Origin of the sequence: Dactylosporangium sp. NBC_01737, assembly GCF_035963215.1 — a bacterium.
Taxonomy (GTDB): Bacteria; Actinomycetota; Actinomycetes; order Mycobacteriales; family Micromonosporaceae; genus Dactylosporangium.
Window position 1 is genome coordinate 7,632,278 of record NZ_CP109153.1, and the last position, 56,286, is coordinate 7,688,563.

Below are 56,286 nucleotides of genomic sequence, written 5' to 3' on the forward strand. Positions count from 1 at the left end.
ACCAGCCCGGCGGCCGCGGCCAGACCGGCCGCGAGCCAGCCGGCGATGAGGGCGCTCAGCGTGGTCAGGGCGGCGGCGACGATGCTCAGCGCGCCGGGCACCGGCAGTCGTTGCCCGCCGAGCCGGTGGGTGCGCCCGACGATCTGCACCATCGCGCGGTCGTCGATCTCGGCGTACGCCGGGCGCAGCACAAGGCTCGCGAGCGCGTCCGTCCCGAAGATCACGGCGGTGCAGACCGCGGCGACGATGGCGAAGGCGACAGTAAGGACGATCATGGGAGACTCCTTCAGCAGAATCTAGCATTGCTAGAAATCTAGCACTGCTAGCATGTGCTTGTGAAGCCACCAACCAAGGCCCAGCTCGCGCGGGCCGCGCGCCGGGACCGCATCGTCGCCGCCGCCCGCGAGATCGCCGAGGTCGACGGCTGGGACGCGGTGACCGTCCGGCGCCTGGCCGACGCGATCGCGTTCAGCCAGCCCGTGCTGTACGGGCACTTCCCCGACGGCAGGGACGGCATCGTGCGCGCGGTCGCCCTGGACGGCTTCACCCGGTTCGCCACCGCGCTCGCCGGCGCCGCCCCGGACGCCCCCGCGAAAGCCCGCCTGCGGCCGGTGGCCGAGCGGTACCTCGCGTTCGCCCGGGAGCAGCCGGCGGTCTACGAGGCCATGTTCTCCGGCCCGACCGACCTGGCGTTCGCCACGGCCGACGTGCCGCAGCAGCTGCGGGAGGCGTTCGACGCCCTCGCGGCGGTCGTCGGCGGCGACGAGACCAGGGCCGAGACGCTGTGGAGCGCGCTGCACGGCCTCGCGGACCTCGCCCGCCACGGTCGCCTGCGCCCCGGCCGCGAGTCCGACCGCCTCGCCGTCCTGGTGCAGTCGTTCGGCTAGGACAGCTTGAGGTCGCCGATGCGCTGGCCGGGGTCGGCGAGCAGGGCGTTGAGCACGGCGGTGTAGCCCTCGAGGGTCTCCAGCATGGCGGCGCGGGGGTAGATGGTCGGGTTGTAGTTCATGGACGCGCCGCGGCGGTCGTGGCGCACCACCAGGCCCGGCTCGCCGCGCTTGGCCCACAGCCGGGTGGCGTGCTCGTCCAGGACGAGCCCGGCAGGCTTGCGGGCGCGGGAGCGGTGCTCGCGCCGGTCCGGCGGCGGGTCGTTGGTGGGTGCGGCGGACTGGAACCACGAGTGGTACAGCAGCAGGAACGGCCACGGGCGCGCGGCGTCGAAGCCCGGGTGCACGGCGCGGGCGATCTCGGTGAACGACGCGGTGTGCCGGACCGCCTCGTACATCGCCGAGCGCACCCGGCCGATGCCGTCCAGCAGCGTGGTGTCCGGGCCCATGGTCGTGGCGACGTACACGTTGTGGGTGAACTGCCCGACGAGATCCTCCGCACCCGGCTCGTCGCGGCCCGCGGTCGCGGTGCCGAGGACCAGGCGCGGCCGGCCCGTGCGGGCGCCCAGCAGGATCCGGTACGCGGCGAGGTACAGCAGGAACGGCGTGATCCGCTGCGCCCGGGCGAACGCGTGCAGCCGGCCGATGAGACCCGGCTCGATGGGCAGGCCGAGCGTCGCCTCGGCGGTGACGTCGGGCCGCTGCGCCGAGCGTTCGAACGGCCACTCGTCGGGCAGCGGCGTGAGGGTGCGCCGCCAGAACTCGTCGCGGCGGCGCCGGTCCGCCGGATCGAGGAGCGGGTCCGCGGTCGCCGCCGCGTACGACAGCTTCAGCGGCGGCAGGGCCGGGCCGGCGCCGGTGCGCGCGAGGTAGGCGGCCCGCAGGTCGCGCAGCAGGACCCCGGTGGACCAGCCGTCGGCAATGAGGTGGAACAGCGTGACGGCGACGACGTGCCGGTCCGGAGCCGTGCGCAGCAGCACGACGCTCCACAGTGGACCATCGCACAGGTCGAAGGCGCGGCCCCGCTCGTAGCCGAGGATGCTGCTGCGCAGCAGGTCCCGCCGGGACGCGGGCTCGGCGGTCAGATCGGTGAACTGCACCGGCGGATCGATGCCGTCAAGAATGCGAATCCTCGGCTCGATGTCGAGGGTTTCGAATACGATTCTCAGCGCGTCGTGGCGGGCCGTGACATCGCCCGCCGCGCGCCGGAACGCATTGACGTCGACCGTCTCATCCCACGAAGTAGTTTCGAAAACGTTGTAGCCCAGCATGCCCGGATTCGACGGCGCGAAGCAGGACACGAACTCCCACAGCGTCTCCTGGCTACGCGCCAGCCGAGACGCTTCCCGACTCATGGTCACTGAGCTTTGCCGCGTTCAGCGTGCATTGTCAAGGCGGAAACGGGAATCGACGTTTCGAAAAAGTCGGCCGCAACAAACTCTCGACGACCACCGATGGGTGAATTACCGTCGTCGGCGTGTCGATCGGGGGATGGCGCCTGCTCAGCAGCGCAACCAGTGCGCGGACCGTGGTGGCGGTCGACTTCACCCTGGCGAAAGTCCGGGCGCAGGCGAATTTCGCTGACCTGGCCCCCCACCTGCCCGCCGACTGCGCCGTCTGGGGCAGCGACGAGACCGGCTGGCCCGCGGCGCCCGGCGACGCCCGCACGCACCTCGCCGAGTGGCGGGAGCGCACCGCGGCGCTGGGAGACGTTCACGCCGTCCTCGGGTTCTGCGCCGGCGCGGCACTCGCCGGAGCCCTCGCGGGGGACGCGCGGCTGGTCCTGTTCGACCCGGTGGCCGTCAGCTCCCGAACGATCGCCGGGCACTACGCCGCCGCCGTGCGCCGCATGGGCGCCGAGCCCGACGCCCCGCCGGAGGCCGACGCGGACGACCTCGCCGAACGCTACGCCGTCGTCGCCCGCAAGACCCTCGGCGAGCAGGGCGTGCCCGACTCGATCGCCACCGACCTGTGCGGCCGGGTCGCCGCCAACCTGCGGTACCTGGCCATGTGCCGGGCCGCGGGGCTCGACGGGCTGCGACCCGACCTCGTGGTGCTCTCCCGGGACCACGAGCTGCCCGCGGCCCTCGGCGGAAGCGCCCAGGTGCGCCTGGACGTGCCGCAGGAGCGGCTGCTCGCCGAGCCCGCCGCGGCGCACGCGGCGGTGCCACGGTCATGAGCGGGCTGAGCCGTAAGGAGGAGGCGTTATGGCTGTTCCAGCGCCTCGCGCCGGGCGTCGCCGTCGACAACCAGCCGCTCGCGGTCCGCACCACCGCCCCGATCGACCGGGCCGCGCTGGAGTCCGCCGCCGCTGAGATCCTGCGCCGGTACCCGTCGCTGCGCACCCGCTTCCCGCAGCGCGACGGCGTGCCGCACCGGGAGGTCGTCGACCCCGACCGGGAGTCGGTGCCGGTCGGGGTGCTCACCACGTCGGAGGTGAAGCTCGGCACGGTCCTCACCGAGCTGGCGATGCGCCCGTTCGACCTCACCGAGGAGCTGCCGCTGCGCGTGTACGGCATCGCCCTCGACGAGGGCGGCAGCGTCCTGTGCCTGGTGTCGCACCACATCGTCTTCGACGGCGCCTCCGGCGGCGTGGTCATGCCCGACCTCGCCACCACCTACCACCGGCTCGCCAACGGCCTGCCGCTCGACCCGCCCGCGGCCGCCCCCGCCGTGCAGGAGCCGCCGCCGGACGCGGCCGGCCTCCGGTACTGGGTGGACCGCCTCGCCGGCGCCGACCCCACGCGCCAGCCGCTGCCGTCGGCGCGCCCCGAACCCGCCCGCCCCATGTTCACGGGCGCCCGGTTCGAGCGTGACCTCGCCCCGGAACCCCTGCAGCGCCTGCGGACCCGGCTGCGCCTCACCGACAACATGGCGCTGCTGGCCGTCTACGCCACCCTGCTCGCCCGCCACGGCGCCGGCCCCGACCTGGTCGTCGGCGTCCCGGTGAACCTGCGCCGCCACGGCACCCGCGACGCGGTCGGCTACCACGTCAACACCTTGCCCGTGCGGCTCACCGTCGACCTGCGCCGCGGCTTCACCGACCTCGCCGCGCAGGTCCGCGACCGGATGGCCGAGGCCCTCGACCACGCCGGCGTGTCGTTCGAGCATCTGCTCGGCGATCTGCCGGCCGCCTCCGGCAGCTGGCGGTCGCCGCTGTTCCGGCACATGTTCAACTTCCTGCCCCCGGCGCAGGTCGCCGCCCCCGGCGAGCTGCCCGGCGCGCAGTGGGTGACCGTCGACACCGGCACCAGCCGCCACGACCTGCAGTTCGTCGTGCTGCGCACGCCGGGCCGGGTGACGCTGCAGGCCGTGTACAGCACCGAGGTCCACGACGAGGCCACGGTCTGCTCCCTCGCCGACCGCTTCGAGCTGCTCCTCGCCGCCGCCGCGGCCGACCCGCGGCGCCCGCTCGCCGAGCTTCCATTGTGGACCGACGACGAACTGCGCACCGTCGCACGGGTCAACGCGGGCGCCGCCGCACCGGTACCAGGGCCGACCGTCGCCGCCCGGATCGCCCGGCGGCACGCGGCAGACCCGGACGGTGCCGCGCTCATCGACGCCGACGGCACCGTGCACACCCGGCGGTGCCTCGCCGGCCGGGCCGGCGCCGTCCGGGCCCGGCTCGCCGCGCAGGGGGTCGGCCGCGGGGACGTCGTCGCCGTCACCCTGCCCCGCGGCGCCGACCTTGCCGCCGCGGTGCTGGCGGTGTGGTCCCTCGGCGCCGCCTACCTGCCCGCCGACCCGAACCAGCCACCGGCCAGGCTCGCCGACCAGGTCGCCCGGGCCGGCGCGAAGACCACCGTGGACACCGCCGAACCGGCCACGACGGACACCGCCGAGGTGGACGCCGGGCTCGAGGCCGCCGCACCGGACGACCTGGCATATGTCATCTTCACCTCCGGCTCGACCGGGCGGCCCAAGGGCGTGCAGATCCCGCACCGGGCCCTGGCCAACCTGGTGCGCCACTTCGCCGCCGAACTCGCCGTCGCCGGGCACGACCGGGTGCTGTGGTCGACGACGTTCGGCTTCGACATCTCCGCGCTGGAGCTGTTCCTGCCCCTGGCACACGGCGGCGGCGCGGTCGTCGCCCCCGACGCGGCCCAGACCAGCCCGGCGCTCATGCTCGACCTGGTCGCCCGCCACGACGTCGCCGTCGTGCAGGCCACCCCGACGATCTGGCGGCTGGCCGCCGGGTCGGTCCGCGACGAACTGCGCGGCCGGCAGGTGCTGTGCGGCGGGGAGCCGCTCAACGCGGCACTCGCCGAGCGGCTGCTGCGGACCGGGTGCCGGCTGCACAACGTGTACGGGCCGACCGAGACCACCATCTGGTCGTCCAGCGCCCCGGTCGCGGCCGGGGTCGCCGATCCGGTCGGCATCGGCGCGCCGATCGCCGAGACCTCCTTCCACGTCATCGATGAGCACGGCCAGGACGCCCCGCCGGGCCTGGTCGGCGAGCTGTGCATCGGCGGCACCGGCCTCGCCGCCGGCTACACCGGCGCGCCCGACCTGACCGCGCAGCGCTTCGTCGACGACCCGGTCCGCGGCCGCCTGTACCGCACCGGCGACCTCGCCACCTGGCGCGGCGACGGCACCGTGACCCTGCTCGGCCGCTCCGACCGGCAGGTGAAGCTCCGCGGCCGCCGGATCGAACCCGGCGAGGTCGAGGCCGCCCTCGAACGCCACCCGGCCGTGACCGCCGCCGCCGTCGTCCTCGCCGGCGACCCGCAGGGCGACGGCCGCCTCGTCGGCTACGTCCAGCCCGCGGGCGTCGACCTCGAGTCGGTGCGCCGGCACGCGCGGGAGCACCTCCCGTACTACCTCGTCCCCACCGACCTGGTGCCCGTGCAGGCCCTGCCGCGCAACGCCAACGGCAAGGTCGACCACCGCGCACTGCCCGCCCCGCCCGCCGGTGCCGGGCCCGCCGACGCGGCGGCCGACGCGGCGGCCGGCGCCGCGCCGTTCGTGGCGCTGTTCGAGCAGGTGCTGGGCCGCGACGGCCTCGGGCCGGCCAGCAACTTCTTCACCAGCGGCGGGCACTCGCTGCTCGCCGCGATCCTGGCCGCCCGCATCGGCGACACGCTCGGCCGCGACGTGTCGCTGCTCGACGTCTTCGACGCGCCGACCCCGGCCGAGCTCGCGGCCCGCCTGAGCGGAAGGGACGACGCATGAGGACCGTGCCGGAGCTGCTGGAACGCACCGCGCGGCTGGTGCCCGACCGGCCCGCGATCGTGCTGGACGGCGGCGAGACCCTCACGTTCGCCGAGCTCGACGCCCGCTCCAACGCCTTCGCCCGCGGGCTGCTCGACCACGGCGTCGGCTACGGCGACCGGGTCGCGCTCGCCGTCGGCGGCCCGGCCTGGCCGCAGTACGCCGTCGCCTACTTCGGCACCCTCAAGGCCGGCGCCGTCGCCCTGCTCACCGGCGCCCGCTTCGGACCCGACGAACTCGCCCGGATCGTTGACGGCTACCGGGTCGCCCGGGTCGTGCGGGCCGGCGACGACCTCGGCGCGGGCCGGCCCACCGACCCCTGGCGGTGCGTGGAGCACCCGGCGACGCGGCCGAGGTCGTGTTCACCTCCGGCACCACCGACCGGCCCCGCGGCGTCGTGGCCACCCACGCCAACCTGCTGCGCGCCCAGGTCGCCTGGCCCACCGCGGTCCGCGGCAACCAGCCGTGCGCGCACGCCCTGCCCGTCGGCTCCGTCGCCGCCCAGGCCGTGCTGCTCAACTGCGTCGGCGGCCAGCACACGCTGCTCGTCACGGCCGCGTTCACCGTGGCCGGGTTCACCGCCATGACCGCCCGGCAGGAGGCCGTCACCGTGTGCCTGGTGCCCGCCATGGGCCACTGGCTGGTGCGGGCCGCGCCGGGCGAGGCGACCCCGATGCCGACGGTGAAGGGCGTCAGCTTCTCCGGGGCGCCGCTGCCCGTGCCCATCATGGCCGACCTGACGGCCGTGTTCCCGAACGCGGCGTTCCACAACTTCTACACCTCCACCGAGACGTACCCGGCCAGAGTCGCCACCCGCTTCGACCCCGCCCGTCCCGAGGCCGTCGGCCGCCCCGTCGGCTCCAGCGCCGTGCGCGTCACCGGCCCCGCGGGCGCGGCAGTGCCGCCCGGCGAGACCGGCGAGGTGTGGCTGCGGGCCGGGGGAGCCCCGCCCCGCGAGCTGCTCGACGCCGGCCCCGTCGACGTCGCCGACGGCTGGACCCGCACCGGCGACCTCGGCCACCTCGACGCCGACGGCACCCTGTTCCTCACCGGCCGCGCCGCCGACGTGGTCATCGTCGGCGGGTTCAACGTCTCCACCGGCCGCGTCGAGCAGGTCCTCACCCGGCACCCGGCCGTCGCCGAGGCCGCCGTCTGCGGCGCCGAACACCCGGTCCTCGGCGAGATCGTCGCCGCGTTCGTGATGCTCAGACCCGGCCGGCCGGACGCGACCGTCGCGGAGCTGCGCCACCACGCGGTCGAGCAGCTGACCCGCGCCGAGCTGCCGGCCGTCATCCAGATCGTCGAGGACCTGCCCCGCAACGAGGCCGGGAAGGTCGTCAAACGGGAGCTGCCCGCGCTGCTGCGCGCCGCCGAGTTCGTCGCGCCGCGCACCGGGCTGGAACGCGACCTCGCCGCCGTATGGGCCGACGTGCTGCAGAGCGGCCCGGTCGGCGCGGCCGACAACTTCTTCGAAATCGGCGGCGACTCCCTGGCAGCCACCCGGATCGCCGCCACTGCCCGCGAGCGGCTCGGTGTCGACGTGGACACCATCGCCGTCCTGGAGGCACCGACCGTGGCGGAGCTCGCGCAGTACATCGCCGAAAGGGACCAACCATGAGCGCACCACTGTCCGAACTGGACACCGCGGCGAAGCTGCTGCGCGAGCACGCCGGCGTGACCGGCGCCGTGGCGCTGCGCGGCCCGGACGGACGGCGTGTCCTGGCCGTCGTGCCCGGCCTGGCCACCGTTCCGGTCGACCTGCGCGACCACCTGTGGGAGACCCTCGACCCGGCCGACCTGCCCGACGTGCTGGTCGCCGTCGACGTCCTGCCCGCCGACGCCGCGGGCCTGGACACCGAGGGGCCGGGCAGCCACACGTTCCGAGCGCCGTCGACACCGACCGAGGAGCAGCTCGCCGAGATCTGGACCGAGACCCTCGGCCGGGCCCGGGTCGGTGCCGACGACAACTTCCTCGACCTCGGCGGCGACTCGATGACCGCGGCGCTGCTGCTCGACCTCACCAACGAGCGCCTCGAGACCGGGCTGACCCTCGGGGACCTGCTCTCCTCCCCGTCCCTGGCCGCGGTCGCCGAGACCGTCGACCGTTCACGCCCAGCGTCATGACGACGTCGCAGGCGGTGTACGCCATCGTCGACGAGGTGCTGCAGCGCCCGGTGCGGCCCGAGGACGACCTCTACGACCTCGGCTTCGACTCGCTGCTCATTGCCCGCACCGCCGCCCGGGTCCGGGAGCGGCTCGGCGTCGACCTGCCCCTCGCCGAGTACTTCAACGCCGGCACCGTCGCCGACCTCGCCGCGGCCGTGGAAACCTACGCATGAGGGCCCCCGTCACCCCGGCGCAGCAGCGGCTGTGGTTCCTCGCCCAGGTCGACCCGGAGGCGCTGGACTACCACATCCCGCTCGCGTACCGGCTGCGCGGACCGCTGGACACGACCGCACTGGCGGGCGCGGTCGGCGACGTCGTGGCCCGCCACGGCGCGCTGCGCACGCGCTTCCCGCTCGACGGCGACGGGCCCGTCCAGGAGGTCCTCGACGGCTGGCGACCCGACGTCGCCGTCCGCGACAGCACCGCCGCCGCGGCCGGGGCGCAGGTCGCCGTGCTGGCGAACACACCCTTCGACCTGACCGCCGCCCCGCCGATGCGCGCCGCGATCCTCCGCCTGGACACCGACGAGCACATCCTGGTCCTCGTCCTGCACCACATCCTCGCCGACGCCTGGTCCGTCGGCCTGCTCCGCGAAGAACTGGCCAAGGCCTACACCGCCCACGTCGCCGGGACGCCGTGCGACCTGCCGGCGCTGCCGACCCAGTACGCCGAGCACGCCCGCGCCGCCCGCCCCGACGGGAGCGGGACCCTCGCCTACTGGGCCGACCGGCTCGCCGGCGCCCCGGTCCTGGAACTGCCCACGGACCGGCCCCGCCCGGCCCGCCGCGGCACCGCGGGCACCTTCGACGGCTTCGAGCTCGGCCCCGATCGGGCCGCCGATCTGCGCACCCTCGGCCGGGCCGGCCGCACGACGCCGTTCATGACGCTGCTCGCCGCGTACCTCGCCCTGCTGGGCCTGGCCACCGGCCAGGACGACATCAGCGTCGGCACCCCCGTCAGCGGCCGCGACCGCACCGACGTCGAGCCGCTCATCGGCTACTTCCTCGACACCGTCGTGCTGCGCGGCGACCTGACCGGCGACCCCACGTTCCGGGACCTGCTCGCGCGGGTGAAGGCGACCGCGCTGGAGGCGTACCAGCACCGGGACGTGCCGTTCGAGGACCTCATCGCCCGCCTCGACGTGCGCCGCGACCCGGCCCGCACCCCGCTGTTCGACACCATGCTCATCGTCCACAGCGGCGCCGAGGACCACGGGCTCGCGCTGCCCGGGATCACCGCCGAGTACTACGACCCCGGGCACCGCTCGGTGAAGTTCGACCTGACCTTCGAGTGCTTCGCCGGCGGCGGCGAGCTGAAGGTGGTCGCGCACGCCCGCCGCGACCTGTTCGACCCGGCGAGCACCGCCGCGCTCGTGCACCGTTTCGGGGAGCTGCTCCGGCTGGCCGCCGAGGATCCCGGCGCGCGACTGTCCACCCTGTACATCCGCCTGACCGAGGCCGAACACGGCCCGTGGCGGTGCGCGGGGCCCGCCGCCACCGGGTCGGTGCTGGACCTCGTCGACTTCGGCTCGGCCGCCCCGGCGGTCGTGCACGGCGACACGACGGTGTCCTACGTGGACCTCGACGCCCGCGCCCGGCGGCTCGCCGCCGACCTCGACGGGCACGGCGGCCTCGTCGGTGTGCAGCTGCCGCCGGGCGTCGACCTCGTCGTGGCGCTCCTCGCCGCCTGGCGGGCCGGCGCCGGCTACCTGCCGCTCGACCCGGACGCCCCGCCCCGGCGGACCACGGACCAGATCGACGACAGCGGCGCCGGGATCGTCGTCACAGCCGGCGGCATCCGGCGCACCGGTGCGAGCACCGCCGCCGGACCGCTCGCCTACGCGATGTACACCTCGGGCTCCACCGGCCGGCCGAAGGCCGTCGCCGTGCCGCACACCGCCCTCGCCGTCCGCGTGCGCTGGATGCGCGACCGCTACGACCTCACCGCCGCGGACAGGGTCCTGCAGTTCGCCTCGCCGTCGTTCGACACGTTCGGCGAGGAGGTGTACCCGTGCCTCGCCGCTGGCGCCACCCTCGTCATCCCGACCGGCGCCCGCGCCGAGCTGCCGGACTTCCTCGCCACCGAGCAGGGACGGTCGGTCACGGTCCTGGACCTGCCGACCTCCTACTGGCACGAGCTGTGCGCCGACCCCGCCGCCGTGCCCTGGCCGCCCGGCCTGCGCCTGCTCATCCTCGGCGGCGAGCAGGTCCGCCCCGACGCCCTGGAACGCTGGTTCGCCCACGTCGGCGACCGCGTCGAGGTCCTCAACACGTACGGCCCGACCGAGGCGACCATCATCGCCACCGCGGCCCGGCTCACGCCCGCCGACACGACCGGCCGCCCGCCGATCGGACACCCCATCGGCGACACCTGCGCCCACGTCACCGGCCTCGGCGGCGCGCCCGTCCCCGACGGCGTCGCCGGCGAACTGGTGCTCGGCGGGCCCGGCATCGCCGACGGGTACCTCGGGCGAAGCACGCAACGGTTCGCCGACGTCGGCGGGGTCCGGCACTACCGCACCGGCGACCGCGCCCGCCGCCGCCCCGACGGCGCCCTGGAGTTCCTCGGCCGGGTCGACGAGCAGCTCAAGGTCCGCGGGTACCGCGTCGAACCCGGCGAGGTCGAGGCGGCGCTGCTGACCCATCCGTCGGTCGGGCACGCGGTCGTCACCGCCGACGGCGACGGGCGGCTCGTCGCTCACCTGGTGCCCGCGCCCGGCGCCACCGTCCCCGGCCCGGCGGCGCTGCGGGCGCACCTGGCCGAGCTGCTCCCGCAGTACCTGCACCCCAGGGCCTACGCGACCCTCGACCGGCTGCCGATGACCCGCAACGGCAAGGTCGACCGTGCGGCGCTCCCGCCGGTCGCTGCCGCCGCGGGGGAGGGCCGCCCACCCGCCGGCGACGCCGAACTGCTCGTCGCCGAGGTGTGGCAGGACGTGCTCGGCGTCGAGGGCATCCGCGCCGACGACGACTTCTTCGACCTCGGCGGGCACTCGCTGCTGGCCACCCGCGTCACCGCGCGGCTGCGGGCGAGCGCCGGCATCGAGGTGCCGCTGCGGACGGTCTTCCACCACACCACCGTCGCCGCGCTCGCCGTCGCCGTCGAGGAGCTGCTCCTCGCGGAGATCGACGCGCTCGACGACGACGAGGTCCGCCGCCTCCTGACCGAGGAAGCCGGGCGATGAGCGGCCTCATCGGGCCCGGCGCCCGGCTCGTCGACGCCGTCACCGGCGAGCAGTACGCCGGCGACCGGCTCACCGCCGCCGTCGCGGCCACCGCGGCGCAGCTGCCGGCGACCGGCGTGGTCGTGTGCCCGATCGGCGCGAACACCCCGTCGGTGCTGCGCTACCTCGCCGCCGTGGCCGCCGGGCGGCCCGCCCTGGTCTGCGACCCGAACGCCGCCGCCGGGCTGACCGCCAGGTTCGGGTCCGCCGCGGACGTCCACCCGGACCTCGCGCTGATGCTGGCGACGTCCGGCTCGACCGGCGCGCCGCGGCTGGTCCGGCAGTCCGGCGCCGCCGTGACCGCGGCCGCCACCGCGATCGTCAAGGCCCTGCACATCGGCGCCGACGACGTCGCCGTCACCAGCCTGCCGCTGTTCCACACCCTCGGCCTCAGCGTCCTGCACAGCCACCTGCTCGCCGGCGCCACCGTCGTGCTGGAGCCCCGCGGCGTGCTCGACACCGCCTTCTGGGCGAGCGTCGAACGGCACCGGGTCACCACGATCACCGGTGTACCGCACACGTTCGAGCTCCTCGCCCGGCTGCCGTGGGAACCGGCGAACACCCCGAGCGTGCGCAGTCTCGCCGTGTCCGGCGGGCGCCTGCGCGACACGCTCGTGACCCGGTTCGCCGCGGCGGCGGCGGCGCACGGCGGGGCGTTCTTCGCGATGTACGGCCAGACGGAGGCCGGCTCCCGCATCTGCGTCCTGCCGCCGGAGCACCTGCCCGCCAAGGCCGGCTGCGTCGGGCCGCCCGTGGACGGGATGCGCCTGACGGTCACCGCCGGCGGCGAGGTGGTGTGCGAGTCGGCGGCGGTGATGCTCGGCTACGCCGACACCGCCGAGGATCTGGCCCGCGGCGACGACCTGCGCGGCGTGCTGCACACCGGGGACCGGGGCCGCCTCGACGCCGACGGGCACCTGTGGCTGTCCGGGCGGCTGAACCGCATCGGCAAGGCGTACGGCGTCCGCGTCGACCTCGACGCCGTCGAGCACGCCGCCGCCGCGCTCGCACCGGCCGCGGCCCTCGCCGGCGACGACCGGATCCTGCTGTGGTGCGAAGGGCTCACCGCCGCCGGCGCGAAGGACGTCGCCGCGCTCGTCGGCCGGGAGCTCGGCATCCACCGCACCGCGGTCCGGGTCACGGTCGTCGACCGGCTGCCGCGCCGGGCCAACGGGAAGGTGGACTACGATGCGCTCCCCGTATGAGGAGCTGCGGCTCGCGTTCGGCGACGCCACCGTGCCGTACCTGTACGGCACCGGCTGCACGCCCGCGCTCGCCGGCACGATCGTCGAGCGGCTCGCCGACGTCGACGCGGTCCTGTTCGTCGCCGACGACGGGGTCCGCGGGCACGCCGACGCCGTCGCCGCCGAACTGGGCAGGCGGGTGCGGGTCGAGCGGGTCCAGGTCGAGGCGGCCGAACGGCACAAGACCCTGCCGACCGTGCAGCACCTGCTGGAGACCGCGGTCGCCCGCCGGCTGACCCGCCGCTCGGCGGTGGTGGCGATGGGCGGCGGCACCGTCGGCAACATCGCCGGCCTCGCCGCCGCGCTGCTGTTCCGCGGCACCCGCCTGGTGCACCTGCCGACCACGCCGGTCGCCGCGTTCGACGCCACGGTGTCGCTCAAGCAGGGCGTGAACCTCAGCACCGGCAAGAACCTGGCCGGCACCTACTTCGTGCCCGCGCTCATCGCCTGCGACCTGGCGTGGCTGGCCACGGTGCCGCGGCACGACCTGCTCACCGGCCTCGCCGAGATGGTCAAGAACGTGCTCGTCGCCGCGCCCGGCCTGGACGACAAGCTGACCCGGGCCCTGGACGACCTCACGAGCGAACCGCAGGCGGCGCTGCGGGCGCTGCTGGAGATCGGGGTGGAGGCGAAGGCGCCGTACGTCGCCGCCGACCCCCGCGAGCAGGGCGGGGCGCTCATCTTCGAATACGGGCACACCGCCGGGCACGCCATCGAGTTCGTCAGCGGCGGGCAGATCCGCCACGGCGAGGCCGTCGCCTGGGGCATGCTCATCGCCGCCGAGGTCGCCCGGCGCCGCCACGGCCTGGCCGCCGACGACGTCGCCGCGCACCACCGGCTCGTGTCCCTGCTCGACCTGCCGGACGCGGCCGCCCGCCTCGACGGCCTCGACCGCGACGCGATCCGGGGCGTGCTCGCCGTCGACAACAAGCGTGGCTACGGCCCGTGCGCGGCCGGCGAGGTGCTCATGGTCCTGCTCGACACGATCGGCCGCGCCGTGCCCGGCCTGACCGGCGGGCCACCCCTCGTCCCCGTCGCGGTCGCGGCGGTCATGGACGCATTCGAGACCGTAGCGATGAACGCCCTGGAGGCGGTGTGAGCGACCAAGGACTGTCCGTCGTCGTCCCGGTGAAGGGGCGGGTGCCGCAGACCCGCCGGCTCCTGGAGAGCCTGCGCGAGTCGGCGACGGCGTGCGAGGAGCCCGTCGAGATCCTGCTCGTCGACGACTCCGAACCCGCCGACGCCCGGGCCCACCAGGACACCTGCGCCACGTTCCAGGCCCGGTACCTGCGCGGACCGCGGCACGTGGGCGCCAAACGCAACGCCGGCGTGCGGGCCGCGGCCCACGACCTGATCCTGTTCATCGACTCCGATTGCCTGGCCACCCCGCAGCTGCTGCAGCGGCACACCAAGACGCTGCGCGACGGTGTCGCCGCCGTCGCCGGCCCCACCTTCGTGCAGGGCGTCGAGAACATGGTGTTCCGCGTCATGGCCCGCTCGAAGCTGCTCAACTCGGCATTCGAGTGGCCCGCGCAGGCGAGCCGGGTCGGCTGGGCGACCACCTCGAACCTGGCCGTGCGCCGCGATGCGTTCGAGGCCGTCGGTGGCTTCGCCGAGCGGCCGCTGACCGTCGTCGGCGGCGAGGACGTCGACCTCGGCCTGCGGCTCACCGCCGCCGGGCACGGCATCGTCTGCGACCCCGAGGCCGTCGTCGTGCACGACAAGAGCAGCATCGAGAGCCTCGCCACCGTCTGCCGGCGGCTCGTCACCTACGGCCGCTCCGGCCAGTGGCTCCTAGACGTCCACCCGCACCGCGGCCGCCCGAAACTCAACCGGGTCAGCACCCTCGCCGCGACCGCCGCCGCCGGGGCCGCGACCGCGCCCCTCACCGGCGGCGCCGGGCTGCTGCTCCTGCCCGCCGTCGCCGCCGTCCTGCTCGCCGTCGACACGAGGGAACGCCTCGGCGACGACGCCCCGACGCTGCCGGCCGTGGCCGAGTCGATCGCCTGCGCCGGGCTCGACTGGTGCTTCGACCTCGGCGAGTTCATCGCCGCCTGGCAGCTCGGCCGGCCCGACCGGCTGTTCACCGGCTTCGGCTGGACCGACGACCCCGCGTTCGTCTGGGACCGCGAACCCGCCAAACGGTACGGGGGCTGAGCCGGTGTCCACTGACGTCGACCTGTCCGCCGCGCGGGCCGAGCTGCTGCGCCGCCGCCTGCAGCCCCGCCGCGCCGAGGTGGCCGCAACCGCGGTGCCGCGCCGCGGCGACGACGCGCACCCGCCGCTGTCCTACGCCCAGGAGCGGCTGTGGTTCATGGACCAGCTCGTTCCCGGTACCGCCGCCTACACCGTCCCCATCGCGGTGCGGCTGCGCGGGCCCCTCGACGAGGACCGGCTCCGGGCCGCGCTGGACGCGGTCGCCGCCCGCCACGAGACGCTGCGCACCCGGTTTCTGACCGACGCGGACGGGCGGCCGGAGGCGGTCGTCGACGAGCGGGTCAGCGTGCCGCTGGAGACGTTCACGGAGACGGAGGAGGCCGCCGTCCGCGCCCGCGTCGCCGAGACCGGCGCCCGCCCCTTCGACCTCACCACCGGCCTGCTCATCCGCGCCGCTCTGATCCGCGTCGCCGAACGCGAGCACGTGCTCGCGGTGGTGCTGCACCACATCGCCTCCGACGGCTGGTCCATCGACGTGTTCCTCAAGGACCTGCTGCACGCCTACGCCGGCCGCCCTCTGGCGCCGCTGCAGGTGCGGTACGGCGACTACGCCGCCTGGCAGCGCGCGGACTACGCCGGTCAGCGCCTCGAGGGTGACCTCGACTACTGGCACGGCCAGCTCGCCGGGGTCCCGGCGCTGGACCTGCCCACCGACCGGCCCCGCCCTGCCGAGCAGCGTTTCCACGGCGCCGGGCACGTGCTGCAGTACGGCGAGGACCTCGCGGACGCCGTCGCCGGCCTCGGCCGCCGCTTCGGTGCCACCCCGTACATGATCCTGCTGGCGGCGTACGAGACGCTGCTGTACCGCTACTGCGGCCAGGACGACTTCGCGGTCGGCTCCACCGTCGCCGGGCGCACCCTGCCGGAGCTGGAGGGCGTCGTCGGGCTGTTCGCCAACGTGCTCGCCGTGCGCGCCGACCTGTCCGGCGACCCGACGTTCGCCGACCTCGTCGGCCGGGTCCGCGAACGGGTCCTGGACGCCTTCGACCACCAGGAGACGCCGTTCGACCGGCTCGTCACCCGCCTGCGCATGCCCCGGGACGTGTCCCGGTCGCCGGTGTTCCAGGCGACGTTCACCATGCTCAACTACGGCCGCGGCGGCCTGCCCGACGCCGGGCTGTCGGTGGAGCCGTTCCCGATCGAGGCCCGGCAGACCCGGTTCGACCTGGAGCTGTACCTGTTCGACCCGGCAGCCGCGGGCGGGCTGTCGGGCTTCATCACCTACAACACCGACCTGTTCGAGCCCGGCACCGTGCAACGGTTGGCCGGGCACCTCGAACGCATCCTCCACGCGGTGACCGCCGACCCGGACCAGCCGATCGGCCGCATCCCCATGCTCGCCGCGCACGAGCGCGCCCACGTCCTGCACGACGTCAACGCGTCCACGGTGGACATCGGCCCGGCCGGGACGCTGCACGGCCTCATCGAGGAGCAAGCGCGGCGGACCCCCGACGCGCCTGCCGTCGTCTTCGAGGGGCGCAGCATGTCCTACGGCGAGCTGGACGCCCGCGCCACCGGGCTCGCCGCGCGCCTGCGCGCCGACGGCGCCGGCCCCGGCCGTATCGTCGCCGTCCACGCCGAACGCGGCCCCGAGCTGGTCGTGGCGCTGCTCGCCGCGCTGAAGTCCGGCGCCGCCTACCTGCCGCTCGACCCGGACAACCCACCGGACCGCACCGCCTTCATGATCGAGGACGCCGCTCCCATCGCCGTGCTGTCCACCGTGGACCTCACCGGTCCGGTCCCGGCGGCGCCGCGCCTGGAGCCGCTGGGCACGCCGGACGACGTCGCCTACGTCATCTACACCTCCGGCTCCACCGGCCGTCCCAAGGGCGTGCCCAACACCCACCGGGCCATCCACAACCGCCTGGACTGGATGCAGCGCACCTACAGCCTCGACGCCGGCGACGCCGTGCTGCAGAAGACCCCGATCGGCTTCGACGTGTCCGTCTGGGAGCTGTTCTGGCCGCTGATGACCGGCGCGCGGCTCGTCCTCGCCCGGCCGGGCGGGCACCGCGACGCCGCCTACCTGCGCGACCTGATCATCGCCGAACGCGTCACCACCGTCCACTTCGTCCCGTCGATGCTCGCCGTGTTCCTCGCTGAGGACGGGATCGAGGCGTGCACGAGCCTGCGCCGGGTCGTGGCCAGCGGCGAGGCACTGCCGGTCGACCTGGCCCGCACGGCCCTGGACCGGCTCGGCTGCGGTATGTACAACCTGTACGGGCCGACCGAGGCCGCCGTCGACGTCAGCTGGTGGGAGTGCACCCCGGCGGCCCTCGCCGGACGGGCCCGGGTGCCGATCGGCCGGCCGATCCAGAACATCCGCCTGTACGTCCTGGACCCAGCCGGCGAACCCGTGCCCGTCGGTGTCCCCGGCGAACTGCACATCGCCGGGGTCGGGGTCGCCGCCGGCTACCTCAACCGTCCCGAGCTCACCGCCGAACGCTTCCGCGACGACCCGTTCGGGCCGCCGGGGGATCGGATGTACGCCACCGGCGACCTCGCCCGCCGCAACCCCGACGGCACCCTGGACTACCTCGGCCGCCTCGACGACCAGGTGAAGCTGCGCGGCATGCGGATCGAGCCGGGTGAGATCGCGGCCGTCCTGCGCGCCCGGCCCGGGGTCCGCGACGCGGCCGTGGTGGTGCGCGAGGACCGGCCCGGCGACCAGCGCCTCGTCGCCTACGTCGTCGGCGACGGCTTCGGCGACCTGCGGGCGGCGCTCAAACAGGTGCTCCCCGACGCGATGGTCCCGGCCGCGTACGTGACGCTGCCCGCGCTGCCGGTGACCGCCAACGGCAAGCTCGACCGCCGCGCCCTGCCCGCGCCCGCGATCCAGGCCGCGACGACCGAGTTCGCAGCACCGGCCACCGCGACCGAGACCGCCATCGCCGCGGTCTGGGCGGCCGTCCTGGACCTGCCGCGCGTCGGCGCCGACGACGACTTCTTCGACCTGGGCGGGCACTCGCTGCTCGCCACCCAGGTCGTGGCGAAACTCCGCGCCGTCCTGCCGTCGCCGGTCAGCGTCATGGACGTGTTCAAACACCCGACCGTGCGCCGTCTCGGCGCGCTCGTCGACACACCGGTGGGCGAGCGTGGCCCCCGCCGGCTCCTGCACGAGCTGACGAAACCGATCCCGGACGGGCAGCGGGTCATGACGCTCGTGTGCCTGCCGTACGGCGGCGGCAGCGCCATCGTGTACCAGCCCCTCGCCGACGCGCTCCCGGCCGGGCACGCCCTGTTCGCGCTCGCCATCCCCGGCAACGACGTCGGCCTCGAGGAGCAGGGCGCCACCTTCGACGCGCTCGTCGCCGACACCACCGCCGAGATCCTCGAACGCATCGACGGCCCGGTCACCGTCTACGGCCACTGCGGCGTCGGCGGCGCGCTCGCCGTCGCCGTCGCGTGCGCCGTCGAGGCCGCCGGGCGCGAGGTGCAGACGCTGTTCATCGGCGCCATCTTCCCGTTCGCCCGGCCCCGCGGCCGGTTCGCGAAGCTGCTCAGCCGGTTCGAACGGCTGCGCAGCGACCGCGCCTACACCAACTGGCTCACCTCCGTCGGCCTGGACCTCAGCGACGTCGCCGAGGACCAGCTGCGCGCCATGGTGCGGGGCATGCGCCGCGACAGCGAGGCCGCCGAGGAGTTCTTCACGTCGCTGTACCGCAGCGGCACCACCCGGCTGCGCGCGCCCATCGTGTCCATTGTGGGCGAACGCGACGACGAGACCATGTACTACCAGGAACGCTTCCGCGAGTGGCACTTCCTCACCGGGACCACGGCGCTGTACGTCCTCGACGAGGCCGGCCACTACTTCCTCAAGTGGCGCGCCGAGGAGCTCGCCGCGATCCTCACCGCCCAGCGCTCGTTCGCAGGCGAACGGACGGAGCACGCCACCGACAGCTGGCGGCTGGCGGGCGTCTCCGACAGCGGCCGGCAGCAGGCGGAGGGCCCGGCGCCGAGCATGCCGCGCTTCCTCGGCGTGGCCGCCAGCCAGCTGGTGTCGATGACCGGCAGCGCCATGACCGAGTTCGCCGTCCCCGTCTGGATCTTCCTGCACACGCACTCGCTGTTCAAACTGGCGCTGTTCTCCACGATCGCGCTGGTGCCGGGCATGCTGGTGCTGCCCTTCGCCGGCGCCCTGGTCGACCGGCACAGCCGCCGGGCGGTCATGCTCGCCAGCGACGGCGCCGCGCTGCTGATCCAGGGCGTGTTCCTGGCCCTGCTGCTGACCGACACCCTGCAGATCTGGCACATCTACGTGCTGCTCGCCGGGCTGTCGATCGCCCTGACCTTCCAGCGCCTCGCGTACTTCTCGGCCGTGCCGCAGCTGGTGCCGAAGCGGTACCTCGGCCACGCCAACGGCATGGTGCAGACCGGCGCCGGCATCGCGCAGTTCCTCGTGCCCGTCGCCGCCGTCGGTGTCATGGCCGCCATCGGCCTCGACGGCATCCTCGCCCTGGACGTGGCCAGTTACGCGATCGCCGTGATCGTCCTCGCGCTGGTGAAGTTCCCGGCGCTGATGGGGTACCGCCGCCGTGAGCCGATGGGCGACGAGATCCGCAGCGGCTTCCGTTATGCCATGGGCACCCCGGGCTTCCGCGCCATGCTGCTGTTCTTCGCCGTCAGCAACCTGTTCCTCGGCCCGGTCATCATCCTCGTCCAGCCCCTCGTCCTGAGCTTCGCCGACCTGCGCGCCGTCACCCACGTCGCGGTCGCCGGCGGCGCCGGTGTCGTGGCCGGCGGCCTGCTCATGGCCGTGTGGGGCGGCCCGGCCCGCCGCAAGATGCGCGGCGTGCTGTGCTCGGCCCTGACCTTCGCCGCCTTCGCCGCGCTCGCGGGCCTCTACCACTCCGTCGCGCTCACCGCCGTCGGCGTCTTCGGCATGTACGCGGCCCTCACGACGATGAACGCCATCTACACCACCATCATCCAGGTGAAGGTCCCGCCGCGGGCGCACGGGCGGGTGTTCGCCGTCAACACCGTCTTCGCCTTCGGCACCCTGCCGATCGCGTTCATCGTGATCGGCCCGGCCGTGTCGGCGGCGATCGGCCTGGGCCCGACGTACCTGCTGTTCGGCGCGGCGATCGCGGTCATCGCCCTGGCCGCGATGCGCTACCGCCCGCTGGCCCGCTTCGACGTCGACGTGCCCGACACCGAGCCGGAGGACCTCATCGGCCTCACCGAGATCCGCCGCCGCGCCTCACGACAGGAACCCTGATGCAGCCATTCGCGCCGGTCGAGGTCTACACGACCGCCCCCGCCTCGGTCCAGGTCGACGGCCCGGCCTTCCGGCGGCGGCTCACCGACGTCACCCGGTGGACGGACGCGGCGGGCTGCACCGGGCTGCTGGTGTACTCCGACAACACCCTCGTCGACCCGTGGCTCGTCGCGCAGCTGATCCTCGACGCGGCACCGCGCGCCACGCCGCTGGTGGCGGTGCAGCCGGTCTACCTCTCGCCGTACACCGCCGCGCGGATGGCGGCCACGCTCACGTTCCTGCACGGCCGGCAGGTGCACCTCAACCTGGTGACCGGCGGCTCCCGGCAGCACCTGGAGGCGCTCGGCGACGCCGGTGTGGGGCACGACGAGCGCTATGAGCGGCTGACGGAGTACGCGACGATCGTCCGCCTGCTGCTGGACTCGCCCCGCCCGGTCACCTTCACCGGCCGCTACTACCAGGTGCTGGCCGCGACGCTGCCGCACCGTCCACCTGCGACACTGGCACCGCGGCTGGTCCTGTCCGGCTCCAGCGACAGCAGCGTGCGCTGCGCCGACGAACTGGGCATCCTGCGGTTCGCCTACCCCCGACCGGCCGACGACTACCCGGCGGACGGGCCGCTGCTGCGGGGCAACGGGATCCGGATCGGCATCATCGCCCGCCCCGACGGCGACGCCGCGTGGCGGGTGGCGCACGACCGGTTCCCGGGCGACCCGCTGGGGGAGCGCCGCCACCGCATCGTCAGCCGCCTGTCGGACTCGCACTGGCACGCGGAGCTGTCCGGGCGGCCCGCGTCCGACGGCATCTACTGGCTGCACCCGTTCCTGACGTACCGCACCTTCTGCCCGTACCTGGTCGGCGACTACGACGAGGTCGGCGCGTACCTGGCGCGGTACCTCACGCGCGGCGTCGGGTCCGTCATCCTGGACGTCCCCGAGGAGGAGGACGACCTGCACCACGCGCGGATCGCCTTCGCCCGCGCCGTCGCGCCGGTCAGCGCTGCGCCGCGGGAATGAAGTGCCGCCGGTAGCCGCCGTCGATCCGCTGCGAGATCCGCAGTACGGTGGCGAGCCTGCCGGACGCCGGCGAAGAACGCCCCGACCACCCCTCGACGGGCGCCGACGCGGTCCTGCATGATCACCTGTGTGACCGTGGCAGACGCTGGGCGCGGCTGGTCGCGGCCGGTGGCGTTGACCGTCGCGGCCGCATTCTTCCTCGAACAGGTCGACGCGACCATCCTGGCCACGGCGCTGCCCGCGGTCGGGCGGGACCTCGGGGTGCGGCCCAGCGACGCCGGCGTGGCGTTGACCGCGTACCTCGTCACGGTGGCCGCGCTCATCCCGGTCAGCGGGTGGCTCAGCGACCGGTACGGCGGCCGCCGGGTCTTCCTCGTCGCCGTCGCCGGGTTCGTGGGGGCCTCGGTCCTGTGCGGGCTGAGCCAGTCGCTGGCGATGCTCGTGGCAGGGCGGGTCGTCCAGGGCGTGGCCGGCGCGATGATGGTGCCCGTCGGCCGCTTCATCGTGCTGGCGGGCACGGCCAAGTCCGACCTGGTCCGCGCCGTGGCGTACCTGACCTGGCCGGCGCTCGCCGCGCCGGTGATCGCCCCGTTCCTCGGCGGCGTCATCACCCAGTACGCGGGCTGGCAGTGGATCTTCTTCGTCAACGTGCCGCTGGGCGTGGCCCTGGTCGCCGTCGCGTGGCGGATCATCCCGGACGTCGCGCCCGGCGGCCGGGGCGGGCTGGACGTCGCGACCTTCCTGCTGCTCATGGCCGGCGTCGTCGGCCTGGTGATCGGGCTGGAGCTGGTCGCGGACCCCGGGCGGCTGCCGATCGCCGCCGCCCTGCTCGCGGTCGCGGCGCTCGGGCTCGGGTCGGCGGTGCGCCGCGCCCGGCGGGACCCGACGCCGCTGCTGGACCTGCGGTCCTTCGCCCGGCCCACGTTCCGGGCGTCCAACACCGGTGGCGTGGCGTACCGGGTCGCCGTGAGCTCGGTGCCGTTCCTGCTGCCGCTGCTGCTGCAGGACGGCTTCGGCTGGAGCCCGGTCGAGGCCGGGCTGATGGTCATGTGGGTGTTCGTCGGCAACTTCGCGATCAAGCCGGTGACGACGCCGCTGCTGCGCGCGCTGGGCTTCCGTGGCCTGATCGCGGCGTCGTCGGCCGGGCTGGCCGCCACGATGGTGGCCTGCGCGCTGCTCACGCCGCAGACCCCGGCCGCGGTGATGGCCACCGTCTTCCTGCTCAGCGGGGTGTTCCGGTCGGTGGGGTACACCGGGTACAACACCCTGCAGTTCGCCGACGTGCCGGCGGAGCAGATGAACGGCGCGAGCACGCTGTCCTCGACGGTCGTGCAGCTCGCCAACGGACTCGGCGTGGCCCTGGCCGCGGTCTGCGTCCGGGCGGTCGACGCGGTGACCCACCCCGCCGCGACGGACGGTCCGCTCGGCTACCGGGTGGCGCTGGTGGCCCTGGCCGTCGTGGCCGTGCTCAGCACACTGGCGCTGCTGCGCCTGCCCGCGGCCGCCGCCGATCACGTCCGCCGCCCGGGCCGCACACTCGTCCCGGACCGCTGACCTCGGACAGCCTCCGCGGACGCCCGGCGAGGCCCGCCACCCCGGCCTGAACACCGTCGCCGAGGGCTTTACCGATCCGGCATGCATAGGCATGCTTGATTGGTGGAGCAATGTGTCACATTGTCGCCTGTCATGCCCGAAAGGGCCGTGTGCGCCGCCGGACCGGGCGTTCGGTGACGCGGTGGGCGACGGGACCGGCGCTGATGTCGAGCGGCTGCGGGCGCTGCGGACGCGGCTGGCCGAGCAGCTGATGGCGGCCCATCGGGAGGCCGGCGAGCCTTCGTACCGTGTCATCGCCGGACAGGTGGGCGTCTCGAAGGCCACGGTGTTCCGGTTGCTGAACGGGATCGGGGAGCGGTCGCCGAAATGGCATCACATCGACGACATGCTCGAGGTGTTCGGGCGCAGCGACCGGGAGGTCGAGCGGTTGCGGGCGCTGTGGATGCAGATCCGGGAGCTGGAGAAGCCGCAGTGACGGCCGAGCCGCCGCGGCCCGGGACCTGGGCTGCGGCGGCTCGACGTCGTCACGCTGTTACGCGAGACCGTTCTTGATGGCGGTGATGAGCTCGCCGTTGCTGGTGTCGCCGGAGAATTCCCAGAAGAACGCTCCGCCGAGGCCCTGCTGCTTGGCGTAGGTCATCTTGCCCGCGATGGTGCTGGGCGTGTCGTAGCTCCACCAGTTGCTGCCGCACTTCGAGTACGACGTGCCGCCGACGGTGCCGGTGGGCGGGCAGCTGTTCTTGAGGACCTTGTAGTCCTCGATGCCCGCCTCGTAGGTGCCGGGGGCGGCGCCGGTCGCGCTGCCGCCGGGTGCGGTCTGGGTGACGCCGGTCCAGCCCCGGCCGTAGAAGCCGATGCCGAGCAGCATCTTGTTGGCCGGTACACCCTTGCTCTTGAGTTTCTGGATCGCCGCGTCGGACCAGAAGCCCTGCGTCGGGATGCCGGTGTAGGAGTTCAGCGGCGAGTGCGGTGCCGTCGGTCCCTGCGGGGCGAAGGCGCCGAAGTAGTCGTAGGTCATGGGGAAGACCAGGTTGAGCTTGGAGATGCCGGAGGCGTAGTCGGCCGCGTCGAGCTTGCCGCCGTTGGAGCCGTCCGCCGAGATCGCCGAGGTGATCAGGAAGCTCTGCCCGAACTTGTTGCGCAGCGCGGAGATGACGTTGTTGTAGCTGGCCGGGCCGCTGGAGTCGCAGCTGAGGCCACAGGCGTTCGGGTACTCCCAGTCGATGTCGATGCCGTCGAAGACGTCGGCCCAGCGGGAGTCCTTGACCAGGTTGTAGCAGGAGTTCGCGAAGCCGGTCGGGTTCGCCGCGGCCTGCGTGAAGCCCGAGGACCAGGTCCAGCCGCCGAACGACCAGATCACCTTGATGTTCGGGTACAGCCGCTTGAGCTTGCGCAACTGGTTGAAGTTGCCGCGCAGCGCGCCGGCGTCCCAGGTGTCGGCGACGCCGTCGACCGAGTCGGCCGCCGTGTACGCCTTGTCGTAGTCGGCGTAGGAGTCACCGATGGAGCAGTTGCCGCCGCTGGTGTTGCCGAACGCGTACAGGATGTGGGTCAGCTTCGCCGCGGAGCCGCTCGTGACGATGTTCTTCACGTGGTAGTTGCGGGCGTAGACGCCCCACTCGGCGAAGTAGCCGACGACGGCCTTGCCGCCGGGCTGCGTCGGCGGGTTGGAGGTGGGCGGGTTGCTCGTCACCGGCGGTGTGGTGGGTGTCGTGCCGCCCCCGCAGACGCCGTTGTCGGCCCAGACGCCCCACTGGCCGCTGGCGGTCGGCACCTCGTTGGTGGTCCACCACTTCGCGGTGTAGTTGTGGGTCTGGTACGACACGACGTTGTCTTTGACATAGATGGCCGAAGCGCTCCACGCCGGCGCACACGCGGCGGCGGCGTTCGCCTGCACCAGGGGCACGGCTGCAACGGTCCCGGCCACGACGGTTACGACGGCCCCGACCAGGAGGGCCTGGCGAAGGGATCGTTTCACGTTCACCTCACCAACAGTTAGGAAACTTTGTTAATAGCGTGCTGTGACGGTAGACACATCAATGACCACCAGTCAAGACGGGGGTCGATATTGGCGGACCCGGCCGCATGTGGTGGCCGGCCGGGTGCCCGGCCGGTTGCGGTCCGGGTGCGGTGCGACGGGCGGCGGCTGACATCGCGTCGGGTGGTCGGGCGGATCCGCCGGCCGCAGGGCCGGAACCGGCTCACGGCCAGTGATTTCACGGCCGCGGCGAGTCATTGTGGATCTCGCGCCGCGAACGGTTCAGCGGCCGGAATGGAGTTTCCATGCCCAGATCTGCTTTGCGGCGGCGGGCAGCGGCAGGACGCCGGATCCTGGCCGCTGTCGCGGCCACGGCCACGGCCGCAGCGGTCGCCGGACTCGGCGCCGCCACGGCACCCACGCACCACAGCGTCACCGACGCCGGCTGGGCGTCCGGCGCCTGGCTCGGCAGCAGCACCGGCAGCGGCGGTACGACGCTCGCCGCGGTCCGCGCGTCCATCAACGCGTCCACGGGCGCGGCGGCCGGGCTGACCGGTGCGGGCGTCGGGGTCGCGCTCATCGACACCGGCGTCGCCCCCGTCCCCGGGCTGCCGGCCGCGCAGATCGTCAACGGGCCGGACCTGTCGTTCGAGTCGCAGGACCCCGACCTGCGCTACCTCGACACGTACGGGCACGGCACGCACATGGCCGGCATCATCGTCGGCAACGACCCCAGCACCGGCACCGTCGGCCTGGCGCCGAAGGCGAAGCTGACGTCGGTCAAGGTCGGCACCGCCAACGGCGCGGTCGACGTGACGCAGATGGTCGCCGCGATCGACTGGGTCGTGGCGCACCGCAACGACGACCCGGCCAACCCGATCCGGGTCATCAACATCTCCTACGGCACCGGCGGTACGCCGAACTCCTGGACCGACCCGGTCCAGTTCGCGGTCGAGCAGGCCTGGATGAAGGGCATCGTGGTCGTCGCCGCGGCCGGCAACGAGGGCAACAGCGACATCGTCGTCAGCGACCCGGCCAGCGACCCGGCGGTCATCGCGGTCGCCGCCAGCACGACGAAGGGCACGGCGAGCGTCACGGACGACGACTTCGCCTCGTTCACCACGATCGGCGGCAGCAACCGCAGCGTCGACTTCGTCGCGCCCGGCGAGTCGATCGTCTCCCTCGCCGACCCCGGCTCCAACGTCGACCTGACGTACCCGTCGGCGAAGGTCGGCACGACCCTGCTGCGCGGCAGCGGCAGCTCCCAGGCGGCGGCGGTCACCTCCGCGGCGGTCGCGCTGCTGCTGCAGGCCCGCCCGACCCTGACCCCGGACCAGGTCAAGACCGTGCTGAGCACCTCCGCCAGCTTCGTGTCCGGCCTGGCCATGACCCGCAACATCCGCGCGCTCAACGTCGGCGCGGCACTCACCTCGCAGAACCTGTACGCGACCGGCTGGAACAAGTCCAGCGGCACCGGCAGGCTCGACGACGCCCGCGGCTCCAGCCGCCTGGTGCGCGACAACGTGGCGCTCAGTGGCGACAACTCCGTCTGGGGGCCGCTGAACACCACCGCGTGGGCTCAGCGCAGCGCCGCCGTGACGGCCTGGTCGGGCGGCACCTGGATGGGCTACCGCGTCGCCGGCGACAACTGGACCGGCTCGTCCTGGGCGTCGAAGACGTGGGCGGCCGCGACCTGGACGGGCAAGCCCTGGAACGGCGCCTCGACGTGGACCGACCCCGACTGGGCCGGGCACTACTGGTCGGGTCACTACTGGTCCGGGCACTACTGGTCGGGCCACTACTGGTCCAGCGACGACTGGTCGACGGCGTCCTGGAAGTAGGACCGCACGGCGCGCCGGGCCGACCAGGGCCCGGCGCGCAATGCGTTTGGCGGCGCCGGTCAGGGTGGTGGAGGATCTACGGGTGAAGGACACCTTGAAGCAGTACCTGCAGGAGGGGCGCGACGCGCTGCTCTGGAAGCTCGACGGGCTCGGCGAGTACGACATCCGCCGCCCGCTCACGCCGACCGCGACGAACCTGCTCGGCCTGGTCAAGCACACCGCCGCCGTCGAGTCGGAGTATCTCGGTCTGGTGTTCGGCCGGCCGTTCCCCGGGCCGATCCCGTACCTGGCCGAGGGTGCCGAGACCAACGCCGACATGTGGGCCACCGCCGAGGAGACCCGCGAGCACCACGTCGAGCTGTACAAACGGATCTGGGCGCACTCCGACGCCACCATCGACGCGCTCGAGCTCGACGCGCCCGGCGTGGTGCCGTGGTGGCGGCCGCAGACCCGCAACGTGACGCTGCACCGGATCCTGGTCCACGTGATCGCCGAGACGCACCGGCACGCCGGGCAGGCCGACATCGTGCGGGAGACGATCGACGGCGCCGCCGGCCTGAGCGCCGGCAACTCCAACCTGCCCGAGGACGATGCGGCGTGGTGGGCGGCCTACCGGGACCGGGTCGAGCAGGCCGCGCTCGCGCACAGGGGCGCCGCGAACGCCTGACGGTATGTCCAGGGTGGTAACCGGATTCAACCAGTCGTCGCAACACCATTGTCCTGAATGGACATTAACAGCTCGTTGAGGACCTCGGTAGGTGTCCTCCATTCGAGTGTCTTACGTGGACGGTTGTTGAGAGTGGCGGCTACCGCGTCGAGGTCGTCGCGGTTCCAGCGGGCCAGGTCGGTGCCTTTGGGAAAGTACTGACGCAGCAGGCCGTTCGTGTTCTCGTTCGTTCCGCGTTGCCACGGACTATGCGGGTCGGCGAAGTAGACCTGGACGCCGGTGTCGATGCGTAGTTGGGCGTGCTGGGCGAGTTCTTTGCCGCGGTCCCAGGTCAGTGTCCGGCGCAGTTGCTCGGGCAAGGTGGTGATGGTGGCGGCGATCGCGTCGCGGACGGCTGCGGCGCCGTGGCCGGCCAGTGCGGGGCCGTTCTTCACGCGTGACTCGACTCCATAGCCTTCCATGCGGGGCAAGTGCAGCAGCATCGTGAAGCGGGTCGTGCGTTCCACCAGAGTGCCGATCGCGGACCGGTCCAGCCCGATGATCAGGTCGCCTTCCCAGTGCCCGGGCACGGCGCGGTCGGCCGCCTCGGCCGGCCGTTCGCTGATCATCACCTCTGGAGTGACCATGCCGTCGCGGCGTTGCTTCGCCCGTGCGCGTGGCACGCGCAGCGCGCGGCCGGTTCGCAGACAGGCGACCAGTTCACGCTTCAACGCCCCGCGCCCTTGAACGAACAAGGCTTGATAGATCGCCTCGTGCGAGATGCGCATGGACTCATCATCCGGGAAGTCCACCTTCAGCCGGTTGCTGATCTGCTCCGGGCTCCATCCGGTGACCCAGCGGCGATCCCCGCGCCGGGGCTTGTTGCGGCCCTTCCAATGCGCCCCTTGTGGCCCGGCAACCGGGCGGCCGTCCACCGCGCAGACCGCGCCGGAAAGTCGTTGCTGGACGTATTCGCGCAGCCGCTCGTCACCGGCCAGCTTCGCGGTCTTCGGACGGCGGGCCCGGCGCTCGGCATGCCACTGCGCGGCCGACGCCTTGTACTCGACGTTGTAGGTCCGGGTCGAGGCGTTGCGCCGCAACTCCCGCGAAATCGTCGATGGATCACGGCCGAGCCGGCGCGCGATCTCGCGGACCCCCTTGCCCTGCGCCCGCAACAGCGCGATGTCCTCACGTTCGCTGAACGACAAGAACCGACCCGACACCGTCGCAGGCAACCCAGGATTCACGCCGCCAGCATGCCGGAACCACCGAAACCCGACCGGAGACGACACACCCGCCGCCGCAGCCGCGTCCTCGGTCACCGCACCACGACCGATCGCGGCCCAGAACGTGACCCGATCCTCACGCCACGCCACCGACGGCCGCCCCGGCGACGGCATCTGCCCCCGATACTCCCGAACCTGCTTCTGCCGCGGCCCCAAACCCATCGCTCCACCCTCCGGAAGGGGTGTTGCGACCACCAGTTGAATCCGCCGTATGCCCTTGATCACTTGTGACGGACATTGAAGTGTGCGAATCTCGCGCCACTGTCCTTCCTCCGATCGAGGAGCTCATCCATGAGAACCCGCTCAGCGGCGCTGACACTGACCGCGTCCGCCGCGCTCCTGCTCGTCGGCGCCGGCCTGGCGATCCCGGCCCTCGCCTCGCCACCGGCCAACGTCTCGCCCGCGCTCGCGGCGGCGCCTGACATCGCCGTCGCGAACGTGCAGGCCCACCTGTCGCAGTTCGGCGCGATCGCGACCAGCAACGGCGGCACCCGCCGCAGCGGTACGGCCGGCTACACCGCCTCCGTCGCCTACATCAAGGGCAAGCTGCAGGCGGCGGGGTACACCGTGGCCGAGCAGACCTGCACCAGCTGCACGTACCGGGCGAACAACCTCATCGCCGACTGGCCGGGCGGGCCGTCCGACCAGATCACCATGTTCGGCGCTCACCTGGACAGCGTGTCGGCCGGGCCGGGGATCAACGACAACGGCTCGGGCTCCGCGACGCTGCTGGAGAACGCGCTGGTCCTGGCGCAGCAGAACCCCACGATGAGCCGCCACGTCCGGATCGCCTGGTGGGCCGGTGAGGAGCAGGGCCTGCAGGGCTCGGCCTTCTACGCCAACGCGCTGACCAGCACCCAGCGCACCCAGATCAAGGCGTACTACAACTTCGACATGGTCGGCTCGACCAACGGCGGGTACTTCATCAACCACATCACCTCCACGGCGGCCGCGCCGTTGAAGGCGTACTGGGACTCCCTCGGCCTGCAGCCGGAGGAGAACACCGAGGGGGCGGGCCGCTCCGACGACTACTCCTTCGAGCGGGTGGGCATCGCGACCTCCGGCTACGCCGCCGGCGCCAGCGCCAGGAAGACCTCGTCCCAGGCGGCCAAGTGGGGCGGCACCGCCAACAGCGCCTACGACCCCTGCTACCACCAGTCCTGCGACACGACCGGCAACATCAGCGCCACCGTGCTCAACCGCAGCGCCGACGGTGTCGCCGCGACGATCTGGCAGACGTCGGTGTCCGGCTCCACCACGCCGCCGACCACCCCGCCGACGACCCCGCCCACCACGCCGCCGGGCGGCTGCAGCGGCCAGAAGCTGCTCAACCCCGGCTTCGAGTCCGGCGCGACCTCATGGACCGGCACGACCGGCGCCATCGGCCAGTGGTCCAGCCAGGGCCAGCCCGCCCGCACCGGCACCTACTCCGCGTGGCTGCTCGGCTACGGCTCCACCCACACCGAGTCGCTCTCCCAGTCGGTCACCATCCCGGCCGGCTGCTCGGCGACCCTGACCTTCTACGTGCACATCGACTCCGCCGAGACGACGACCTCGACGGCATACGACAAGCTCACGGTCACCGCCGGTTCGAGCACCCTCGGCACGCTGTCGAACCTCAACAAGGCCTCCGGTTACCAGGCCAAGACCTACAGCCTGAACGCCTTCGCGGGTCAGACCGTCGCCCTGAAGTTCAACGGTACGGAGGACTCGTCCCTGCAGACGTCCTTCGTCCTGGACGACCTGGCCGTCACGGTCAGCTGAGCGTTACCCCCTCGCCCCGGCCGCCGCGTGTCCCCGGAAGTTCATGCGGCGGCCGGGCCCCTCCCGTCATTGCTGTCCGGGCGTCCCGTGTCACCGGATTCGTGGGTACCACCAACAGTAGGCTGGCGGGCATGAGGACGGGCGAATCACCGCCACCCGGGCGGCTCAAGGGCATGCCGAGCTGGCTGATCAACCAGGCGTCGGTGCACAGTCAGCGACTGGTGGCCGAGCGGTTCGCCGCCGCCGACGCCCGTGGTTACCACTACCGGCTCCTCGCGGCGCTGGCGGATGAGGGGCCGGCCAGTCAGGCCGAGCTGGGCCGCCGGACGGGGATCGACCGCAGTGATGTCGTCGCGGCGCTGAACGAGCTGGCGGAGCAGGGGCTGATCGAGCGGACCCCGGACCCCGCCGACCGCCGGCGGAACATCATCACCGTCACCGCGGAGGCGGAGCGTCGCCTGGCGCACCTGGACGGCGTGCTGGCGCAGATCCAGGACGACCTGTGCGCCCCGCTCTCGTCCGCCGAGCGCGAGCAGCTCGTCGGGTTGCTGGGCCGCATCGTCGAGCACCACGCCCGGCCCGCCGTGTGACGTGGCCGACGAATCGTTGGCACGGCCAACGATTGCGCTATCGTTGGGGGTACCAACGATAGCTCCCTCGGAGGCAGGTCATGATCACGCCGTTCCGTATCGACATCCCGCAGGCCGACCTCGACGACCTCACCGATCGGCTCGCCCGCACCCGCTGGCCCAACGAGGTCGCCGACGCCGGGTGGGACTACGGCTTCCCGCTCGCCCGGCTCAAGGAGCTGGCCGAGTACTGGCGCACCGGCTACGACTGGCGCGCGCACGAGGCAAGGCTCAACGAGCTGCCGCACTTCACCACCGAGATCGAGGGTCAGAACATCCACTTCGTCCACGTGCGGTCCGCGAAGCCGGACGCGCTGGCGCTGGTGCTCACCCACGGCTGGCCCGGCTCGTTCCTGGAGTTCCTCGACGTGATCGAGCCGCTGTCGCGCGACTTCCACCTCGTGATCCCGTCGATTCCCGGGTACGGCTTCTCCGGCCCGACGCACGAGCGCGGCTGGGACGTCGTGCGGGTCGCGCGGGCCTGGGCGGAACTCATGCGCCGCCTCGGGTACGTGCGGTACGGCGCGCAGGGCGGCGACTTCGGCTCCGGCGTCTCCACGGCGCTGGGCGCGGTGGCACCCGGGCAGGTCGTCGGCGTGCACGTCAACTACCTGCCGACCCGGCCGGTCCCGGACGCCGGGATCACACTGTCCGAAACGGACGAGGCCCGGCTGGACAAGATCCGGCAGCTGATGGCGAACCGCCCGCCGTACCAGGCGCTGCAGGCCGCGACCCCGCAGACCATCGGCTACGCACTGACGGACTCACCCGTCGGCCAGCTGGCCTGGATCGCCGAGCGCTTCGCCCAGTGGACCGACCCCCGCACCCCGGTCAGCGACGACCGGATGCTCACCGACATCTCCCTGTACTGGCTGACCGCGACCGCCGCGTCCTCGGCGCGCCTGCACCACGACACGCCACGCGGGAACGCGCCGTGCAAGGTGCCGGTCGGCGTCGCGGTGTTCGCGCACGACATCACGCAGTCGGTGCGACCGCTCGCCGAGCGGCTGTACGACATCCGGCACTGGTCGGAGTTCGACCGTGGCGGCCACTTCGCCGCGATGGAGGTGCCGGACCTGCTCGCCGGCGACGTCCGGGACTTCTTCCTGACCGCGATCGACTGATCGGCGCGGAGCCGTCAGAAGATCAGGCCGATCGTGGGGGCGAGGGCATCGGTGAGGTACAGCTTGGCCGGCCAGGCGAGCAGGCCCACGACCACGCTGGCGGCGAGGCAGACCCGCCAGCGGGCGATGTCCCGCCGCTCCGGCAGGATGTTGATCAGCACGACGGCGACGATGACCAGCAGCGAGGGGCCGGCGGCGATGAGCCACACCGGCAGGCCGCCGAGGGTCACCTTCGCGTCGGCCAGGCCACCGAGGGCGATGACACCGGCGGACAGGGCGAGACTCAGGTCGACGAAGTAGAAGATGGCAGGTGGGACCTGCCAGTAGGCGAGGTTGTCCTTGCTGCGGAAGGTGATGCACGCGAGGAGGAACAGCACGGAGCCGCAGACCAGCTCGCCCTTGAGCATGAGCCCCAGGGTCGGGCCGCCCGGGTGGTCGCGGACCAGCAGGTAGATCAGGACGCCCCCGGCGAGGAACGCGCTGAGCAGGATCGCCGCGCCGGTCTCGACGGCAAGGTCCCGGACGGACACCCGCCAGGGCGAGCGCGCCCCGGACTCCCCGCTGTCCCCGCTTGCCCGCCGGGTCATGCTCCGCAGCGCGATCGTGACGTACACCAGGGGCACGACCGCGGCGAGCGCCAGCACCGCGATCAGCCAGTCCGACCGCAGCCCCGCCGCCACCGACACGGTGAAGAGCATGACGTCGGCCGCGAAGAACACCATCCACAGCGACATCACGAACGGCAGGAAGAGGTGCGCCAGCGGAATCCGCATGATCGCCCCGTACACGACCCAGCACGCGGTCAGCAGCACGAACTGGGTGACGATCGCCAGCGGCGTGACCTGGGCGAGCTGATCGCGCACCAGATCCGTGGTCGCCTGCACGAAGGTGCGGGTCTGGTTACCGCTGTAGAAGGCGTACGCGATGATGAACAGCAGCAGGCTCACGAACGTGGCGGCCTTGCCGGTGTCCTTCCATGCCTTGGCCCGCACCTGCTTGCCGACGAACGCGCGGCTCGCGTGGCGCGTCCTGAACAGGGTGATGACGACGACGAGCACGATCACGGTCCAGAAGAGCGTCCGGAACGCCCCTGCCGACATGGCGATGCCCGCGTCGCCGAGTCCGTGCCGGATCTTCTCGAGGAAGCTGTCGAACGAACTCACGCGGGACTCCAAACCATCGGCTTCGTGGCCCTGCTGTTGCCGATGATTGTGAGGCGGTGCCCGGCATCCGCGATACGGCCGTTCGCCCCATGGCGAACTGGCGATCAGGGCGAGGATCTTCGCCCCTCCGGCCGTTCGGGTCCTGACCGCCGCCCGGGTGGCGTGGGCACGGCGACGATCGACGGCGGGCGTGCGCGTGAGAGGTGTGTCGCTCAAGGCGACGGCAGGGGGACGATCGGTCCGTCAGGTATGGATGTCGGCCGCATGCCATCGCTGAAGGGGGCGCACCATGGTCGGTCAGTTGCCCATCGGGCCATACCGGGTCGTTCGGACCGCTGAGGGCGCGGACGTGCCGTGGTACATCATCCCGTTCGACGAGGACGGCAACTGCGCGGGGCCGCGGACCCGCGACCGTCTGCTCGACGCGGTCGCGGCCGGTGACTTCACCGACATCGTGGTGTTCAGCCACGGCTGGAACAACAACTGGCGGCAGGCGACCGAGCGCTACGAGCACTTCTTCGACGGCACGGTGCGGATGCGGCACGAGCGCAACCTGCCGGCCCGCCTAGGGTTCAAGCCGCTGCTGGTCGGGATCTTCTGGCCGAGCATGCTGATGGTCGGCGACGCGGACCGGGCGCCCGAGATCGCCGCCGACATCGCCGACGACGACGCGGTCGAGGCCGGGTGGGAGGAGCTGCACCGCCTGTCCCGCTTCGTCGCGCCCGGCGACGTGCCGCGCCTGTTCGAGCTCGCGCAGCTGGAGGAGATCTCCGAGCAGGACGCGCTGGAGCTTGCCGCGATCCTGGCGCCGCTGTACGCCACGGACGGCGCCGAGACCGGCGAGCCGGACGCCCCGTCGGCGGCGGCGATCGTGGCCTCGTGGCGGGTCCCGCCGACCCGGCGGCGCTCCAGCGACCCGGCGGACTTCGGGCGCCGCACCGACCTGCCTGCCGACCCGGGCGGCGCGGCCGACCCCGTCGCGGCGGGCTGGCTGGACTTCCTGAAGCCGACTCAGATCATCCGCGGCGCGTCCGTGTGGCTGATGAAGGACCGCGCCGGCCGGGTCGGCGCCCGTGGCGTCGCGCCACTGCTGGCGCGGCTGCTGGAGTCCGACGCCCGGGTGCACGTGGCCGGGCACTCGTTCGGCGCGAAGGTCATGCTGTCCGCGATCGCCGCGCCGGCGCAGCTCGCCAAGCCCGTTCACTCGGCGCTGCTGCTGCAGCCGGCGGTGTCGCACCTGTGCTTCGCCGCCAACGCCAACGGCAAGGGCCGCCCGGGCGGGTACCGCTCGGTGCTCGACCGGGTCGGCCAGCCGATCCTGGCCACGTTCAGCAAGCACGACGCGGCGCTGACCAAGGCGTTCCACCTGGCGCTGCGCCGCGACGGCGACATCGGCGAGGCGGAGATCGCCGCGGACGAGCCGCCCAGCCGGTACGCCGCGCTCGGTGGCTTCGGCCCGCGCCCGCTCGGCGTGGACACGGCGCTCGTCGACGTGCTCGACCCGGGGCAGCGCTACGGCCTGGACGACGCCGGCCGGCAGGTGGTCGGGGTGCGCTGCGACCGCACGATCTCCGACCACGGCGACATCAGCAACCCGAGCTGCTGGTGGATGCTCTACGACCTGATGACGAGGTAGCGCCGCCATGGCTGAACGCATCGCGCGGTTCTACGACCTGAACGTGCTGAGGGTGACGTTGCTCGCCGACGGCCGGCCACCCGCCGTGCGCTTCGACCTCCAGGTCATCCGCGATCACCAGCCGCGGACCGTGGCGTCCTGGAGCGTCACGACCGGGGACCTGGGGCTGCCGTCGACGCTGGACTGCGACGAGAGCAGCGGTGCCGGCTACACGTTCCAGTTGCCGCCGGGGATGCTTCGCGAGCTGGGCGACGCACTGCGTTCGCAGGAGGGCGGGGATCGCCGGCCGCTGTGGCTGCACCTGACCAAGCCGTACGGATACCTCGGGCTCGTCCCGTGGGAACAACTGCTCGTGCGCCAGATCGGGGTGCCGGTGCTGCGGCTGCCGGACTTCATCGTCGAGCCGGTCCGCTCCCGGCAAACCATCGACGTCGTGCTGTGCGCCGGTGACCCGGGCGGCGAGGTCACCGACGCGGCGCGACGCCTGTCGGCGCTCGCCGAGACGATCGTCAACGCGGCGGCGCTGCCGGCGACGGTGCACCTGTTCACGACCGACCGGTTGTTCCAGGCGCTGCGGACACCTGAGCACGCCCCTACGGTGGCATTCGGTCAGGTGCTGCTGTACGACCCCGCGCAGGCCCCGGCCGGGCCGGACACCGGCAACGCGTGGTTCGAGTGGATCCGGCGTGAGGTGCAGGGTCGCAGCATCGACATCGTGCACTTCGTCGCGTCCGGCGTGTTGCAGCTCGGGCAGGGTGCGATCGTGCTCCCGGCGATGCTGAACCCGGACGGGAACCAGGGTCTGAGCGTGCTGTCGACCGGACGCCTGACCCGCTTCACGGTGCAGGTCGGCGCCTGGGGCTGCGCGTTCAGTTCACCGCCCGGCAACCCGTCGGAGATGGGGCTGCGGCTGGCCGCGGACTCCCTCGCGCAGCTGCGGCCGACCACGCTGCTGCATCACGAGATCCGACTCGACCCCGGCAACGCGGCGCTCGCCGCCGCCTACCGGCTCCTGACCGGCACCGAACCTGGCGATGCGCCCCGGGACCCGTCGGTGTTCCTGTACTGCCAGCCGTTCCAGATCGACGCGGAGCCGCGCAAGGACGAACTGCTCACCGCCGGCCAGATCGTTGTGGTCGAGCCCACCGACAAGGTGCGCTCGCTGGTTGCCGGGGCCGACGCGACCCCGACCTGGGTGTCGGCCTCGCAGCGGTACGTCGAGCAGTACGAATGGCAGCTCAACCGCTGGCAGGGCACCGAACCGTCACCGGAGCACGAGGACGTGTCCGCCGGCGTGACCCGGGCGCTGGAACTCATCCAGGGCGTCGTCGACCGCTACGCCGAAACGCCCGCCGCGACCGCGGACACCGTCCCGCCGCTGGACATCAGCACGCCACCGTGGAGGCAGCCGTGAGCCGGGTCGTCATCGCGGTCGGGCCCGGCGTGGACGGGCAGCTGTGCTTCACGCTGCGGCGCGCACCGAACCCGCCGCAGGACCGGCAGCCCAGGCCGTTCACCTGCGTCGTGCAGGACCTGCCGAACGGCAGGCCGCCGCCGGCGCCCAAGGGCTGGGTGAGCCGGTACGGGCAGCGGCTGTGGACCGAACTCGCCCAGAATCCTGAGGTGCTGCAGGCGTTGCAGCGCGTCGGCGGTCCCCGGACGGTGATGTTCGAGCTGCAGGACCAGCGGACCGAGCTGTTCAACTGGGAGATGCTCTGCGACGACAGCGGCAACTTCCTCGCGCTGGACAGCCGCCCCGTCGGCCGCATCGCGGATCAGGGCAGGGACCAGGACAGCGCCGTGCCCCAGTTCACCGGCACCTTGCGGGTCACCGCCGTCCTGTCGGCGCTCGGGGTCCCCGCCGGGCAGGAGTGGACCGGCGTGTACGCCGCCGTGCGTGCCGCCCGGGAGCGGCGCATCAGGGTCCAGCTTCGCGTGTTCGTCGGCGAGGACGACCTGTACACCACGATCGAGGAGGCGGCGAAGACCGACCGGGACCTGTCGGTCGCGCTGGTCCCCGAGAGCGCCGTCGACCTGCGCGCCGCCATCCGGGAGGGGGAGCCGCACATCCTGCACTTCTTCTGCCACGGCGCGGCGGACCTCGGCCAGCCCCGGCTGCAGATCGCCGCCCCGCAGGACTTCGAGCGGCGCGCCGCCGGGCAGCCGGTGGGGCCAGGGGTCGTGCTGGAGGTCGGCGGGCTCGACGCGCACCGGACGCTGCTGGGCGTGTGGCTGGTCGTGCTGAACTGCTGTGAGGGCGGGCTCGCGGTCCAGGACGTGCACTCGCTGGCGAACTCCCTCGTCGCGGCGGGGCTTCCCGCCGCGGTCGGCATGCGCGAGACGATCCAGGCGCACGCCGCGAACGAGTTCTCGCGCGTGTTCTACCGCGAGCTGCTCACCGAGCTGATCAGGCTGCTGCGGCAGCCGGACGGCGGCGAGGACGTGGACATCGACTGGGCGCGGCTGCTCATCGAGCCCCGCGCGGCGCTGGTCGAGCAGGCGCAGGACGCGACCACGTCGGGCGTGTGGACGCTGCCGGTGCTGTACACCCGCTTCGAACCGTTCCGGATCCGCATCCCGCGGCTGATCGAGCGCGGCGGCCCGTCGGCGCAGGACCGGGTGACCGCGGGCGTCCTCGACGGGCTGGTGCGCCGGCTGCCGCCGGACACGCCGCCGGAGGCGGTCGCCGAGCTGCGCCGGCTGGCGGCGGAGCAGCTGGGGGAGCCGGCATGACCGAGGAAGCGCTCTGGGCCGCCGAGGTCGCGATCAACGCGTGGTCCGGTGAGTCCGTCCGTGATGTGACCGGCCCGGACGCCCGCGCCTGGATCCTCGGCCAGGATCTGCTCGCGAAGGCCGCCGACGCGGAGCCCAGTATGCACGCCGAGGAGCCGCCGGACGAGCGGGCCTGGGAGCACCCGGACGTGGGCTGGGGCGTGGTCCTGCCGTGGACCGGCGACAGCGCCGCCGACCAGGCCCGGCTCGTGGATGCCCCGGCGGCGATCCGCCGGCTGGCCGAGGCCCGCGCCGGCCGCGACGGACCGGTCGTGCTGCGGTACCAGGCCGGCGACGGGCTCGGGCTGCTGCGCCGCGTGTACCGCAACGGCGACGTGCAGGACATCGCCATCACCGGCGGCCGCACCGGGACCGGCCCCGGGCAGCGCCCCGCCTACCTGCTCATGGTCGGCTCACCCGAGGTCCTGCCGTGGGACCTGCAGTGCCGGCTCAACCTCTCCGCCGCGGTCGGCCGGCTGTGCCTGCCGGAACCGGCGCTGGAGCGGTACGTCGACGCGCTGCTCGACGACTGGGCCGGGTCTGCCGCGCAGCCGGGCAACCCGGTGCTGTGGGCCACCGACTACGACGACATCACCGACCTGATGCGCGTGGCCGTTGCCGAGCAGATGGCGGACAGGTTCTCGAAGGACCCGCAGACCAGCGGCGGCCTGCGGCACCTGTCCGGCGCGGCCGCGACGCTCGGCAACCTCAGCGGCGCGCTCGCCGCGGCCACGCCGTCCGTGGTGATCACCACGAGCCACGGCCGCACCGGACCACTCGGCGACCCGGCGACGATGGCCCGCGACCTGGGACTCCTCGTCGACGCCGAGCAGGAGATCCTCGACCCGGCCGGTCTGCTGCAGGCCTGGCAGCCCGACGGCGCCATCTGGTACGCCCATGCCTGTTGCTCGGCCGGCAGCGACGCGACCACCCGGTACACCGGCCTCGTCAGCGCGACGTCGAAGGTGGCGCAGGTGCTCGACGCGGTCGCGGGACTCGGCGCCCGGATCGCGCCGCTGCCGACGGCGCTGCTGAGTGCGCAGCGACCGGCGCGGGCGTTCATCGGCCACGTGGAGCCGACGTTCAACTGGACCCTGGAACGCCCCGAGACGCAGCAGATCATCAGCGCCGCCGTCATCCGGGCGCTGTGGACCGGCTTCTTCCAGCGTCGCCCGGAGCCGGTCGGGCTGGCGTTCCGGCAGCAGTTCCGCCACGCCGCGGAACTGTTCGGCGAGGCCCAGCAGACCAACCGCAACAGCCGGCCGAAGTCGCCGGAGCGGCAGTGGGCGTCGATCGCGCTGCTGACCGCGTACGACCGGCAGAGCACCGTGATCCTGGGCGACCCGACGGTGTGCCCAGCCGCCCTTCCGCCGTGATCGCCGCTTCAGATGCCCGGTGGGCGCATCCACAGCCGGCTGTCGCTGGTGGCGCAGAACAGGCTGCCGTTCACGGCGTCCATGGCCACCACGTTGTTCGCGTGCCCGACGTCGGTCCAGTCGACCTCCCACGGTGACGGGTCCCGCATCCAGAGGTTGCCGTCGGCGGTGGCGCAGAACAGCTTGCCGCTCAACCCGGCCATGCCGACCGCGTTGTTCGCGTGGCCGATGTCGGTCCAGTTGACCTCCCACGGTGACGGGTCCCGCATCCAGAGGTTGCTGTCGGCGGTGGCGCAGAACAGCTTGCCGTTCAAGGCGGCCATGGCCACGACGGTGGCGGCGTGGCCGATGTCGGTCCAGTCGACCTCCCACGGGAACGGATCCCTGATCCACAGCCGGTTGTCGCTGGTGGCGCAGAACAGCTTGCCGTTCAGGCCGGCCATGGCCACGACGTTGTTTGCGTGCCCGATGGCCACCCAGTCGACCTCCCACCCGACCGGGTCCCGCATCCACAGCTGGTTGTCGCTGGTGGCGCAGTACAGCTTGCCGTTCAGGCCGGCCATGGCCACGACGTTGTTGGCGTGCCCGATGTCCCGCCACGGCAGCGCGTACAGCGCGTCGATGGCGGCCAGGTCGTCCGCGGTCAGCGCCCGCAGCGTGAAGTCGGGTCTCACGGTCGGGAACATGACCGCGCCCGGGACGCTGGAGTGGGCGAGGCCGAGGATGTGCCCGATCTCGTGCAGCGCCACCGTCTCGACGTCGAAGGCGCCCGGCTGCGCCCCGACCGACCAGGTGTGCTCGCTGTCGTCGAAGTGCACCGGCTTCGGCAGCGTGTTGGTGACCACGGAGCAGCCCGGCGGGAAGTCGGCGTGCGCGAGCGTGCCGCCCACCATGCTGAGGTCGGGGTCGGTCGCCGGCCGCCAGCCGATGCGGATGTCGGGGTTCTGGCCGACCGAGACCTCGGTGAAGGTCAGCGGCGCCGCGGCCGCCCAGGTGGCGAACGCCGCGCGCACAGCGTCGATCTCCGCGGCGCCGGGGACGTCGTCGGTACCGGAGTCGAAGGCGAACGTCAACGTGCGCCGGTCCCAGGCACAGGCGGTCGCGAACGCCACCCCGTTGCGCATGTCGGGCATCGCGCAGCGGCTCTGCGTCATCTCCTCGCGCGTCGGGTTGTCGAACGCCCCGGACGAGCTCAGGCCGTGCCGCTCCTGATACTTGTACAGCGCGTCGGAGGTCGGCTGGTCCAGCTGGTCGGGCGTGTAGTCGGCGCGCCGGAGGTAGCCGTAGGAGCGCAGGTAACGCTGCACCTCGGCGAGCCCTTCGGCGCTGTCACCCGGACGCACCATCGACAGCCGGGAGATGGTGTCGAGGTCGAGCTTCCGTGTTCGTGGTGTGGGTTCGGTCATGGCGTCTCGTCTCCCTGGTCGAGAGCAGCGTCCGGGCGACCGCGGTGCACCGGTCGCAGTGTGCGCAGCACCCGCAGCGGCGTCCCCGGGTCGGTGCCTGGCCCGCCGCGGATGACGACGGTCGTCCCGAGCCGCAGCAGGGGGGCGACGGCCACCGCCGAGCCGTCCCCGGCGACGAAGGACCGCAGCCGGACCGCCGTTCCGCCGACGACCTCGTGACGCACCGTGCCGGCCGGGCGCTCCACCCTGCCGGCGAACGGCCCCCGGTCGAAGGAGATCGTGGCCATCGGAACCGCCGGACATCTGCATTGTCTTCATCTCCAGCATGCCTGCTGTGACCCGGATCACTACACTGAGTGTCACCAAAGCGACCAGCGGTCAGGAGTGTGTGGTGCGCAATCCCGCTGTCGAGGCGCTGGACGTGCTGGTCGGCGAGTGGAAGCTGACGCTGACCGACGCATGGTTCCTGGAGTCCCGTGACGTCCGTCAGTACGGGCGTGCCGCGGCCCGGTGGCTCGGCGACGCGTTCGTCGAGCTCGAAGCGGAGATGAACGGCGAGCCGGTGTGGCACTTCGTGTTCGGCCGCAGCGACGCCGACGGTCAGCTCCTGGCGCTCTACCACGACCCGCGGCCGACGTCGCGGCTGTTCCGCACGACCTTCGCCGACGGCCAATGGGTGATGCTCCGCGAGGCCCCCGACTTCCACCAACGGTTCGTCGGCGTCGTCACCCCGGACCGCGTCGACGGGCACTGGGATGCGTCGGAGGACGGCGGCGTCACGTGGCGCAAGGACTTCGACCTGATCTTCGAGCGCGCGAACGGCGCCTGAGACGCCGGCCTCAACGGGACAGCTCGGCGTCATGGACGAGCAGCGCGACCTGGACACGGTTGTTGAGGTCCAGTTTGGACAGCAGGCGCGATACGTGGCCCTTGGCGGTCGGCACGCTCATGCCGAGCGCGGCGCCGATCTCCGCGTTGGACAGGCCACGGCCGAGGGCCAGCGCCACCTCGTGCTCGCGGTCGGTCAGCGTGGCGAGGCGGGCACGGGCCCTGGCCCGCCGGGGGCCGGCGAGGGGGTCGGCGACGTGGTCGATGAGCTGGCGGATGACCGTCGGGGACAGGATCGCGGCGCCTGCGGCGACCGTGCGCACCGCCGCGATGATGTCGCGCGGCGGGGTGTCCTTCAGCAGGAACCCGCTGGCGCCGCCGCGCAGGGCCTCCAGGACGTACTCGTCGGCGTCGAACGTGGTCAGCACGATCACCTGCGGCGGCGACGGCCGGCAACGGATGCGTTGCGTGGCGATCAGGCCGTCGAGCCGGGGCATCCGGATGTCCATGAGGATCACGTCGGGCCAGTGGGCGTCGGCGACGGTGAGCGCCTCCGCACCGTCGCCGGCCTCCGCGACCACCTCGATGTCCGGTGATCCGCCCATGAGGATGCGCAGGCCCGCCCGCACCAGCGGGTCGTCGTCGACGATCGCCAGCCGGATCGGCCGCTGCTGCGCCCCTACGCCGGCCACGGCAACCATGCCTGGGGCCGGAGCGTGTGGTCGTCGGCAATCGTCAGCCGGATCGGCCGCTGCTGCGCCGGCCATGGCAGCCATGCCTGGGGCCGGAGCGTGCCGTCGTCGACGTGCGCCAGCCGGGTCGGCCGCTGCTGCGCCGCTACGCCGGCCATGGCCCGGATCGGCCGCCGCTCTGGCGCTACGCCGGCCATGGCAGCCACCTCTGGAGCCAGAGCGTGCGGTCGTCGACGTGCGCCAGCCGGGTCGGCCGGCGCTGCGCCGCTACGCCGGCCACGGACCGGATCGGCCGGCGCTGCGCCGGCCACGGCGGCCATGCCTGGGGCCGGAGCGTGTGGTCGTCGGCAATCGCCAGCCGGATCGGCCGCCGCTCCGGCGCTATGCCGGCCATGGCAGCCACGCCTGGAGCCGGAACGTGCCGCCGTCGGCGCCGTGTTCGACGCGGCCGCCGGCGAGGGCGATCCGCTCACGCAGCCCGATGAGGCCCAGGCCCGCGCCCGGGATCGCCGCGTGGCCGTCCGTGCCGGCGCAGGGGTTGGTGATCGTGACGCGCAGCTCCCCGCCGGGGGCGCCGTCGAGCAGGACCTGCACCGCGCTGCCCGGCGCGTGCTTGCGGGCGTTCGTGAGGCCTTCCTGGACGAACCGGTACACCGTGCGCCCCAGCATCACGGCCGGGCCGTCGGGCGGCACGCGGCAGGTGTAGCCGACCGTCATGCCTGAGGCGCGGGCGGTGCCGAGCAGCTCGGGCAGGTCGCCGAGGCCCGGCTGCGGCGGCTCCGGCCGGCTCCCCGCGCCGTTGCGCAGCACCCCGAAGACGGTGCGCAGCTCCTGCAGCGCCTCGTGCGCGCCGGTCCGGATCGCCCCGGCGGCGACCGCCGTCTCCTCCGCGCTCGCGTCGGTGCGGACCTCCAGCGCGCCGGCGTGCAGGCTGATCAGCGACAGCCGGTGGGCGAGGACGTCGTGCATCTCCCGGGCGATCCTGGTGCGCTCGGTCAGCCGCGCCTGCTCGACCCGCAGGTGCTGCTCGGCCTCCAGGCGGGCGGCATGGTCACGCAGCGACTGCGTCAGCCGCCGGTGCGCCTGCACGAACAGCCCCCACCCGATGGCGGCCGCGGTGACCACGCCACGCACCAGCAGGTCGACCCACAGCGGGAACGGCGGGTCGTCCTGCAGCAGGAAATACCCGGCGCTGGTGGCGAGGTTCGCGGCGCCGAGCCACAGCACGACCGTCGCGCGGTGCCGGATCGCGACCGTGAACAACGCGACCGTGATCGCACCGGTCGCCATCACCGACACCGCGCCGAACGGCAGCAGCACCAGCGCGACCCCGAGCGGCCGGCGCCGCCGGCCGAGCAGCGCCAGGACGCACAGCGTGCCGATGGCCACGTCGAGCTGCCACGGGATCGCGGCGCCAGGCTTGGTCGCGTCACCCAGCGACACCATCAGCGCGCCGTAGCAGACGGCCAGCCCGACCGCGACGGCGTCGGCGAGCCGGTCCCGCCGCGCGGAGCGTGGGTCGCCCGCCGGTTCGGGCACGAGCAGCGCGAAGAGCAGTGCCGACATGTGGGCAGCGTACGAGGTACCGCCCGCCGCCGGGACCTACCAAAGTTGTGGTCGGCACACATCCATCGGCAGGTGCGCGCCGGTGCCGCCGCCCGCCATGCTCGACGGCACGGCCATCCATCGGCGAACGGGGGACACCATGCGTAACGAGCTGGGCAGTGCACTGCGTCGACGCGTCGGGCTGCTCGCGGCCATCCTGCTGCTGGGCGCGGCTACTGCCGCCGCGCTGGCCGGCGCCGTGGAGGACTGGACGTTCGCGACGCTGAGCGACCCCGTGCAGAGCCTGATGTCGGTCCTGGTCCCGCTGCTGGGCATCCTGCTGGTCCGGGATCTGCGCGGCACGTCCCCACTCGTGCCGACCCTGCACGCGGCGGTGCTGGTGGCCGCCGCCGTCGGGCTGTTCGGCGCAGCGGCCTGTGCCACCGCCCTCGCGCTCGCACCACCGGGCGCGGCGCGGGACCCGTGGGCGGGCGTGGCCGTCATCGTGCTGGGTGGCGTGCTGGTCCAGGTGGTCGCCCAGCTGGTCGGCACCGGCATGGCACTGCTGTTACGGTCCGCACCGCTGGCGTTCCTGGCCACCTTCCTGCCACTGGCGCTGTGGCTCGCCCTGAGCGCCGTGGACGTGCTGCGGCCCGCGCGGGACTGGCTCACTCCGTATGCAACGGTCCGCCACCTCCTGTCGGGCCACATGAGCTCACTGACATGGCTGCAATGGCTCACCGTCCTGATGCTCTGGGGCGCCGCCCTCAACACCGCCGGCGCTGTCCGTCAGGTCCAGAGGACGTGATGCGCAGTGCGACCATGGAGGACCGGTGGTGTTCGACGTGCGGGCCGCTCCGGCCGAGAAGCTGCACCGGCGGCAGGTCAACGCGTGGCGGCGGGCGCGCTTCGCGCAGTTTCCGTTCCGTCCCGGGCAACGGCTGCCACCGGCCGCGCGCACCCCGACAGGCGTGGTGAAGGACCACCTCCAGCTGTTCTTCACCACGCGGGCCGACGCCGACCGCGAGCGACAGGAAGCCCTTCAGCGACAGCGCGGGACCGGCGCCTACAGCGGCTCCGTCGTCGACCACTGGGCACCGTCGTCCGGGCACATCCCCGCATACCACCGCCCGCAGCTCACGCCGCCGAAGGACCGGTGCTACGAGTGCGACGGCACCGGTTGGCTGCTCCACGTCACCGGTGCGGCCTCGTCGCAGCAGACCCTTGCCGAACGCGCGTGCGAGCTGTGCGGCGGCACCGGAAGCTGGCGGCAGGCCGAGCTGCGATCCGGCCTGCCGGAGCACGCCTTCCACCGGGTCCCGCCGAACCTCGGCCGGACCGCCCCGACGCCCGCTCAGCCGGGACCCGCGTCGGCCCCGTCAGGGCGGGGCGTGCCCGGGATCGTCCGTGTGGTCGTGGGCTACCCGGCCTTCCTGGTGCTGGCGTACGCCGCGGCGCAGCCGGTGTACTTCGTCACGCGGAGCTCGGGGGCAGCCTCGCTGCTCGCCCTGGTCGCGGCTGCGGCCGTCACCCCGGTGCTGACGCGTGTGGTGTTCGGCCCGCTCCGGCCGGGTCAGGTGCTCGGTCCACTGTGGATTCTGGTGCTGCCGATCTACGCGCTCTTCGGTTTCGTCTTCGTATGCACGGCCCTGACCGGCCTGGACAAACGCGGCGCGCTGGGGGCGAACGTCCTCGTCCTGGCAGCGTCTGCGAGACATGCCCTGAGCGAGCTCCCGCTGGGATGGTTCCGGTCGTGAGTTACGGCTCGTGTTCGTCGTATGAGCCCTGGGTCCACGGCACGCCGTGCTCGTCGAGCCAGGCCACGAAGCGGCGGGTGATCCCGCTGACGCGCTTGCCGTCGTCCGTCTCGTCCTCGCCGCCCGCCACCACGGCCGCCCGCACGGCCTCGAGGACGTCGCCGCCGTCACCGACCAGCCGGGGCAGGTCGGCGTGGCTGACCGTGTGCCAGGTCCACCAGCCGATGGTGTCGATTTCGCTGTACATCCAGACCCCGTCCCGTTGGATCGACAACAGCCTCAGGTCCCCGTTGCCGACAAGCTGGACGTCCAAGGTCGGGTCGCCGTGGGCGCCCCGGTAGAGCGCCAACGACCTGACCGCCGGTGCCGGTTCGTACCGCCTCATCGATCAATGATCTCAGGACCGCGTTGTGTGAGTTGTACCTGCGGGCGCGCCGACGGTGGATCAGCGGGCCTGATCGACGAAGCCGAGCCGCCGGTTCATCGCGATGGCCGCGTGGTTCTGGGGGTGGTGGAAGGCGACAAGGCGTCGGTAGCCGGATGACCGGACGAAGCGGATCGCGAGCAACTTCAGCGCGAGGGACAGGCCCTTGCCGCGGTGGGGCGCGAGCACTCCCGTCATGTCGGAGAACGCATGCCCTCGATCCGGGTGCAGCGAGGTGGCGGACATCCCGATCCACTCGTCGCCCTGGACGGCGATGATGACGCCGCCGGGGTTGTAGGTGGCGACGTCCAGGCGCTGGGCGGCGTACTCGTCGTACGTGTAGAACGGGCCCCGGTCCGGGATGTCGGCCGAGCAGGTCCTGTTGAGTTCGTAGAGCACCCGGCGGTGCTCCGGTGCGTCGCCGAGGTCCGCCATCGTCGTGAACCGCGTGCCTGAGGACTGCGCCCGGCGCAGGTACCGCTCGAAGCCCGCGTCGTCGAACCCCTCGACGTCCAGTTCGAGCTTCACCCAGTCCACCATGGGAATTGACTCTACGGATCCGAGGTCTCGTATAGTCGCGCGGTGGATGTGGAGCGGGTTCGGGATGCGTATGCCGCCGTGGCGGAGCTCTACATTGGGCTGTTCGGCACGCGCGAGCAGGTCCACGTCGATGACCTCGCCTTCATCGGGCGTCATCTCGCGATCCGGACCGGCGGCGTGCTCGACGTGGGCTGCGGGCCGGGTCACATCACCGGCTACCTCAGGTCGCTGGGCGTCGACGCGGCGGGGATCGACGTGGTGCCCGAGTTCATCGCCCATGCGAAGGCGGCGCACCCGGACGGCAGGTACCAGCTCGGGTCGTTGCAGAGCCTCGACGCCGGGGACGGCTCCGTTGCGGGCGTCCTGGCCTGGTTCTCGCTGATCCACCTGCCGCCCCAGGACCTCGACGGTGCCCTCGGCGAGCTGCGGCGGGTGATGACGCCGGCCGGCGCGCTGGTGGTCGGCTTCTTCGAGGGCGACGAGGTCGCCGCGTTCGACCACAAGGTCGTGACCGCGTACCGCTGGCCCGTCGAGGAGTTCTCGGAGCGGTTGGCGCGGGCCGGCTTCACGGAAGTCGAGCGCCTGCACCGGCCCAGCGACGGCACGCACCGGCCGTACGCCGCGATCGCCGCGGTCCTGGCCGCCTGAACCGGCGCGACGGGCTACCGGTCTGCGACATCCGACCCGAACAGCGCCTCCTCCTGCGGCGGGTCGAGCACCCTGCGCAGGTCGGCGACGGTCCGGCGCCACGCGGGGCCCTGCGACGCCTCGTCCCAGTACTCGGCGAGCCAGGTGGGTGTCGCGAGGATGCGGTCGAGGGCGTCGATCGCGAGGTCCCTCAGGTAGGCCGGGAACGGGGGCATCGGCGTGGAGGGGCCGTAGGCCGACGTGACCTGCGCACCGCCCGGGCACTGGGCCGCGACCAGCGCGGCGGCGGCGACCGCGCGTGGGGCCTGCGAGAGGTGCGGGTCGTCGTCCGTGGCGTCCACGACACGGTCGAGGGCCCTGCCGATCGCTTCGATGCGGGCCTCCGGCGACGCGTCGTCCAGCTCGAAGGCGAAGTCCGCGGCGTCGTCGTTGCCGAACGGTTCGACGTCCCAGGAGCCCACAGCGAATCCTAAGCGCCGGGCCGAGCAACGGTGCGCGCGGCCGGCAGCGCCTCGGCCAGCCGGAGCAGCGCGTCGGCCCGGTCCTCGTCCGGGGTGATCGCCGGCGTGGCGAGCAGCGCCGTCCGTGCCGCGGCAGGCTGCGATTCCGGCGGTACGTGCGGCAGCATCGCGGTCAGGGTGGCGACACGCAGCTGTGGGTCCGGGATGCCGGCGGCGGCGTCGATGGCCCGGCCGAGCCGGGTGGCGTCCAGGTGCGGCGCGATGGTGCCGAGCGCCTCGCCGCGGTGCGTGTCGTCGGCGAGGGCGAGCACCGCGGCGAGGGCCTCGTCGAGCCGGTCGCCGCTGAAGTGCGCGGCGAGGTGACCGATGCCGTCGCACACGTCTTCTCCGCCAGGTGCAGGACGCGGGCGATGCCGGCGTTGGAGCGGCCCTCGGCCATCTGGGCGAGGACGGTGCGTTCGCGGTCGTGGAGCCGGTCGAGGCGGTCGGTGTGGCGCTGATCGGGTCGTTCGTCCCGGTCGGCGCCGCCGTGGGCACCGGGGCGTGGGCGGTGGCCGCGGCCGGCTTCACCGGCTGCGCCGTGTCCCTGCTGCGGGCTCCGCCGGGTCAGGCCTGGTCGAGCAGATAGCCGCTCGGCCCCCAGGTGACCTTCCAGTCCTCGTAGACGCCGAGCAGCCCGCACGCCAGGCACCGCAGCCCGACGGACACCCACCGCACGTCCCGGTCGCCGCCCTCCTCCTCCGGCTCCCGCAGCGAGAATCCGGCCGCCGCGGCGAACGCCTCCTCCCCGCACAGGCAGGCGCAGCAGGCGACCTCGGCATCGTCCCACCACTCGACGCTGTCGGCGATGAACGCCTGCTGGCCGCAGTCCAGGCAGGTGCGCCGGACGGCGGACGTGATCGCCGCGACCTGCACCTCGAACCGCCGCCCGTCGCACGACCGGCAGATCGACTCCCGCACCACGTCGACCGGATGACCATCCGGCTCGTGCCGCTGCAGGAACGCGGCCAGATCCTCGAACGAGGCTCCGTGGACAGGGGCGGTCATGCGGCACCTCCGGCGAACGCGACTGCCGCCGAGCCTAATGCTTCCACCGCGAACCGCCGGTCGCGTGGCTCAGGTGCGGGTCTCCTGCGCCGGCGGTACGGCGGGCGGGTCGTCGTCCTGCGTGATGTCGCGGCCGTCGCCGTCCAGCAGATCCATCGCGCGTCCGCGCAGGTCGCGGGCGGCGGCGCCGTCGCCGGCCTGTTCGGCGTCCTTGGCCGCCTCGATGAGGTCGCGGGCGGTGGCGCGCCGGTCCGCCTGGGCCATGGCGCCGCCCAGCAGCAGCCGCGTGTACAGCCAGCCGGTGACGAACCCGAACGCGATGGAGAAGATGCCCAGCCCGCCGGTGAAGACGTTCGCGTCGGGGCCGTCGCCGAACGCGGGGGCGATGTTGCCGATGAGCCGCCCGGCACCCGACGCGATCGACCCGAACTGGGTGAGTCCCACCCCGACGAGGATCTTCGTGAGCCAGTCGGAGATCTGCTCGAGGTTGGTGTTGCCGGTGATGGTCGCCTGGCGGCGCGGCGCGGCGGCGCTGTCCGCGGCGAGCACCCGGGGCACCCCGAAGATGAACCCGACGACACCCCCGGCCAGCATCGTCGCGGCCGTGACGATGAACCCGATCGCCACCGTGCTCCACCGGCCCGGTTGCGGCCCGACGTACAGCAGGACCGCCGCGGCGGCGAGGACGATCCCGCCGGCCAGCCAAGTGAGAAACGCCGCCCACGTCTTGCCACTCGACGGCATCGTGACCTTCAGACCCCTGGTTCGCACCCGGTCACCGTACGCATCGACCGGCGTGTGCGACAGCATCAGCGGCCGGGTGTCGGATCGGGTGCGGTCAGGTCCAGCCGGTGGGCATGGTCGACGCGCTGGACGAGGCGCAGCAGCCGACCCGGATCGCCGGCGTCCTGCGCAGGCTGCCCCGGCTCCGGCAGGGCCGGGTGATCGCCACCGCACCTTCCAGGAGCACTTCCGCCCGTCGGCGTGATCAGTCCTTCCGCCAGGCCCGGGCGGCGACCAGGGCGAGCACCCCGGCGACGACGTAGCCGAGGAGCCACGGACCCCACCAGGAGAGGTCGTCACTGCCGTCGTACGCCACCACGACGCTTGCGCCGCCGAACAACGCGCAGGCGGGCACGAGGGCGAGGGCGACGGTGAGGCGGTCGAGCACCGCCGGGCCGGGCCGGGCGAGGCGGTAGCCGCGCAGCGCGACGGCGAGGACCAGCACGAGCGCGGACAGCCACTCGGCCGACTCCACCGAATGGCTGCCCGGCACGACCACGACGACGGCCGCGGCGAGCAGGACCGAGACCAGTCCGCGGATCTCGGCCGGCCCGCCCGCCAGCTTCGGCGCCGTCACCGGTGCGTCGGCGGTCGCGGGCTCGGGCCGGGCGGACCGGGCCGCCCCACGGCGACGGCGCTCGTCGCGACGACGGCGGCGGCCGCGGAGGCCACCAAGTACGACGAAATGTCCTCAGCCATCAGATCACCCCACGAAGCGAAGGATCGTGTCCACGACGAGCAGCCCGGCACCGGCCGCCGCGGCACCCACCGCCAGCCAGTCGGCGCCCCGTGGGCCGGGGTGGCGCAGGCGCCAGCCGCGCCAGAGCATGCCGGCCGCGAGCAGGGTGCCGCCGATGAACGAGTACCCGTTGCCGACCTCCGCCTCCAGATAGGCCAGGAGCAGCACCAGCACGGCGAAGCCGGCGGCCACCAGCGCCGGCTGCGGCAGACCGGCCATGGCCGCCGCGTCCACGAGCACCTGCCGCCGGGCGGTACCCCAGGTCACGGGGCAGGTCATGGTCACCGTCGCCGGCGTGCCGCCCAGCGTGCGCACGGCCTCGTCGCGCACCCGCGTCAACGCCGCCGCGACCAGCTCGGTCACCGGCACCGCCCGCTCGCCGAGCAGCACGTCGAGGTCGTCGATCCGCCGCTTCGGATGCGGCTCGTACCGCGCCGGGTCGAGCCGGGCGGAGTGCTCCGCATCCCGCCCGACGACCAGCCGCCCGGTGTTGTTGACGAACACGGCCGACGGCAGCAGCGGCGACGAGTCGAACAGCAACGGCCGGATCTTGCCGCCCCCCATGCCGCACGACGGCCACGGTGCTTGACGTCCCGTAGTCGATTCCGAGCGCTGTGTCCGGCACACCCGGAGCTTAGGAACCACGGGATCCACCCGTGATCGTGCGAACGGATCATGTCGGTGGCCCGTTCGTCGCCGGGTTGTGCAACGCCAGAACCAATGCGTCGTGGAAGGTGCGTCGCCGGCCGAGTCCGTGCGCCGCCGTCACGTACGGTGGTCCGATGGTGTCCGGCACGGCGTCGTCGCAGCGTCCCGACCCGGTGCGGATCGAGACCCTCGCGGAGCTGAAGGCCGGGTTCGAGGCGTTGCGGGGCATCCGGTCGTACACGCAGCTGCGCAAGGCGTCGCAGGACCGGGCGGGGCGGGCGGATCTGCCGCGCAGCACGATCAGTGATCTGCTGCACGGTCCGTCGGTACCGGGTCCGCGGACCGTGGTCACGTTCCTCGCCGCGTGCGGGCTGGACGGGCCCGCGCAGGTGCCGTGGCTGGCGGCGCTGGAGCGGGTGGTGACCGCGCACCTGCGCCGCCCGGCCGGTGCGGTGCGCGTCCGGGAGGCACGCCCGCACCTGCTCGGTGTGCACCAGGCGATCCGCGTCGGGCCCGACGGCACGGACCTGCCGGCATACGTACCCCGGGACCTGGACGACGCACTGCACGCGGCCGTCGTGGCAGCCGCCGGAAACGGTGGGTTCGTGCTGCTGGTCGGCGCGTCGTCGGTGGGCAAGACCAGGGCGCTGTTCGAGGCGGTCCGCGCGCGGCTGCCCGAGTGGTGGCTGGTCCACCCCGACCCTCATGACGTCACCGGCCTGGACACGCTCGTGCAGGGACGCACCGTGGTGTGGCTGGACGAGCTGCAGCGGTACCCGATGACCGCGGCCCTGGCCCGCAGGCTCATCCAGGCCGGGCTGGTGCTGGTCGGCACGCTGTGGGACGACGAGTACACCGGCCGCGTCGCCGCGACGGTGCCCGGTGGGGCCCGGACCGGCAGCTGCTCGGCCTGGCGCACGTCGTGCCGGTCCCCGCGGCCTTCTCCGCCGGTGAGCGTGCCCGCGCCGAGGCCCTCGCCGGCGACGCGCGGATCCGGGTCGCGCTGGACACGCCGGACGCCGGGTTCACGCAGGTGCTCGCCGCCGGCCCGTACCTGGAGCGCTGGTGGACGCACGCGCCCGACCCGTACGCCAGGGCCCTGATCACCGCGGCGCTCGACGCTCGGCGCGCCGGGATGAGCACCCCGCTGCCCCGCGCGCTGCTGGCCGCCGCCGTCCCCGGCTACCTCACCGCCACCGAGCGGGCCACCGCGCCGCGCGACTGGCTCGACCGGGCGCTGGCGTACGCGACCACGCCGCTGCACGGTGCGACCTCGGCCCTGCGCCCCACCGGCCCGATGGGGACGGTCACCGGGTACCTCGTCGCCGACTACCTGCACCAGCAGGCCGGCCGCGCACGCCGCGACACGCCCCTGCCCGACACCGCATGGCAGGCGATCGTCGAGCACCATCACCCCTACGACAGCCAGCGGCTCGCCGGTGAGGCACACCGGTGGCGGCGGTACCGGTACGCCGAAGCGCTGTACCGCCGCGCCGCCGACGACGGCGACATCTACGCCGGTGGCCGCCTCGGCGAGCTGCTGGTCGCCCAGGACCGCATCGGCGAGCTGCGTGCCCGCGACGCCGCCGGTGACCTCGGGGCCCGCGGCGAACTGGACCGCCTGCTCGTGCGGGAAGGCAACCTGGAGGAGCTGCGCGCCCGCACCGACGCCGGTCACCCCGGCGCGGCCCGTCTCCTGGTCGCCGCGCTCGTCGACCACGGCAGGCTCGACGAGGCGCTGGCGATCCTGCGGCAGTGGGCGGACGCCGGAGACGACGCCGCCGCCCGCCACATCTCCAAGCTGCTCGCCCGGCACGCCCGCGTCGAGGATCTGCGAGCCCTGGCCGACAGCGGCCACCTGCCCGCCGCCGTCGCGGTCGTTCACCTGCTGGCCGGGCAGGGCCTGACCGGCGAGGCGCTGTCCTACCTGCGTGCCCGGCCCGAACTCGTCAACCACGACGCGGCCCACGGCTTGGCCGGTACGTTCGCCAGGCACGGCGGGGTCGACGGCCTGCGCGCCCTGGCCGACCTGGGCGACACGCGCGCCGCGTATCGGCTGGTCGGGGAACTCATCAGGGACGGCCGCGTCGACGAGGTCCGCGCCCTGGCCGACGCCGGCGACACGGACGCCGCGAGGACCCTGGTCCACCTGTTCGTCGCCGAGGGCCGCGTCGACGACCTGCGCCTCCTGGCGGACGCCGGCAACGGGTACGCCGCACACGGGCTGGCGGGCCTCGGCGGTCAGCCATGACACCACGGCGGCCCATCCTGGAGCAGTTGGACGCGACCGCCGACGAGGCGGTCTTCGTCGACCTCGAGAACGGCTACCACCACCCGATCGACACCCGGCTCCACGCCTACAGCGACGCCGCGCGGTGGGCGCTGGTGGTGGAGCTGGTCGTCCCCAGCCCGCGCAGCCAGGCCGTCACCGACGTGCTGCACGTCTTCGGCAACTGCCTGAGGAGTGGCACCAACCGGTCCTCGGCGACACGCTGCCGAGCGAGACGGAGACCTATCGGCTCATCGCGGACGTGCTGGCAACCGGAGATCCGGCGCGCTACCGGCCGACGCTGGCACCCACCACCCACTGGTCCCACTGGCCCGAGTCCGGCACGTTTTGAGGGCTGCGCCGGTCAGTGGGTGCTGGGTGTCCGGGTGTCGAGGAGTGCGATGAGGTGGTGGCGGGCTTCTTCCCGGTCGTGCAGGTCCGCGACCGGGTCCTGCGGGCAGGCCGCGACCCGCCATCGCCAGTAGGCGGCTGCGGCCTGATGCGCCCGCCGGATCGGGTCCTTGGCGGGGTCATGCGCAGCGCGCCGACCGAGTCGGCCCACGGCACCGCGGGATCCGGTTTGTGCAGTTGGTACAGGGCGATCCGGTCCGTGCCGAGCCGGCGCAGCGACGCCTCGCAGGCGCGGATCAGGTGGTCGGGGTGGGCGTCCACGGTCCAGGTGCCGTCGCCGGGGCGGCCCCGACCGCCCTTGGTCGCGACGAGGACACCGTCGACGCCGGTGAGGGCCTTCGCGATCAGCCGTTCGTTGTGGCCCGCCTCGCCGGCGTGCCAGTGGTACGAGTCGGCGGTGTCGATCAGCGTCACCCCCGCGTCGACGGCTGCGCGCAGGGTCGCCACCGCCCGTGCCTCGTCGGGGCGGCCCTCGACGGGCAGCGGCATCGCGCCGAGTCCGACGGCGCCGACCTGCCACCGGCCCACCTGCCGTGTGCGCATCTCAGCCCACCTCGTCGATCACGTCGGGCAGCCAGTCCGCCACCGCGCCGAACTGGAAGCCGTGCGCCGCGGCCCGGCCGGTGTCCATCGGCCAGGATCGGTATTGAGCTGGACATCGCGGCCAGCACCACCGACTACTTCTTCGCCCAGGCACTGGTGCGGGCCGGCGTCGGCGTGTCACTGATCCCGCGCGTCGCGTTGGAGGACTCCCCGGAGCAGGCGGTCGTGGAGGTCGGGCCGTACCGGCCGGTCCGTCACGTCGCCGCGGTCACCACCCGCCGCGGGGTCGAGGCACCCCACCTCGCCCTGCTCGTCGAGCTGCTGGCCGCCGGTACCGGATGACCCGTGCGACGATCGGGCGGTGAGCACCGCATCGACGTACGCGGACTTCGCCGGCCGTGAGGCCCGGGGTGTGTCTCCGACCTACGAGCGGCTGTCGGCCGCCGTCGCCGGCGACGAGGAGATCCTGACGCTGCTGCGTACACTGCCGAAACCGAAACGCCAGCCCAACCTGTTGTTCGCCGTGGTGCGCCTGCTCGGCGGCCCGGTCGGCGATCCGGCCGCGTTCCACCGCTTCACGGTGGCGAACTGGCCCGCCGTCGCAGCGGAACTGCTGGCCCGGGCCACCCAGACCAACGAGGCCGGGCGGTGCGCGCTGCTGCTGCCGGTGCTGGTCACGTTGCCGCAACCCCTGGCGTTGCTGGAGGTCGGCGCCTCCGCGGGACTGGGCCTGTACCCCGACCGCTACACGTACCGGTACGGCGACGCCGAACTCGCAGCCGGCGGACCCGTGCTCGACTGCGCGCTCACCGGGACGGCGCCACCGGTGCGCCTGCCGGAGGTGGCGTGGCGGGCCGGCCTGGACCTGCACCCCCTCGCCGTGACCGACCCGGCCGACCTCGCCTGGCTGGACGCGCTGATCTGGCCGGAGCACCGGCACCGCCGGGACCGCCTGCGCGCCGCGGCCGCGATCGCCGCCGCGGACCCGCCGGTGCTGCACCGCGGTGACCTCGTCGACGACCTGCCGGCCCTGGCGGCGCTCGCCCCGCCCGGCGCGACGCTGGTCGTGTTCCACACCTCCGTGCTGTACCAGGTACCGGACGCGCGACGCGCCCTGTTCGTCGACCTGGTACGCGGGCTGCCCGGCCACTGGATCTCCGTCGAGGCGCCGGACGTCGTGCCGCACGAGGGGCTGCCACCGCCACCGGACGGGGCGCTGCACAACGTCCTGGCGCTGGACGGCACGCCGCTGGCCTGGACCCGCGGCCACGGCGAGGCGATGACCTGGTTCGCTCAGAGGTAGCTGACGCCGGTGAGGTGTTCGGCGGCCAGCCACAGGCGGCGGCCGACGGCCGGGTCGGCGGCCTCCTTGCTGGGCCGGACCTCGGCGATCCGGCCGCGCAGCTCCAGGAAGCCCGACGGCCCGAAGAACTGCCCGCCGCGCAGGGCCGGCGCGGTCGCGGCGTGCAGCTGCGGCTGGGCGCCGCGCTCGACCGACTGGGTGACCAGCAGGCCCGCACCCGCCAGGACCCGCCCGAAGCGGCCGCGGTCCTCCCAGGCGCGCGGCGTCAGGTTCGTGCGCGTGAGGCCGGGGTGGGCGAGCACGCTGACGACGGGCGAGCCGGCCGCCCGCAGCCGGCGGTCCAGTTCCAGGCCGAAGACGGTGGTGGCGAGCTTGGACACGCCGTACGCACGGGAGGCCCTGTAGCCGCCCTCGGACATCAGGTCGTCGAAGTTCACGTGGGCGTTCTTGTGGGTGACGGAGCTGAGGTTCACCACCCTCGCCGCGAGATTGTCCAGCAGCAGCCCGGTCAGGGCGAAATGCCCCAGGAAGTTGGTGCCGAGGTGCAGTTCGAACCCGTCGGCGGTGGTACGCCGCTGCCCGAGCAGCACCACGCCGGCATTGTTGATCAGCAGGTCGACGGTCGGGTGGTCGGCGGCCAGCTTGGCGGCGAAGGCCCGCACCGAGGCGAGCGACGCCAGGTCCAGCTCGCGGACCTCGACGTCACCGCCGATCGCCCGGGCGGCCGCCTCGCCGGCCGCGGTGTTGCGCACGGCGAGGACGACGTGCGCGCCGGCGCGGGCCAGCTCGGTGGCGGTGATCAGGCCGAGGCCCGAGTTGGCGCCGGTCACGACGGCCACCCGGCCGCGCTGGTCAGGGATGCTCGTGGTCATGCGGCGACGCTAGGCCCGCCGCGCCGCGACCCCGTCGCACCCGCTTGCCTAGGACCGGCAGACCCACCGTCGCCGTCGCGGGCGGCGGCATACTTGCGGCATGGCCGGCACCCACCCGTACGCCCGCGAGCTCGGCGACTTCCTGCGCGCCCGCCGCAACCGCCTCCGCCCGCAGGACATGGGCCTGGAGCCCGGCGGCCGGCGCAGGGTGGCGGGCCTGCGACGCGAGGAGCTGGCCCTGCTGGCCGGCCTCAGCACCGACTACTACCAGCGCATGGAGCAGGGCCGCGAGGTGCACCCGTCCGACGGCGTCCTGGACGCCCTCGCCGCCGCGCTCGACCTCGACGACGAAGAGCGCCGGCACCTGTTCACCCTCGCCCGCGCCGCCCGCCGCCCGATGCCCGCCCAGGTGCGCCGCG

The 56,286-nt window shown here is 73.4% G+C and carries 54 protein-coding genes and 2 pseudogenes (2 of these 56 only partly in view); 35 read left to right on the forward strand and 21 right to left on the reverse strand.

What is annotated here, in order from left to right; genetic code table 11:
• Positions 1-275, reverse strand: partial view of a DUF1772 domain-containing protein gene (locus OHA72_RS34820; RefSeq protein ID WP_327000289.1) — the 5' portion only. 205 nt of this gene lie to the left of the window's left edge; the window shows 275 of its 480 coding nt (coding positions 1-275); its start codon is at positions 273-275; the stop codon falls past the left edge of the window.
• Between the two features lie 60 nt (positions 276-335).
• Here OHA72_RS34820 and OHA72_RS34825 point away from each other — a divergent pair, with 60 nt between their 5' ends.
• On the forward strand, positions 336-887 hold the full coding sequence (locus OHA72_RS34825) for a TetR/AcrR family transcriptional regulator (protein ID WP_327000290.1): 552 nt from the start codon (positions 336-338) through the stop codon (positions 885-887).
• Here OHA72_RS34825 and OHA72_RS34830 read toward each other — a convergent pair.
• Positions 884-2,242, reverse strand: coding sequence for a condensation domain-containing protein (locus OHA72_RS34830; RefSeq protein WP_327000291.1), 1,359 nt, complete (start codon positions 2,240-2,242; stop codon positions 884-886). The genes OHA72_RS34825 and OHA72_RS34830 overlap by 4 nt on opposite strands.
• Before the next feature lie 122 nt (positions 2,243-2,364).
• Between OHA72_RS34830 and OHA72_RS34835 the strand changes: the two genes are divergently transcribed.
• The 14 genes and pseudogenes from OHA72_RS34835 (at position 2,365) to OHA72_RS34900 (ending at position 23,211) form a co-directional block, all read left to right on the forward strand.
• Positions 2,365-3,066, forward strand: a complete 702-nt coding sequence (locus tag OHA72_RS34835; protein ID WP_327000292.1) for a hypothetical protein — start codon at positions 2,365-2,367, stop codon at positions 3,064-3,066.
• Positions 3,063-6,059, forward strand: a complete 2,997-nt coding sequence (locus OHA72_RS34840) for a non-ribosomal peptide synthetase (protein ID WP_327000293.1) — start codon at positions 3,063-3,065, stop codon at positions 6,057-6,059. Before OHA72_RS34835 ends, OHA72_RS34840 begins: the two co-directional genes overlap by 4 nt.
• Positions 6,056-6,316 (forward strand): annotated as a pseudogene (locus tag OHA72_RS34845) (AMP-binding protein); the annotation flags it as partial. The gene OHA72_RS34840 and the pseudogene OHA72_RS34845, both read left to right, overlap by 4 nt.
• A gap of 140 nt (positions 6,317-6,456) precedes the next feature.
• Complete coding sequence (locus tag OHA72_RS34850) at positions 6,457-7,716, forward strand: AMP-binding protein (protein WP_327000294.1); 1,260 nt, start codon at positions 6,457-6,459, stop codon at positions 7,714-7,716.
• Entirely contained in the window at positions 7,713-8,222 is a 510-nt protein-coding gene (locus OHA72_RS34855; RefSeq protein WP_327000295.1) for a phosphopantetheine-binding protein, read from the forward strand. The genes OHA72_RS34850 and OHA72_RS34855 overlap by 4 nt, the downstream gene beginning before the upstream one ends.
• Entirely contained in the window at positions 8,219-8,437 is a 219-nt protein-coding gene (locus tag OHA72_RS34860) for an acyl carrier protein (RefSeq protein ID WP_327000296.1), read from the forward strand. The genes OHA72_RS34855 and OHA72_RS34860 overlap by 4 nt, the downstream gene beginning before the upstream one ends.
• Positions 8,434-11,448 carry a condensation domain-containing protein gene (locus OHA72_RS34865; RefSeq protein WP_327000297.1) on the forward strand — a complete coding sequence of 1,005 codons (3,015 nt, stop codon included), beginning with the start codon at positions 8,434-8,436 and terminating at the stop codon, positions 11,446-11,448. Before OHA72_RS34860 ends, OHA72_RS34865 begins: the two co-directional genes overlap by 4 nt.
• Entirely contained in the window at positions 11,445-12,692 is a 1,248-nt protein-coding gene (locus tag OHA72_RS34870) for an AMP-binding protein (RefSeq protein WP_327000298.1), read from the forward strand. Before OHA72_RS34865 ends, OHA72_RS34870 begins: the two co-directional genes overlap by 4 nt.
• Positions 12,676-13,830 (forward strand): 3-dehydroquinate synthase family protein, encoded by a 1,155-nt coding sequence (locus OHA72_RS34875; protein ID WP_327000299.1) that lies wholly within the window; start codon positions 12,676-12,678, stop codon positions 13,828-13,830. The genes OHA72_RS34870 and OHA72_RS34875 overlap by 17 nt, the downstream gene beginning before the upstream one ends.
• The gene (locus tag OHA72_RS34880) at positions 13,827-14,888 is read left to right on the forward strand and encodes a glycosyltransferase family 2 protein (protein WP_327000300.1); all 1,062 of its coding nucleotides are present in this window, start codon (positions 13,827-13,829) and stop codon (positions 14,886-14,888) included. Before OHA72_RS34875 ends, OHA72_RS34880 begins: the two co-directional genes overlap by 4 nt.
• A gap of 4 nt (positions 14,889-14,892) precedes the next feature.
• Positions 14,893-20,166 (forward strand): non-ribosomal peptide synthetase/MFS transporter, encoded by a 5,274-nt coding sequence (locus tag OHA72_RS34885; RefSeq protein ID WP_327000301.1) that lies wholly within the window; start codon positions 14,893-14,895, stop codon positions 20,164-20,166.
• Positions 20,166-21,182, forward strand: a complete 1,017-nt coding sequence (locus OHA72_RS34890) for an LLM class flavin-dependent oxidoreductase (RefSeq protein ID WP_327000302.1) — start codon at positions 20,166-20,168, stop codon at positions 21,180-21,182. The genes OHA72_RS34885 and OHA72_RS34890 overlap by 1 nt, the downstream gene beginning before the upstream one ends.
• A gap of 129 nt (positions 21,183-21,311) precedes the next feature.
• On the forward strand, positions 21,312-22,736 hold the full coding sequence (locus tag OHA72_RS34895; RefSeq protein ID WP_327000303.1) for an MFS transporter: 1,425 nt from the start codon (positions 21,312-21,314) through the stop codon (positions 22,734-22,736).
• Positions 22,737-22,917: 181 nt separating this feature from the next.
• A complete protein-coding gene (locus OHA72_RS34900; protein WP_327000304.1) occupies positions 22,918-23,211 on the forward strand; it encodes a helix-turn-helix domain-containing protein in 294 nt (97 codons plus the stop codon).
• A gap of 57 nt (positions 23,212-23,268) precedes the next feature.
• Here OHA72_RS34900 and OHA72_RS34905 read toward each other — a convergent pair whose 3' ends face one another.
• Positions 23,269-24,714, reverse strand: a complete 1,446-nt coding sequence (locus OHA72_RS34905; RefSeq protein ID WP_327000305.1) for a glycosyl hydrolase family 18 protein — start codon at positions 24,712-24,714, stop codon at positions 23,269-23,271.
• Between the two features lie 305 nt (positions 24,715-25,019).
• Here OHA72_RS34905 and OHA72_RS34910 point away from each other — a divergent pair, with 305 nt between their 5' ends.
• Complete coding sequence (locus OHA72_RS34910; protein WP_327000306.1) at positions 25,020-26,555, forward strand: S8 family serine peptidase; 1,536 nt, start codon at positions 25,020-25,022, stop codon at positions 26,553-26,555.
• Between the two features lie 82 nt (positions 26,556-26,637).
• Positions 26,638-27,222 carry a DinB family protein gene (locus OHA72_RS34915; RefSeq protein ID WP_327000307.1) on the forward strand — a complete coding sequence of 195 codons (585 nt, stop codon included), beginning with the start codon at positions 26,638-26,640 and terminating at the stop codon, positions 27,220-27,222.
• 26 nt (positions 27,223-27,248) lie between these two features.
• On the opposite strand, the gene OHA72_RS34920 is transcribed toward OHA72_RS34915, so the two are convergent.
• Positions 27,249-28,649 (reverse strand): IS30 family transposase, encoded by a 1,401-nt coding sequence (locus OHA72_RS34920; protein ID WP_327000308.1) that lies wholly within the window; start codon positions 28,647-28,649, stop codon positions 27,249-27,251.
• 129 nt (positions 28,650-28,778) lie between these two features.
• Between OHA72_RS34920 and OHA72_RS34925 the strand changes: the two genes are divergently transcribed.
• From OHA72_RS34925 to OHA72_RS34935, 3 genes are all read left to right on the forward strand, one after another.
• Entirely contained in the window at positions 28,779-30,251 is a 1,473-nt protein-coding gene (locus OHA72_RS34925) for a M28 family metallopeptidase (RefSeq protein ID WP_327000309.1), read from the forward strand.
• A 131-nt stretch (positions 30,252-30,382) separates the two neighbouring features.
• The gene (locus OHA72_RS34930; RefSeq protein ID WP_327000310.1) at positions 30,383-30,841 is read left to right on the forward strand and encodes a MarR family winged helix-turn-helix transcriptional regulator; all 459 of its coding nucleotides are present in this window, start codon (positions 30,383-30,385) and stop codon (positions 30,839-30,841) included.
• Between the two features lie 80 nt (positions 30,842-30,921).
• Positions 30,922-32,004 (forward strand): epoxide hydrolase family protein, encoded by a 1,083-nt coding sequence (locus OHA72_RS34935; RefSeq protein ID WP_327000311.1) that lies wholly within the window; start codon positions 30,922-30,924, stop codon positions 32,002-32,004.
• 14 nt (positions 32,005-32,018) lie between these two features.
• Here OHA72_RS34935 and OHA72_RS34940 read toward each other — a convergent pair whose 3' ends face one another.
• Positions 32,019-33,167: a hypothetical protein gene (locus OHA72_RS34940; RefSeq protein WP_327000312.1), complete on the reverse strand. Its 1,149-nt coding sequence runs from the start codon at positions 33,165-33,167 to the stop codon at positions 32,019-32,021.
• A gap of 349 nt (positions 33,168-33,516) precedes the next feature.
• Here OHA72_RS34940 and OHA72_RS34945 point away from each other — a divergent pair, with 349 nt between their 5' ends.
• Genes OHA72_RS34945 through OHA72_RS34960 form a run of 4 tightly spaced genes read left to right on the forward strand, consistent with a single transcriptional unit; the run spans position 33,517 to position 38,951 of the window.
• A complete protein-coding gene (locus tag OHA72_RS34945) occupies positions 33,517-34,803 on the forward strand; it encodes a hypothetical protein (RefSeq protein ID WP_327000313.1) in 1,287 nt (428 codons plus the stop codon).
• A gap of 7 nt (positions 34,804-34,810) precedes the next feature.
• Positions 34,811-36,217 (forward strand): hypothetical protein, encoded by a 1,407-nt coding sequence (locus OHA72_RS34950; protein ID WP_327000314.1) that lies wholly within the window; start codon positions 34,811-34,813, stop codon positions 36,215-36,217.
• Positions 36,214-37,536: a CHAT domain-containing protein gene (locus OHA72_RS34955; protein WP_327000315.1), complete on the forward strand. Its 1,323-nt coding sequence runs from the start codon at positions 36,214-36,216 to the stop codon at positions 37,534-37,536. The genes OHA72_RS34950 and OHA72_RS34955 overlap by 4 nt, the downstream gene beginning before the upstream one ends.
• Positions 37,533-38,951, forward strand: a complete 1,419-nt coding sequence (locus tag OHA72_RS34960; RefSeq protein ID WP_327000316.1) for a hypothetical protein — start codon at positions 37,533-37,535, stop codon at positions 38,949-38,951. The genes OHA72_RS34955 and OHA72_RS34960 overlap by 4 nt, the downstream gene beginning before the upstream one ends.
• A gap of 8 nt (positions 38,952-38,959) precedes the next feature.
• On the opposite strand, the gene OHA72_RS34965 is transcribed toward OHA72_RS34960, so the two are convergent.
• Positions 38,960-40,357, reverse strand: a complete 1,398-nt coding sequence (locus OHA72_RS34965; protein ID WP_327000317.1) for a matrixin family metalloprotease — start codon at positions 40,355-40,357, stop codon at positions 38,960-38,962.
• Positions 40,354-40,644 carry a hypothetical protein gene (locus tag OHA72_RS34970; RefSeq protein WP_327000318.1) on the reverse strand — a complete coding sequence of 97 codons (291 nt, stop codon included), beginning with the start codon at positions 40,642-40,644 and terminating at the stop codon, positions 40,354-40,356. The genes OHA72_RS34965 and OHA72_RS34970 overlap by 4 nt, the downstream gene beginning before the upstream one ends.
• Before the next feature lie 104 nt (positions 40,645-40,748).
• On the opposite strand from OHA72_RS34970, the gene OHA72_RS34975 reads away from it, so the two are divergent.
• Positions 40,749-41,186, forward strand: a complete 438-nt coding sequence (locus tag OHA72_RS34975) for a hypothetical protein (RefSeq protein WP_327000319.1) — start codon at positions 40,749-40,751, stop codon at positions 41,184-41,186.
• A 10-nt stretch (positions 41,187-41,196) separates the two neighbouring features.
• Here OHA72_RS34975 and OHA72_RS34980 read toward each other — a convergent pair whose 3' ends face one another.
• From OHA72_RS34980 to OHA72_RS34990, 3 genes are all read right to left on the reverse strand, one after another.
• Complete coding sequence (locus OHA72_RS34980) at positions 41,197-41,886, reverse strand: response regulator transcription factor (RefSeq protein ID WP_327000320.1); 690 nt, start codon at positions 41,884-41,886, stop codon at positions 41,197-41,199.
• Entirely contained in the window at positions 41,865-42,074 is a 210-nt protein-coding gene (locus tag OHA72_RS34985) for a hypothetical protein (protein ID WP_327000321.1), read from the reverse strand. Before OHA72_RS34985 ends, OHA72_RS34980 begins: the two co-directional genes overlap by 22 nt.
• Before the next feature lie 184 nt (positions 42,075-42,258).
• Positions 42,259-43,443 (reverse strand): sensor histidine kinase, encoded by a 1,185-nt coding sequence (locus OHA72_RS34990; protein WP_327000322.1) that lies wholly within the window; start codon positions 43,441-43,443, stop codon positions 42,259-42,261.
• A 139-nt stretch (positions 43,444-43,582) separates the two neighbouring features.
• Here OHA72_RS34990 and OHA72_RS34995 point away from each other — a divergent pair, with 139 nt between their 5' ends.
• Together OHA72_RS34995 and OHA72_RS35000 are read left to right on the forward strand one after the other, a co-directional pair.
• Entirely contained in the window at positions 43,583-44,230 is a 648-nt protein-coding gene (locus OHA72_RS34995; protein ID WP_327000323.1) for a hypothetical protein, read from the forward strand.
• Between the two features lie 25 nt (positions 44,231-44,255).
• Positions 44,256-45,179, forward strand: a complete 924-nt coding sequence (locus OHA72_RS35000; RefSeq protein ID WP_327000324.1) for a hypothetical protein — start codon at positions 44,256-44,258, stop codon at positions 45,177-45,179.
• A gap of 1 nt (position 45,180) precedes the next feature.
• Here the strand turns inward: OHA72_RS35000 and OHA72_RS35005 are convergent, their stop codons facing one another.
• Positions 45,181-45,564 (reverse strand): hypothetical protein, encoded by a 384-nt coding sequence (locus OHA72_RS35005; protein ID WP_327000325.1) that lies wholly within the window; start codon positions 45,562-45,564, stop codon positions 45,181-45,183.
• Positions 45,565-45,624: 60 nt separating this feature from the next.
• Positions 45,625-46,143, reverse strand: coding sequence for a GNAT family N-acetyltransferase (locus tag OHA72_RS35010; protein WP_327000326.1), 519 nt, complete (start codon positions 46,141-46,143; stop codon positions 45,625-45,627).
• 42 nt (positions 46,144-46,185) lie between these two features.
• Here OHA72_RS35010 and OHA72_RS35015 point away from each other — a divergent pair, with 42 nt between their 5' ends.
• On the forward strand, positions 46,186-46,791 hold the full coding sequence (locus tag OHA72_RS35015) for a class I SAM-dependent methyltransferase (protein ID WP_327000327.1): 606 nt from the start codon (positions 46,186-46,188) through the stop codon (positions 46,789-46,791).
• A 14-nt stretch (positions 46,792-46,805) separates the two neighbouring features.
• Here OHA72_RS35015 and OHA72_RS35020 read toward each other — a convergent pair whose 3' ends face one another.
• The 3 genes from OHA72_RS35020 to OHA72_RS65010 are packed head-to-tail and all read right to left on the reverse strand — an operon-like array spanning position 46,806 to position 47,691.
• Positions 46,806-47,252: a DUF4259 domain-containing protein gene (locus tag OHA72_RS35020; RefSeq protein WP_327000328.1), complete on the reverse strand. Its 447-nt coding sequence runs from the start codon at positions 47,250-47,252 to the stop codon at positions 46,806-46,808.
• Between the two features lie 8 nt (positions 47,253-47,260).
• Positions 47,261-47,419, reverse strand: coding sequence for a hypothetical protein (locus OHA72_RS65005; RefSeq protein WP_442788367.1), 159 nt, complete (start codon positions 47,417-47,419; stop codon positions 47,261-47,263).
• A 5-nt stretch (positions 47,420-47,424) separates the two neighbouring features.
• A complete protein-coding gene (locus OHA72_RS65010) occupies positions 47,425-47,691 on the reverse strand; it encodes a hypothetical protein (RefSeq protein ID WP_442788368.1) in 267 nt (88 codons plus the stop codon).
• On the opposite strand from OHA72_RS65010, the gene OHA72_RS35030 reads away from it, so the two are divergent.
• The gene (locus tag OHA72_RS35030; RefSeq protein ID WP_327000330.1) at positions 47,647-47,880 is read left to right on the forward strand and encodes a hypothetical protein; all 234 of its coding nucleotides are present in this window, start codon (positions 47,647-47,649) and stop codon (positions 47,878-47,880) included. The genes OHA72_RS65010 and OHA72_RS35030 overlap by 45 nt on opposite strands.
• On the opposite strand, the gene OHA72_RS35035 is transcribed toward OHA72_RS35030, so the two are convergent.
• The 4 genes from OHA72_RS35035 to OHA72_RS35050 form a co-directional block, all read right to left on the reverse strand.
• The gene (locus tag OHA72_RS35035) at positions 47,859-48,299 is read right to left on the reverse strand and encodes a hypothetical protein (RefSeq protein WP_327000331.1); all 441 of its coding nucleotides are present in this window, start codon (positions 48,297-48,299) and stop codon (positions 47,859-47,861) included. The two genes, OHA72_RS35030 and OHA72_RS35035, sit on opposite strands and share 22 nt — an antisense overlap.
• Positions 48,300-48,368: 69 nt before the next feature.
• Positions 48,369-49,070: a hypothetical protein gene (locus tag OHA72_RS35040; protein ID WP_327000332.1), complete on the reverse strand. Its 702-nt coding sequence runs from the start codon at positions 49,068-49,070 to the stop codon at positions 48,369-48,371.
• 217 nt (positions 49,071-49,287) lie between these two features.
• Complete coding sequence (locus tag OHA72_RS35045; RefSeq protein ID WP_327000333.1) at positions 49,288-49,659, reverse strand: hypothetical protein; 372 nt, start codon at positions 49,657-49,659, stop codon at positions 49,288-49,290.
• Between the two features lie 126 nt (positions 49,660-49,785).
• The gene (locus OHA72_RS35050) at positions 49,786-50,385 is read right to left on the reverse strand and encodes an Hsp70 family protein (RefSeq protein ID WP_327000334.1); all 600 of its coding nucleotides are present in this window, start codon (positions 50,383-50,385) and stop codon (positions 49,786-49,788) included.
• A 1,006-nt stretch (positions 50,386-51,391) separates the two neighbouring features.
• On the opposite strand from OHA72_RS35050, the gene OHA72_RS35055 reads away from it, so the two are divergent.
• The 3 genes and pseudogenes from OHA72_RS35055 to OHA72_RS65020 all read left to right on the forward strand — a co-directional run bounded on the left by OHA72_RS35055 (position 51,392) and on the right by OHA72_RS65020 (position 53,090).
• Positions 51,392-52,720 carry a hypothetical protein gene (locus OHA72_RS35055; protein ID WP_327000335.1) on the forward strand — a complete coding sequence of 443 codons (1,329 nt, stop codon included), beginning with the start codon at positions 51,392-51,394 and terminating at the stop codon, positions 52,718-52,720.
• A pseudogene (locus OHA72_RS65015) lies at positions 52,717-52,868 on the forward strand (DUF7003 family protein); the annotation flags it as partial. The gene OHA72_RS35055 and the pseudogene OHA72_RS65015, both read left to right, overlap by 4 nt.
• Complete coding sequence (locus tag OHA72_RS65020; RefSeq protein ID WP_442788369.1) at positions 52,845-53,090, forward strand: DUF7003 family protein; 246 nt, start codon at positions 52,845-52,847, stop codon at positions 53,088-53,090. The pseudogene OHA72_RS65015 and the gene OHA72_RS65020, both read left to right, overlap by 24 nt.
• Here OHA72_RS65020 and OHA72_RS35060 read toward each other — a convergent pair.
• Complete coding sequence (locus tag OHA72_RS35060) at positions 53,027-53,692, reverse strand: aldo/keto reductase (RefSeq protein WP_327000336.1); 666 nt, start codon at positions 53,690-53,692, stop codon at positions 53,027-53,029. The genes OHA72_RS65020 and OHA72_RS35060 overlap by 64 nt on opposite strands.
• A gap of 153 nt (positions 53,693-53,845) precedes the next feature.
• Between OHA72_RS35060 and OHA72_RS35065 the strand changes: the two genes are divergently transcribed.
• Together OHA72_RS35065 and OHA72_RS35070 are read left to right on the forward strand one after the other, a co-directional pair.
• The gene (locus OHA72_RS35065; protein WP_327011726.1) at positions 53,846-54,034 is read left to right on the forward strand and encodes a type 2 periplasmic-binding domain-containing protein; all 189 of its coding nucleotides are present in this window, start codon (positions 53,846-53,848) and stop codon (positions 54,032-54,034) included.
• Between the two features lie 19 nt (positions 54,035-54,053).
• Positions 54,054-54,995: a DUF2332 family protein gene (locus OHA72_RS35070; protein ID WP_327000337.1), complete on the forward strand. Its 942-nt coding sequence runs from the start codon at positions 54,054-54,056 to the stop codon at positions 54,993-54,995.
• Here the strand turns inward: OHA72_RS35070 and OHA72_RS35075 are convergent.
• Positions 54,986-55,867, reverse strand: a complete 882-nt coding sequence (locus OHA72_RS35075; protein ID WP_327000338.1) for an oxidoreductase — start codon at positions 55,865-55,867, stop codon at positions 54,986-54,988. The genes OHA72_RS35070 and OHA72_RS35075 overlap by 10 nt on opposite strands.
• A gap of 100 nt (positions 55,868-55,967) precedes the next feature.
• Between OHA72_RS35075 and OHA72_RS35080 the strand changes: the two genes are divergently transcribed.
• Positions 55,968-56,286, forward strand: partial view of a helix-turn-helix transcriptional regulator gene (locus tag OHA72_RS35080; protein WP_327000339.1) — the start only. It continues 545 nt past the right edge of the window; the window shows 319 of its 864 coding nt (coding positions 1-319); its start codon is at positions 55,968-55,970; the stop codon falls past the right edge of the window.

Excerpts from the sequence above, each read along its gene's own strand:
- OHA72_RS34830 (WP_327000291.1), bottom strand. The coding sequence starts at position 2,242 with ATGAGTCGGGAAGCGTCTCGGCTGGCGCGTAGCCAGGAGACGCTGTGG.
- OHA72_RS35010 (WP_327000326.1), bottom strand. The coding sequence starts at position 46,143 with ATGGTGGACTGGGTGAAGCTCGAACTGGACGTCGAGGGGTTCGACGAC.
- OHA72_RS35075 (WP_327000338.1), bottom strand. The coding sequence starts at position 55,867 with ATGACCACGAGCATCCCTGACCAGCGCGGCCGGGTGGCCGTCGTGACC.
- OHA72_RS34865 (WP_327000297.1), top strand. The coding sequence starts at position 8,434 with ATGAGGGCCCCCGTCACCCCGGCGCAGCAGCGGCTGTGGTTCCTCGCC.
- OHA72_RS34890 (WP_327000302.1), top strand. The coding sequence starts at position 20,166 with ATGCAGCCATTCGCGCCGGTCGAGGTCTACACGACCGCCCCCGCCTCG.
- OHA72_RS34875 (WP_327000299.1), top strand. The coding sequence starts at position 12,676 with ATGCGCTCCCCGTATGAGGAGCTGCGGCTCGCGTTCGGCGACGCCACC.
- OHA72_RS35050 (WP_327000334.1), bottom strand. The coding sequence starts at position 50,385 with ATGGGGGGCGGCAAGATCCGGCCGTTGCTGTTCGACTCGTCGCCGCTG.
- OHA72_RS34985 (WP_327000321.1), bottom strand. The coding sequence starts at position 42,074 with ATGGCCGGCGTAGCGCCAGAGCGGCGGCCGATCCGGGCCATGGCCGGC.
- OHA72_RS35060 (WP_327000336.1), bottom strand. The coding sequence starts at position 53,692 with ATGCGCACACGGCAGGTGGGCCGGTGGCAGGTCGGCGCCGTCGGACTC.
- OHA72_RS34935 (WP_327000311.1), top strand. The coding sequence starts at position 30,922 with ATGATCACGCCGTTCCGTATCGACATCCCGCAGGCCGACCTCGACGAC.
- OHA72_RS34980 (WP_327000320.1), bottom strand. The coding sequence starts at position 41,886 with ATGGTTGCCGTGGCCGGCGTAGGGGCGCAGCAGCGGCCGATCCGGCTG.
- OHA72_RS34930 (WP_327000310.1), top strand. The coding sequence starts at position 30,383 with ATGAGGACGGGCGAATCACCGCCACCCGGGCGGCTCAAGGGCATGCCG.
- OHA72_RS34840 (WP_327000293.1), top strand. The coding sequence starts at position 3,063 with ATGAGCGGGCTGAGCCGTAAGGAGGAGGCGTTATGGCTGTTCCAGCGC.
- OHA72_RS34970 (WP_327000318.1), bottom strand. The coding sequence starts at position 40,644 with ATGGCCACGATCTCCTTCGACCGGGGGCCGTTCGCCGGCAGGGTGGAG.
- OHA72_RS34920 (WP_327000308.1), bottom strand. The coding sequence starts at position 28,649 with ATGGGTTTGGGGCCGCGGCAGAAGCAGGTTCGGGAGTATCGGGGGCAG.
- OHA72_RS34950 (WP_327000314.1), top strand. The coding sequence starts at position 34,811 with ATGGCTGAACGCATCGCGCGGTTCTACGACCTGAACGTGCTGAGGGTG.
- OHA72_RS35035 (WP_327000331.1), bottom strand. The coding sequence starts at position 48,299 with ATGACCGCCCCTGTCCACGGAGCCTCGTTCGAGGATCTGGCCGCGTTC.
- OHA72_RS34860 (WP_327000296.1), top strand. The coding sequence starts at position 8,219 with ATGACGACGTCGCAGGCGGTGTACGCCATCGTCGACGAGGTGCTGCAG.
- OHA72_RS34960 (WP_327000316.1), top strand. The coding sequence starts at position 37,533 with ATGACCGAGGAAGCGCTCTGGGCCGCCGAGGTCGCGATCAACGCGTGG.
- OHA72_RS34925 (WP_327000309.1), top strand. The coding sequence starts at position 28,779 with ATGAGAACCCGCTCAGCGGCGCTGACACTGACCGCGTCCGCCGCGCTC.
- OHA72_RS34910 (WP_327000306.1), top strand. The coding sequence starts at position 25,020 with ATGCCCAGATCTGCTTTGCGGCGGCGGGCAGCGGCAGGACGCCGGATC.
- OHA72_RS65005 (WP_442788367.1), bottom strand. The coding sequence starts at position 47,419 with ATGCTGCCGCACGTACCGCCGGAATCGCAGCCTGCCGCGGCACGGACG.
- OHA72_RS34995 (WP_327000323.1), top strand. The coding sequence starts at position 43,583 with ATGCGTAACGAGCTGGGCAGTGCACTGCGTCGACGCGTCGGGCTGCTC.
- OHA72_RS35005 (WP_327000325.1), bottom strand. The coding sequence starts at position 45,564 with ATGAGGCGGTACGAACCGGCACCGGCGGTCAGGTCGTTGGCGCTCTAC.
- OHA72_RS34855 (WP_327000295.1), top strand. The coding sequence starts at position 7,713 with ATGAGCGCACCACTGTCCGAACTGGACACCGCGGCGAAGCTGCTGCGC.
- OHA72_RS34870 (WP_327000298.1), top strand. The coding sequence starts at position 11,445 with ATGAGCGGCCTCATCGGGCCCGGCGCCCGGCTCGTCGACGCCGTCACC.
- OHA72_RS34965 (WP_327000317.1), bottom strand. The coding sequence starts at position 40,357 with ATGACCGAACCCACACCACGAACACGGAAGCTCGACCTCGACACCATC.
- OHA72_RS34990 (WP_327000322.1), bottom strand. The coding sequence starts at position 43,443 with ATGTCGGCACTGCTCTTCGCGCTGCTCGTGCCCGAACCGGCGGGCGAC.
- OHA72_RS65010 (WP_442788368.1), bottom strand. The coding sequence starts at position 47,691 with ATGGCCGAGGGCCGCTCCAACGCCGGCATCGCCCGCGTCCTGCACCTG.